Here is a 43031-nt window from a genome sequence, read left to right on the forward strand (position 1 = left end):
GGCAGGACGGCGCCGCCCGCGCCCGCCTCGGCGAGCACGTTCTGGTGGGCGAGCAGGTCGCGCCGCTTGGGCCTGAGGTCCTCGGGCGCGTCGCTGACGAGCGCGGCGAGGGCGCCGTGGGTGAGGACGCGGACGGGCTGGGGCGGTTCGCCGACGCCGCCCATCTTCTCGGGCAGGCTCGGGTGTGAGCTGCGTGCGATTCCGTAGACGTACGTGCTCACTCCTGCTCCTCCTTCTTGCGGGTCGACGACGAGCGGCCGGACGAGCCGCTGGACGAGCCGCCGGACGAGCCCTTCAGGGCGTCCGAGATGGTTTCGGCGGCTCCGGAGAGCGCCCCCTTGGACTTGCCGCGGGCGCCGGACTCGGTCATCTCACCGACCAGGTCGGGCAGTCCGGGGTCCTTGCGGGGGCCCGCCTCCAGGTCGAGGCGGTTGCATGCCTCGGCGAAGCGGAGGTAGGTGTCGACGCTGGCGACGACGACCCGGACGTCGATCTTCAGGATCTCGATGCCGACCAGGGACACGCGGACGAACGCGTCGATGACGAGTCCGCGGTCGAGGACGAGTTCGAGGACGTCGTACAGGCCGCTGGTGCCGCGGGCGCCGCCTCCGCCTTGCTGTGCCGGGACAACGGTCATGGTGGGGTGCCTCCCTCCCTCAGGAACGGTCGGCCCTGCCGCGTTCGTAGCGGCGGACGCGCCGGTAGCCACTGAGCTCGCCGTGGGCGTCGAGTTCGACGTCGTACGAGGCGAGCAGGCTCATCGTGTCGGGGACACGGGCCAGTTCGAGGACCTCGACGGTCAGGCTCCAGCCGTCCTCGGTGCGTTCGAACGACGACACCGACTCGGCTTCCATGCCGGTCAGTTCGGCGAGCTGGGCGCATGCGCCGCGCAGCACCTGCATGGGGCCGGGTGACTGTTCCCGGGGCTGTTGTTGTGCCCGGGCGCTCTTCGCCCGGGCGTTCGTGTGGTTCTGGGTGTTCTCGGGTTGGTTCGCCATGAATGCCTCGCTCTTCGGGTTGCCGTGACTCGGGCCCGCAAACCCTTGGCCCTGGCTCGGTGCGCGGCTCAGCGCAGTGCGTCGAGGCGCCGGCGGGCCGGGCCGAGGGCGCGGGGGCGGAGCGCCGGGCCGTCCCAGGGTGCGCTGCGGGCCTGTTCGAGTGCGGTGGCGACGGTCCAGCGGCGGGCGTGCGTGGCCGGGTCGTCGAGCTGGTCCCAGCGCAGGGGCGTGGCGACGGGGGCGCCCGGCCGGGCGCGTACGGAGTAGGGCACGACGGCGGTCTGCGCGTAGCCGTTGCGCTGGACGTCCAGGTAGAGGCGGTCGCCGCGGGCCTGTTTGCGCGCGGCCGTGGTGAGTTCGCCGGGGTGGGCGGCGGCGAGGGTGCCGGCGACGTCGCGGGCGAACGCGCGCACGTCGTCGAACGCGCTGTGCCCGTCGAGCGGCACGATGACGTGCAGTCCCCTGGAGCCGGTGGTCATCAGGGCGGAGGGCAGCCTGAGCGCGTCGAGGAGTTCGCCGAGGAGGTGGGCCGCGCGGCGTACGGCGTCGAAGTCGTCCTTCGGAGGGTCGAGGTCGAACACCATGCGGTCCGGGCACTGGAGCCGGTCGGCCTTGGACTGCCAGCGGTGCAGGGTGACGCACGCCTGGTCGGCGAGGTGGAGGAGCGTGGCGGTGTCGTCGCACACGGTGTGGGTGACGGTGCCGCCCTCCTTGGGGACGGTCACGCGGTGCACCCAGTCCGGGTAGCTGTCGGGCGTGTCCTTCTGCATGAAGCGGGGGCCGTCGATGCCGTCGGGGTGCCTTTCGAGCATCAGTGGCCGCCCGCGCAGGTGCGGCAGCATGAAGGGCGCGACGGAGTGGTAGTAGTCGGCGAGTCCGGCCTTGGTGATCCCGTCGCCGGGGAAGAGGACCTTGTCGGGGCGGTGGATGTCGACGGTGCGGCGGCCGGCGCGTACGGCCCTGGTGCTGCTCGTACTCATCGTGTGCGCGTACCCGGGCCACCGCCCGCCACACGCCGGAAACCCGTTGCGGGCGGCGCCGCGCGGGCGCAGCATCCGGTGGCATGAGTGTCTTCCTGGAAACGCCCCGGCTGCGGCTGCGCACGGTCACCGAGGACGATCTGGACGAGGTGGTCGCGCTCGACAACGACCCCGAGGTCATGCGGTACCTCAACGGCGGCCGGCCCGCGTCGCGCGACGAGGTGCGGACGGAGGCGCTGCGGCGGCTGATGGGGCGCGGTTTCTGGGCCGCCGAGACGCGCGGCACGGGCGAGTGGCTGGGCTGGTTCTCGCTGGAACCGCTGGCCCGGGAGGGCGAGGTGGAGCTCGGCTACCGGCTGCGCCGGGCGGCATGGGGCCTGGGGTACGCGACCGAGGGCGCCCGGGCGCTGCTCGACAAGGGGTTCGCGGAACTGGGCGTGCGGCGGGTCAGCGCGCAGACGATGACGGTCAACGCGGGGTCGCGGCGCGTGCTGGAGAAGTGCGGACTCCGTTACGTCCGGACGTTCTTCGAGGAGTGGCCTGACGTGATCGAGGGCTCCGAGCAGGGCGATGTGGAGTACGCCCTCACACGCGAGGACTGGCTGGCGGACCGGGCCTGAACGCCCCAAGAACGTACGGGCGCGGCCGGCTCGCCCGTACGCCCTCGGTCACGGTGCCACGACACGCTCCACCAGCAGTTGTACGGCCGCCACGATGGCCTCGGCGTCGATGCCCGCCTTGTGGAGCTGCTCGTCCGGGGTCGCCGACGCGGGCATGTTCCGTACCGCGAGGCGGGCCATGCGCGGGGCGGGCCGGCCGTCGGAGAAGGCGTCCGCGACCGCGTCGCCGATGCCGCCCTCCGGGTGGTGGTCCTCCACGGTGAGGATGCACCCCGTGGCACCGGCCGCTTCGTCGAGCGTGTCGGCGTCGACGGGCTTGACGGAGTACAGGTCGATCACCCGGACCGGGATGCCGTAGTCGTCGAGCAGGTCGGCGGCCTTGAGCGCCTCGTGGACCGTGACCCCGGCGGCGACGATCGTCGCCCTGTCGTCGTCGCCGTGGGTGCGCAGCACCTTGGAGCCGCCGACCGGGAAGGTCTCGTCGGGCCCGTACAGGACGGGCATGTCGCCGCGTGAGGTGCGCAGGTAGCGGACGCCCTTGAGGTCGGCCATCGTGGCCACGAGCCTCGCGGTCTGGTTGGCGTCGCACGGGTACAGCACGGTGCTGTCGTGCACCGAGCGGAACATGGCGAGGTCCTCCAGGCCCATCTGGGACGGCCCGTCCTGGCCGATGGCGACGCCCGCGTGGGAGCCGACGAGGTTGATCCCGGCACGGCCGACGGAGGCCATCCGGACGAAGTCGTACGCCCGGGTCAGGAAGGCCGCGAAGGTCGAGGCGTACGGCACGTAGCCGCGCGTCTGGAGCCCCACGGCGGCGGCCACGAGCTGCTGTTCGGCGATGTAGCACTCGAAGTACCGGTCGGGGTGGGCCTTGGCGAAGAACTCGGTACGGGTGGAGTCGCTGACCTCCGCGTCCAGCGCGACGACGTCGGCGCGCGCCGAGCCGAGCGCCTCCAGGGCGTGCCCGTAGGCGGTGCGGGTGGCGACCGAGTCGCCGACGTCGAAGCGCGGCAGCTCGGGCTCCGGCGGCTCGCCCTCGCCGTTGGCGCCGTTGGCGAGGGTCTTCCGGCCGGTCGCCTCCGGTGGCTTCTGGACGTCGACGTGGACGGACCGGGGGCCGCCCAGCTCCGCGATCGCGGCCTCGGCGTCCTTGAGGGGCTTGCCGTGGAAGCCCTCCAGGTCCTCGACGGCGGCGACGCCCCGGCCCTTGTGGGTGGCGGCGAGGATCACGGTCGGCTGCCGGATCGTGGAGCGGGCCTCGGCGAACGCCCGGTCGAGGGCTTGCACGTCATGGCCGTCGACCTCGATGGTGTGCCAGCCGAAGGCGTGCAGCCGCCGCTCGTAGGCTGCCAGGTTGTGTTCGTGCCGGGTCGGTCCGCGCTGCCCCAGCCGGTTGACGTCGACGATCAGGGTGAGGTTGTCGAGGTGGTTGTACGCGGCGTGTTCGACCGCCTCCCACACCGAGCCCTCCGCCATCTCGCTGTCGCCGGACAGGACGTAGACGCGGTACGGGATCTCGTCGAGGCGCTTGCCGGCCAGCGCGATTCCGACGCCCACGGGCAGGCCCTGCCCGAGGGAGCCGGTGGCGACGTCCACCCACGGCAGCCGGGGCGTGGGGTGCCCTTCGAGGCGGCTGCCGAGCTTGCGGAAGGTGAGCAGTTCGTCGTCACCGACCGCCCCGGCGGCCTTGTACATGGCGTACAGCAGCGGTGAGGCGTGCCCCTTGGAGAGCACGAACCGGTCGTTGCCGGGGTGCTCGGGGTGGTCGAAGTCGAAGCGGAGGTGGTGGGCGAGGAGGACGGCCGCGATGTCGGCCGCCGACATGGACGAGGTGGGGTGCCCGGAGCCGGCGGCGTCGGCGGCGCGTACCGCGTCGACACGCAACTGCTGTCCGAGGGTGGCCAGTTCTTCGTGGTGCATGTCACTCCTTGCCGTGTGCGTCTCCGTGTCCGGGTCCGCCCGGGATGCGGGCGAGTTCGGGCGAGGCGGTGTCGAGGGGCACCTGCCAGGAGCGGAGCAGGCCGAGCTGGACGGCCTGGCGCGGCAGGGCGGCGTCCAGCAGCCAGTCGGCGGCGACCCGCACCCGGTTCCCGGGCATGGCGGCCAGGTGGTAGCCGCGCGTGACGGCACCGGCGACGGGGCCGGACAGTTTGACGCCCATCGGGTTGGCGGCCGCCTTTACCCCGCCGAGGTCGACGGCGAAGCCCAGGTCGCTGTGCTTGTACGGGACGGCCTCGCCGTACCCGAGCGACGCGGCGACGTTGCGGGCGGCGACCTTGCCCTGCCGGGAGGCGTGCTGTGCCGTCATGGGCGTGAACTCGCCGGGCCGGGTCAGGTCCGGTACGGCGGCGGCGTCGCCGCACGCGAAGACGTCCGGGTGGCCGGGCACGCCGAGCTGCGGGGTGACGACGAGCCGGCCGCGCTCGACGGGCAGGCCCAGCTCGGAGACGAGCGGGTCGGGGCGTACGCCGACGCACCAGATCAGCGACCGGGTCTCCACGAACTCGCCGTCGTCCAGCAGGACCCCGTCCGCCCTGGACTCCTTGACCGACGTCTTGGTCCGCACGTCCACGCCCCGGCTGCGCAGCACCTCGTCGGCGGTGCGGGAGAGCTTCTCGTCGAGGCCGGGCAGGACGCGGTCGGCGACGTCGAGGAGCATCCAGCGGGGCCGGACGCCGGCGGGCCAGGAGGGCTGTTTGCGGACGAGGGCGTCGGTGAACATCTTGCCGTGCGCGGCCAGTTCCGTACCGGTGTAGCCCGCGCCGACGACCACGAAGGTGCAGCGCGAGGTGCATTCGGCGGGGTTCCCGGAGGCCGAGGCCAGCTCTATCTGCCGGGTGATGTGGTCGCGCAGGTACAGCGCCTCGGGCAGGCCGCGGAAGCCGGTGGCGTTCTCGGCGACGCCCGGGATCGGCAGGAGTTTGCTGACGCTGCCGACGGCCAGGACGAGCCGGTCGTAGGTGAGGGTGCCCTCGGTGCCTTCGGGGTCGGTGTAGTGGACCGCGCGCCCGTCGAGGTCGACGTGGTCGGCCTGGCCGAGCACCAGCCGTACGTGGCGCAGGGTGCCGGGCAGGGACACGGTGATCCGGCGCGGTTCCAGGACACCGGCGGTGACCTGGGGCAGCAGCGGGAGGTAGAGGAAGTAGTCGGTCGGGTTCAGCAGCACGATCTCGGCGCGCCCACGCAGGCTGCGGGAGAGGTGCCGGGCGGTCTGGTATCCGGCGAAGCCGGCTCCGACGATCACGACGCGCGGCAGGGCGCGGGCGCGGGAGCCGTCGGGGTGGCCGGGCCGGCCGGAGGGGCCGGGAAGCGGGCCGGACGGGCTGACGGACGGGGTCACAGGGCCTCCAGCGTCATGTCTGCGTGCACAGCTTCGTGAAGCGGACGGACCTTCCCGGTGCCCCGGAGCCTGCCTCCCAAACGCGGCATACCGGTCGCGGGGCGGCCCCGGGACGGCCCCCCGGCCGGGCCCGCCCGGCGGCCCGGGGCCGCAGCCGGACGATCCCGGACCCGGCCGCGGGGGGACGCCCCCTCCGGGCGGCGGCGGGTCAGCGGCGGCGGCGCAGTGCCGTCGCGGCGGCCGCGGCGGCTGCCAGGGCTCCGGCGGCCAGGGCGGCGGGGTGGCGCAGCAGGACGGTGTCGGCGTACAGGGCGTGGGAGGTGGCGTCGAACCGGCCGTGGGCGCCGAAGTCGCGGCCGAGCGCGCCGTCGACGGGCGCCCAGAGGTTGCTGGGTGCCGGTTCGTCGGCGTGCCCGGCCGGCGGCTCGCCGGGGTCCTGCTGGGCCTCGTACATGGTCCGGGCGAGGTAGCGGTCGAGGAGGCCGGGCGCGAGGGCGTTGGCGAGCAGGGTGGCGACGGTGGAGGCGCCGACCCTGTACTCGCGGCGGCCCGGGTGACCGGCGGCGTGGACGACCGCGCGGGCGGCGACCTCCGGCTGGTAGACGGGGGCGACGGGCCGGGCGCGGCCGGGCATCCGGGAGAGCGCCCAGTCGAACTGCGGGGTGTTGACGGCCGGCAGTTGGACCATGGTGGTGCGCACCTTGCTCCCGGCGTGCAGCAACTCGCAGCGCACGGACTCGTTCCAGCCCTGGATGGCGTGCTTCGCGCCGCAGTACGCGGACTGGAGCGGGATGCCCCGGTAGGCGAGGGCGGAGCCGACCTGGACGACGGTTCCCCGGTCGCGGGGGACCATGCGGCGCAGGGCGGCCCTGGTGCCGTTCACGTACCCCAGGTAGGTGACCTCGGTGACGCGTCGGAACTCGTCGGGGCCGATCTCGGTGAAGGGCGCGAACACGCCGGCGAAGGCGTTGTTGACCCAGACGTCGATGGGGCCGAGTTCCGTCTCGACCCGCTCGGCCGCCTCCTCGACGGCCTCGTGGGAGGCCACGTCGACCGGCACGGTGAGGGCCTCGCCGCCCGCCGCGCGCACCTCGGCGGCCGCGCCCGCCAGGCCCTTCTCGCCGCGCCCGAGCAGGGCCACACGGTCGCCGCGGGCGGCGAAGGCGCGAGCGGTCGCCCTGCCGACGCCTCCGCCGGCGCCGGTGATCACGACGGTGCGCGGCTGCGGCAGGTTCGCATCCATGCGGCGGCGGGTACCCCGGCCGGTCCGGGGCCTAACGAGCCACCACGCGTACCAGAGTGTGAGATGCGCGTATCACCATGCGACACAACGGCGTACGGTGGCCGTACCAACCACCCGGCAACCAGAGGGAGTACGGCGATGGCCGACGTTGTCTACACGCATGGGCACCACGAGTCGGTACTGCGCTCGCACCGGTGGCGGACGGCCGCCAACTCGGCGGCGTACCTGCTCGGCGAGGTGCGGCCGGGGCTGGACGTGCTGGACGTGGGCTGCGGTCCCGGCACCATCACGGCGGACCTGGCGGCGCTCGTCGCCCCGGGCGGCAGCGTGACGGCGGTGGACGCGGCGGGTGACATCCTGGAGCAGGCCCGCGCCACGGCGGACGAGCGCGGCCTGGACAATGTCCGCTTCGCGGTCGCCGACGTCCACGCACTGGACTTCCCCGACGACTCCTTCGACATCGTCCACGCCCACCAGGTGCTCCAGCACGTGGGCGACCCCGTCCTGGCGCTGCGCGAGATGCGACGGGTGTGCCGGCCCGGCGGTGTCGTCGCCGCACGTGACAGCGACTACGCGGCCTTCGTCTGGTACCCCGAGCTGCCGGTGCTGGACGAGTGGCAGGAGCTGTACCAGCGGGTCGCCCGCTCCAACGGCGGCGAGCCGAACGCGGGCCGCCGGCTGCTGTCCTGGGCCCGGCAGGCCGGGTTCAGCGACATCACCGCCACCGCCGGCACCTGGTGCTACGCCACAGCCGGGGAGCGCGCCTGGTGGAGCGGGCTGTGGGCGGACCGCACGACCGCATCGGTGTACGCGAGGCTCGCGGTCGACGGCGGACACGCGACCGAGCCGGAGCTGGCCGCCATCGCCGAGGGCTGGCGCGAGTGGGGACGCCAGGACGACGGCTGGTTCCTGGTGCCGCACGGCGAGGTGCTGTGCCGGGCGTAAGGCCCGCGCGTATCACACGGTCCCGAACGGATCACGCGGCTCCGCGTCGCCAACTACCCTTGGGCGTATGGAGATCCTCGGCACCACGCTACGCGTCTGCGTCCATGACCTGGAGAGTTCGGTGGCCTTCTACGAGCGGCTCACCGGCAGCCGCGCCCAGCGCTTCGAGCGCGGCGGCGTCTCGGTGGCGGCGGTGGGGTGCTTCCTGCTGATGAGCGGCCCGGAGGCCGAGCTGGAGGTCCTGCGCAAGGTGGCGGCGACCATCGCGGTCGAGGACGTGGACGCCGCGCACGCCACGCTCACCGAGGTCGGGGCGAAAATCGTGGCGGGTCCGGTGCCGACTCCGGTGGGCCGGAATCTGATCGCGGTCCACCCGGACGGGTCGGTCTTCGAGTACGTCGACCGGAGGCGTTAGCCCTTCGGGCCGGAGCTCTTCGGGCCGGTGGTCTTGGGACCGTCGCCATCCGGGCCGGAGCTCTTGGGGCCGTCGCCCTCCGGGCCGGGCCGCATCCGGAAGTCGTAGCGCGCCGGGAGCGGCTCGTCCGTCGCCGCCGACCACAGCTCCCCCAGCGTCTCGGCGCCCTCCCGAAGGTCCGGCACGTCGAAACCCGCGTCGAACACGGCCCGCGCGCCCGCCCGGTCGCCCTCGGCGAGCAGCACGCGCACCTCCGCCAACCGGAACGCGCCACGCTGCCGCACCGCCGGGGGCAGCCTGTCCAGCACGGCCCGGGCGGCACCGGGGCGGCCCGCCGCCAGCAGGGCGTCGAGCGCCTCGCGGGCCAGCGCGACCAGGGCGGGGGTGTCGTCCGTACCCGAGGCGGCGCACAGGCCGTCGAACGCCTCCGCGTACCGGTCGGCGGCCCGTTCGCGGTGGCCGCCCTCGCGGTCGGCGACGGCCAGGCAGCGCAGCAGCGGCCACCGGGCCGCCCCGGCACCCCCCAGGCCGCGCTCCCAACTGCGGACGGCCTGCGCGCGGTCGCCCGCGTGCCACTGGGCGACGCCCAGGTGGTACTCGGTGTGCCAGTCCGCCGGCGCCGTCTCCAGCATGTCCCGCCAGTGCGGCGCGACCAGCGACGGGCCCGGCGGCGCCCCCGGCGGCGGCGCGGGCAGCACGCCCGTGCGCAGCAACTCCCGCCACGGCTCCTGCTGTTCACCGAGCGCCGACTCCGCGAAGGGCGTGCCGGGCAGCGTGAAGCGCCCGCGCAGCACCTCCAGCGCGCCCCACCCCGAGCCGGTGGCCAGGAGCGTGCCGGGCTCGGTGTCGGCGCACCGGCGCCACGCCGCGCAGGCGGCCTCGACGTCCGTCCGGGGCAGTTGCTCCTCCAGCCGCTTCGCGACCTCCGCGCGCGCCGCGCCCCAGTCCGCGCCGTGCACGGCGCGCGGGTCGGCGGCCAGCGGCCCGTACGCCTCCAGCCAGTTCAGCTCCCCCTCCGCGTCCAGCCGCACGTGTTCGAGCTGGGTGCGGGCGAGCCCGGCCTGGATCTCGGCGTAACCGGGCGCTCCGGGCGTTTCCGGTTCGGTGAGCCACTCCTGCCAGCGCCGCCCGCCCCTGCCGTGTCCCCACACGAACAGCTTGCGGCCGCGCAGCAGGTCGGTGGAGGTGTGCACGAACCCCTCGCCTTCCGCGTCCAGTGCGGCGATCCACTTCCGGGAGCCGTCCGGCACCTCGTAGAACCAGTCGCCCGAGTAGGCGCTGTTCAGCGGGTACGTACGGTCCTCTCCGTCCTGGTACGGCACCGGGACGCGGCGCAGGGTGTGGGCGTGGCCGTGGTGCCAGGCCTCGTCGGCGGGTGCCAGGACCCGACGGTCCTCGGGGACCGCGATGTTGGTCCACCAGTAGACGGGGGCGGGCCGCTCGTGCGGGTTGCGGACGCGTACGCCCGCGTAGAGGAAGTCGGAGCCGGCCGGCAGCCACAGGTCGACCTGGAAGGGCAGGTCACGCAGCCGCTCCCACTCCCACAGCCGCACCATGTCGCCGCCGTCGGGCGCCGGGACGACGGCGGCGTGCAGCGGGGCGCAGGTGAGGGCGGTGTGGCCGGTGGCGCCGATGTTCCACTCGATGCCGCCGGAGAACCAGGCGCCGTTGAGGGCGAAGGCGGCGGGCTGGAACACCGGGTTGCGGTGGAGGAGTTCACGGCCGGTGGGCTTGTGGTGGAGCGAGTGGACGCGGCCGCCGAGCCCGGGCAGCACGGTGACGCGCAGCCGGTCGTTCTCGATCACGATGGCGTCGAACGCGGTGGCGGTGCGCTCGCGCCCGTACCCGTCGAGGATGCGGGCGGGCAGCGGGGTGCGCAGCGGCGCGTGGCCGGTCTGGCGGGCCATGTCGCGGGGCATGGCCCGCCGGGTGGCGTCGTCGACGGTGCGGGGCCGGTCGAGGAGGCGGAGTGCGGGGAGCGGGTTCTCGGGTCCCAACGGGGCGGCCGGCAGGGTCAGTACGGTACGGCGCACGGTCGTCCCGGCGTTCGTCGTCATGACGACCATGGAACACGGTGGACGCCGTACCGGCCAGGGGGTCCCGGCTCAGTACGGGCGGGGCGGCAATGGTTTGTCGGCCGTCACCTTGTCGGCCGTCACCTTGTCGGCCGTGATCGCCCAGCGTTCGTGGTCGCGCCAGGCGCCGTCGATGAAGATGAACGCCGGGGAGAAGCCCTCCAGCCGGAACCCGGCGCGGCGCACGAGCGCGATCGACGCCTCGTTCAGCGGCTGGATGTTGGCCTCCAGCCGGTGCAGGCCGAGCGGCCCGAAGGCGTACCGGAGGACCAGGGCCAGCCCTTCGCCCATCAGGCCCCGGCCGGCCGCGTGGGCGAAGGCGCCGTAGCCGAGGGTGCCGCTGAGGAAGCCGCCCCGGACGATGTTGTTGATGTTGATGAACCCGGCGATGGCGCCGCCCGCCTCCCGCTCGCAGACCAGGAGCGGCTCGGCGGCCGGGCTCTCGATGCGGGCGCGCGCGTAACCGGCGTACGCCTCGGGGGTGTCCGGCGGGAAGAGCCACGGCCGGTGCAGGTCCCTGCTCTCGCGGGCCCGTGCGGTGAACTCCTCGGCGTCCTCGTGGGTGAAGTGCCGGATGCCGACGCGCGGGCCTTGGGCCAGGTACGGGGTGTGGGGGCCGTTCGCGGACATCCGGTCAGGGTACGAGGGCGTCAGCGGTCGCGCTTCGGGCGGGTCGCCGCGTTGCGGGGCGGGCACTTCTCGCCCTTCTTCATCACGTCGACGGAGAGGGTGCGGCCGCCGAGGTCGGTGCCGGGGGCGGGGTGCTGGGAGCAGACCTTCCAGTTGGACGGCCACAGCACCGTACGGTCGTAGCCGCTGGCGTCGCGCACCTCGACCCTGGTGCGGTAGTCCATCGTGGTGAAGACGGTCATGAGCCCCTTGCCGGTGAAGTCGGGCAGCGGCGGGGCGGCTGCCGCCGCGCTCGTCGCGCCCGTCGCGCCCGTCGCTGTCAGGGCGAGGGCCAGCCCCGCCGTCACCGTGACCGCACGCCGCATTTTCGCCTCCGGGTGGAAGAACGCCGCCGCCCCCGGCAACCAGGATGTGCGGATCCTGGTCGCCGGGGGCGGTGGAGCGGGCCGTACGGGTGATCAGGGCTGGGTGCCCCAGGGTGGGCGATCAGTGGTGGGTGACGACGAGCTGCGGCTCGTCGGCGTCGGCGGTGTCGGCCGGGTCGGGGCGCTGGATGAGCAACGCGGTGACGACGCCGATGCCGAGCAGGGCGAGCGCGGCGTACATGGCGTGCTGGTAGCCGGCCTCGGTGACGCCCTGGGCGTCGCTGCCCGCGCTGATCATGGCGGAGGCGAGGGCGATGCCGAGCGAGGCGCCGATGCCGAAGCAGGCCCCGTTGAGACCGGAGAGGGAGCCGGGCTTGTCCTTGGGGGCGGTGGTGACGGCGAGGCCGTTGAGCCCGGTGAGCATGAAACCGCCGTACGTGACGCCGAGCGCGGCGAGCGCGGCGACCAGGATCCACTCGCTGTGCAGGAACAGCGTGGCGAAGACGAAGATCGCGAAGTTGGCGACGGCACCGGTGACCACGACCGTGCGCCAGCCGATCTTCGGGCCGAGGCGGCCGGTCAGCGGGGCGGAGATCACGCCGATGAGCTGGATGGGGGTGAGGAAGAGGATCGCGGCGGTCACCGCGCTCAGGCCGAGGCCGACCCGGGCGTCCTGGGAGAAGAGGGGGATCGTCAGCGCGATGGCGCCGAACGCGCCGCCGAGGGTGCACACGGTGGTGAGCAGCAGCGGCCAGGCGCGGCGGGAGGCCAGGACATCGAGGTCGATGACCGGGTTGGGGGCGCTCTTCTGCGAGACGAGGAAGAAGACGAGGGAGGCGACGCCGCCGAGCAGGAAGCCGAGGGTGAGCGCGGAGGTCCAGCCCCAGGCGCCGCCCTGGGCGAGGCCGACGAGGATGCCGGTGAGGCCGAGGGCGAGGGCGGCGATGCCACGGGAGTCGAAGCGGGCGTCGGCGTCGGTGGTGGGCGGGACGTCGGGGACGTACCGGCGTACGCCGATCAGGCCGGCGACGGCGATCAGGGTCGAGCAGACGAAGATGCCGCGGAAGCCGATGGTGTCGGCGATCTGGCCGCCGGCGATGGCGTCCACACCGGCGAGGCCGCCGTTGACGGCGGTGATGATGCCCGCGGCCTTGCCGAAGCCGGCCGGGGTGAGGAGCTGGTTCAGGGTGAGGAAGGCGAGGGTGAACATCGCGGCGGAGATGCCCTGGAGGACACGGCCGGCGATGAAGATCTCGATGTTCGGCGCGAAGACGCACAGCAGGTTGCCGATGATCAGGACGATCGCGCAGACGATCATCATCGGCTTGCGGCCGCGCTGGTCGCTGAGGCGGGCGAGCGTGACCTGGCCGATGGCGGCCATCAGGAAGAACAGGGTCTGCGACAGGCCGGCGGCGGCCGTGGTGGTACCGAGGCGCTCGATGACGTCGGGCAGCGCGGGGCTGAGCATGGTCGCGTTGATCTGGTAGCCGAGCACGGCCATGACCATCGCCAGCAGCATGGGGCCACGGCCCGCGAGGTCGGATTCGGCTCCGGAACGCGTCCGGCCGAGCGAGATGGACATGTCGGCCCCTTTGCCTTGGATGTCATGTCGGGATCGGTGAAACGGCACGCCGCTTGCCTTGTCTGACAAGTGCTGCTGAGCCAGATTGGGATCTACGCGCGTAAACGTCAATACCCTGCGGCCAATTTTTCGAATTGCCGCAGCTCAGTGGCGCTGAATCGAGACCGAACACCATTGCCGAGCCCGGCCGTCGGGGCATAACTTGCAGACAAGTGAGCCGAGGAGGGGCAGTGGTGGTCAGCAGCGCTGAGCAGCGGAGACCGGTGGTGGTGCTGTACGAGCGGATCGTGGACGCCATCCACGCCGGCACCTACCCGCCCGGCTCGACCCTCCCCTCCGAGCCCAAGCTCGCCGCCGAGCTGGGCGTGAGCCGCCCCGCCCTGCGCGAGGCGCTGCTGCTGCTCCAGGAGGACGGGCTGCTGTCGGTGCGCCGTGGAGTCGGCCGGACCGTCGCCGACCGGCCGCCCCGGCGCGGCTTCGAGCACATCCAGCCGCTGGAGGAGCTGATCGGCGCGGGCGCCCCCGTGCGCGTACGGGCCCTGCTGCGGGCGGTCGAGGAGCCGACCGACTTCACCGCCCAGCACCTGCTCGCGGCCGCCCGGGCCCGGCTGCGGTTCTGGGAGTCGCTGCTGGCCGCGGACGGTACGGCGGCGGCGCTCAGCCAGGAGTGGGCGGCCGCCGAGGAGGTCCTGGAGGTGGCCCACCCGGCCTTCGCGCGGGCGCTGGAGGCCGTCGCCGGCCAGCCGGACGCCGCCCGTACGTCGATGCTCGCCGTACTCGTCTCCTCGTCACGGGGCGTGCCACTGAGCGCCCACAGCAGCGTGACGGCCACGCTGGTCGGGCAGCGCCGCGGAGAGCAGCTCGGCCGGCCGGCCGACACCCCGGCCGTACTGATCACCCAGGTCGTCCGCGCCGGCGACGTCCCCGTCCTGGCCGCCAAGCACATGCTGCCGACGGGCGCGGCGGCCCTCCCGGTCCTCCAGTCGAACTGACCCTGCCGTCGGCCCCTGCCACGTGCTCCAGCGCCTAGTCCCTGCCGCCGGCCCCAGCGCCTGGTCCCTGCCACCGCCCCCTGTCGGCTGCGTCACGGCGTCCAGCCGGGGCGTGCCGTACACTCGCGCCCCATGCACTTGTCTGACAACGTCCCCGCCGACGCTCCCGCCACCGCCGACTGGATCCGCCGCGCCCCGAAGGCGGTCCTCCATGACCACCTGGACGGCGGCCTGCGCCCCGCCACGATCATCGAGCTGGCCCGCGAGTGCGGTTACACCGGCCTGCCGACCGAGGACCCGGCCGAGCTCGCGGTCTGGTTCCGCGACGCCGCCGACTCCGGCTCGCTGGAGCGCTACCTGGAGACGTTCGCCCACACCTGTGCGGTGATGCAGACCCGCGAGGCGCTGTTCCGCATCGCGGCCGAGTGCGCCGAGGACCTGGCGGCGGACGGTGTCGTCTACGCCGAGGTCCGGTACGCCCCCGAGCAGCACCTGGCGGGCGGCCTGTCCCTGGACGAGGTCGTGGAGGCCGTGAACGACGGCTTCCGCGAGGGTGAGCGCCGCACCGGCGGGCGGATCACCGTCGGCACGCTGCTGACCGGCATGCGTCACACGGACCGTTCGCTGGAGATAGCCGAGCTGACCGTCGCCCACCGCGAGCGGGGCGTGGCGGGGTTCGACATCGCGGGCGGCGAGATCGGCAACCCGCCCTCCCGGCACCTGCCGGCCTTCCAGCACCTGAAGCGGCACAACTGCCACTTCACCATCCACGCGGGCGAGGCCGTCGGCGCGGAGTCGATCCACGAGGCGGTGCAGGTCTGCGGCGCCGAGCGGATCGGTCACGGTGTGCGGATCACCGACGACATCCAGGTGCGCGAGGACGGCACGGCCACGCTCGGCCACCTGGCCGCGTACGTCCGCGACAACCGCATCGCGCTGGAGGTCTGCCCGACCTCCAACCTCCAGACGGGCGCCGCGAAGGACTACGCGACGCACCCGATCGACCAGCTCCGCCGCCTGGGCTTCCGCATCACGCTGAACACCGACAACCGCCTGGTCTCGGGCACCACCATGAGCCAGGAGTTCCAGCACATGGTGGACGCCTTCGGCTACGGCCCGGAGGTCTTCGAGGAGTTCACGGTCGCCGCCGTCGAGGCCGCGTTCCTGCCGCTGCCGGAGCGCCGCCGGATCATCGACGAGGTCATCCGCCCGGGCTACGCGGCCCTCTAGCGGCCCGGCGGCCCGGCCGCCCCTTGGCGTGAGCCACCAGCCGGCTGCGGTCCGGCCCCCCGCGCGGGCGAACGTCCGCCCGGGTGCGTGGGGCGGCCGGCTCCCGGTGGTACCTCCCTGGGCATGGAGCCACAGGTGTCCCCGTTCCTCCGCCGGGCCGCGGCGCACGCGTGGCGCCTGCTGGTCGTCGGCGCGGTGGTGTACGCCGTGTTCGCCGTGCTGGGCCGGTTCCACGAGATCGGGGTGGCGCTCTTCCTGGGGCTGGTCATCACGGCGATGCTGAGGCCGGTCGCCGACGTCGTGGCCCGCGGGCTGCCCCGCGGGCTCGCCGTCGCCGTCACGCTGATCGGCGGGATCGCGCTGGTGCTGGGGGCGCTGGTACTGGTCGGGGAAGCCGTGGCGGGCGAGACCACGACGCTGGTACGGGAGTTCCGGGACGGCGTGGACCGCATCGAGGAGTGGCTGGAGGAACCGCCGTTCCGGCTGAACCCGGATGTGCTGTCGGACCTGCACTCCCGGGTCGCCCAGTTCCTCTCCAGCCATCGCTCGACGCTGCTCAGCAAGGCGCTCAGCGGCGCGAGCGAAGCGGTGCACGTGCTCACCGCCGTCGCCCTCGGTCTGTTCGCCTCGGTGTTCTTCATGCACTCCGGAGACCGGCAGTGGGCGTGGTTCTGCGCGCAACTGCCGGAAGGGTCGCGGTCGCGGTGGGCTCTCGCCGGGCCGGCGGCCTGGCGCACGTTCACCGGTTACACGCGCGGGATCGTGCTCGTGGCCGCGACCAACGCGATCCTGGTCGGCCTGGCGCTGTACTTCCTCGGAGTGCCGCTGGCCGTACCGCTGGCGCTCCTGGAATTCTTCGCCGCGTTCGTGCCCCTGATCGGCTCACCGGTCGCGCTGGCGGTCGCGGCGGTGGTCGCCCTGGCGGCGAAGGGACCGCTGACGGCGGGCATCGTGATCGCGCTGATCGTGATCATCGGTCAGATCGAGGGGCACCTGCTGCATCCGCTGGTCATGAGCTGGGCGGTCCGGCTCCACCCGCTGGTGGTGGCGGTCTCGGTGGTCGGGGGAGCCATCGCGGCGGGCGTGGTCGGAGCGGTGGTCTCGGTGCCGCTGGTGTCGGTGGTGTGGTCGGTGTACACGACGCTGCGCGAGGCCCACCGGTCACCGGCCGTGGGCACCTCCTGAGGCCGGTCCGCCGACGCCTCCGCCGACGACGGGCAGCCGGAGCACACCGGTGTCCTCCGGGGCGCTGGTGACGGTCACCGGCTTGATGCCGCGGTTGCCGAGGTACGCGGAGTCGCTCGCGGCGATCACGAACCGGAGGCGGTGGCCTGCCTCGTACCGGTGCACGATGCCGGGCAGCTCCACGGTGAACGGCCGGGTGACGTCCGGTACGCGCACGGGCGCGACGAGCCGGTTGACCAGCGTCTGCGCACCGTCGGGGGCGACGTCGTACACCTTGGCGAAGAGCACCAGTTGGTCGGCGGCGTCCCCGGAGTGCTGCACCCGCTCGGCCGCCGGCGAGGTGACGCGGAGGGTGGCCCTGGGGGCGCCGACCACGTCGAGGGGGGCTTTCAGGGGCTCGCTGGTCCAGCCGAGGAAGGTGCCGGGCGTGTCGTACGGCTTCGGGTCGGTGAGGCCGATCAGCCCGGCGAGCGAGGACTCGGAGTGGCTGGTCGGAAGTGGCAGGTTGCGGTACTGGCGCGCGCCGCGCGCCACCTTGGCGCGGTTGTCGACGAGCTTGCCGTCGCCGGACAGGTACAGCGTGCGCGACAGCGGCGGCACGGCGGCGGCGGTGCCGTAGCCGGTCTGCCAGTCGCGGTAGTACGCGAAGGCGGGGCCGGTGTCCGTGCCTGTCCTCTTGTGCAGGTGGCGGTCGAACCAGGCGAGGATGCGCCGGCCGACGTAGCTCGTCTCCAGGTTGCCCTGGCCGAGGTTGAGTTCGCCGCTCGCGGGGTCGGTGAGCCCGCCGCTGTGGCCCCATGACTGCCAGATCATCTTGGTCTCGGTGCCCCGCGCCTTGAGCTGCTCGTAACTGGCCTGTGCCTCGTTGAGGTTGAACAGGCTGTCGGCCTGCCCCTGGATGAGAAGCGTCGGCGCCTTGACCTTGCCGAGGTACGAGACGGGGGACACGCTGCGTGCGAAGTCGAGCATCTCCCGTGTCTTCCCGGCCGGGTAGCGGCCGGAGTTGAGCAGCCGGACGGTTTCGCAGGCGCGGGTGACGAAGTGCAGGCAGTCCAGGCGGTTGATCCGGGTGGGGTCGAGGCTCGGCACGAGCAGCGGCTGCCCCTCCCCGACCAGGTAGAAGCCGTTGGCCCACTGCCATTTGAACGCCCCCGGCACATCACGCGAGGCGTTGTTGGGATCCAGCGAGTACGCCAGGTCGTGCCAAGTGATCATCGGTACGAGGGCGTCAACGCGGTGGTCGACGGCGGCCGTGGCGAGCTGGATGGCACCGCCGTACGAGCCGCCGATCATGCCCACGCGCGGGTCGCCGTGGCCGTCGGTGGTGACGAAGTCGGCCTTGGTTCCGTCGTCGGCGGCGCGCTCGCCGCCGAGGAAGTCGAGGAGCCGGGACGCCGCCGTGCCGTCGATGCGCGGGTCGTCGAGGGAGATCAGGCAGCCGGACTTGCCGAACCCGAGCCCCGAGTAGACGAGGGTGACATAGCCGCGTTCGGCGAACGCCTTGCCGATGGCCGCGGTGGACCCGTCGGACTTGCTGCCGCCGAACCCGTTGGTGGCCAGCACGGCGGGCGCCCGGTGCCCGGCGTCGACCCCGGCCGGCCGGTACAGGTCGGCGTCCACGGCGCAGGTGCGTCCCCCCGCCTCCACGGTGAACGTCAGTGGCGTGACGGTGAACGGACCATCCGCCCCGGTCGCCGCCGACGACGGCACGGCCACGGCGAGCGGCGCGGCCGTTGCGGTCGGTGCGGCCGTGGCCAGCGGTGCGGCCGTGGCGAGCGGTGCGGTCGTGGCCAGCGGTGCCCCGAGCGCGGCACCGGCCACGAGAACCAGGGACTTCCGAAGCCTGGGCAGGGCGCGCGACGACACGGGGACCTCCACGGTGAGGTGGCACATACCGACCGGTAAGTACCGGGCCGCGCTCATGGTGTGACACGTGTCAGATCCACGTCAACGGTTGTGCGGGGGTTTCTTGACGCGCATTCAACCAACAGGCGGGGCGCGCAGTCAGCGCAGTGCGGGCTCGTCCAGGGTGAGCGTGCCGGCGTCCGCGTCCAGGGTGGCGGGGATGCCGAGGGGCACCGTCAGGTTGGTCGGGCTGTGGCCGAAGCCCAGTTGCTCGACCACCGGTACGCCGAGGGGCGCCAGCCGGTCCAGGAGGGTGGCCCGGACCTCGGGGTAGGGGCCGCACTCCTCCCACGAGCCGAGCGCGATGCCCGAGACGCCGTCCAGCCAGTTGGCGCGGAGTAGTTGGGTGAGGATGCGGTCCAGTCGGTACGCCTCCTCGCCGGTGTCCTCCAGCAGGAGCAGGCCGCCGCGCGCGGACGGGCGGCCGTGCGGCGTGGCGAGGTCGGCGGCGAGCAGGGCCAGGCAGCCGCCCATGGTGACGCCCCGGGCCCGGCCGGGCACCATCGGCCGGGCGCCGTCCAGCCCCAGGGTGCGCACCGTCTCGGGCTCGAAGAGCGTTGCCCGCAGCGACTCCTGGGTGGCCGCGTCCTTGAGGAACGTGAGCACCCCGGCCATCGGACCGTGCAGCGTGGCCAGCCCCATCCGTACGGCGAACGCCTCGTGCAGCGCCGTCACATCGCTGTAGCCGACGAACACCTTGGGCCCCGCCGCCCGCATCGCCGTCCAGTCGAGCAGGTCGGCCATGCGGTGCGCGCCATAACCGCCACGTGCGCAGATCACCGCGGAGACGGACGGATCGCACCACGCCTCCGTCAGGTCGCGGGCGCGGTCCTCGTCGGCGCCCGCGAGGTACGGCAACTCGGGGTGTACATCCAGGACGTGCGGCATCACCACGGGGTCGAGCCCCCAGCCGCGCAGGATGTCCACCCCCGCCCGGAGGCGGTCCTCGGGCACCGGGCCGCTGGGCGACACGATGGCGACCCGGTCGCCCGGCCGCAACCGCGAGGGCCGTTCCAGCGGCGTGGCCGTCACTTCTTCAGCTCCAGCAGCGGGACATCGAGGCGGGTGATCCCGAAGACCTGTACGTACAGGGAGAGTTCGGCCTCCAGGGCCCGCACCACGCTGTCGGCCCGCCGGAAGCCGTGCCCCTCCCCCTCGAAGGCGATGTACGCGTGCGGAATGCCGCGCCCGGCCATCGCCGCCAGGAACCGCTCGCTCTGCGCGGGCGGACAGATCACGTCGTCCAGCCCCTGGAGCAGCAGGAATGGCGAGGCGATGCGCTCCACCTGGGAGATGGGCGCGCGCTCCCGGTAGCGGCCGGGCACGTCCGTGAGCGGCCCGATCAGCGACTCCAGGTAGCACGACTCGAAGTCGTGCGTCTCGTCCGCCCATCCGGTCAGGTCGAGCACCGGGTAGAGCAGCGTGCCGCAGGCGTAGACGTCGGTGGCGGCCAGCGACGCCGCGGCGGTCCAGCCGCCCGCGCTGCCGCCCCGGATCGCGAGGCGGGCCGGGTCGGCGGTGCCCTCGGCGGCGAGCGCCTCCGCGACGGCGGCGCAGTCCTCGACATCGACGACGCCCCACTGCTCCCGCAGCCGGTCGCGGTAGGGACGGCCGTACCCGGTGGAGCCGCCGTAGTTGACCTCCGCGACGCCGATCCCGCGCGACGTGAAGTAGGCGATCGCCAGGTCGAGGACGAGCGGGGCGTGCCCGGTGGGTCCGCCGTGCGCCCACACCACATAGGGCGGCAGTTCGTCGTCGGGGGCGATCCGGTCGGGGTTGTGCGGCGGGTAGATGTGGGCGTGGATCTCGCGGTTGTCCGGGCCGGTGAACGTGCGGATCTGCGGCTCCGGGTAGTACGCCGGGTCGACGGAGTCGGCGTGGGCGGAGCCGATGACCCGGGTGCGGCCGGTGCACGTGTCCAGCTCCACTACCTCGTAGCCGCTGCGCGGGCTGGCCGCCACACCGATGACGCGCGTGCCGTGCCCGGCGAGCGTGGAGGCCCATTCCGTCCACGGCCCGGGGGCGTCGACCACCTCACCGGTCTCGGGGTCGAGTATGCCGAGGCTGGTGGCCCCCCTGCCGTGGATGACGGCGATCGTCCCGTCGTCCAGCGGCTGGAACCACTTCAGCCCGATCTTCCACAGCGGCCCGCCGAACTCCTCGGCCCGCCCCGTGCACAGCCCGGCCTCCCCCGCGCCCGGCCTCATCCGTCGCAGCTCCCACCAGCCGCAGGCGTCGGAGACGAACAGCAACGAGCCGTCCGGTGCCCAGTCGACCTGGCAGACCGCCTCCTCGGTGCCCCCGGCGACCGCCCGCACACCGGTGAACGGTCCGCCGTCCGTGACGTCGCCGGTCATCACCTCCGTGCCGTCCCACGGCATCCGCGGATGATCCCAGGCGAGCCACGCGGCCCGTGTGCCGTCCGGCGAGAGCCTTGGCCCGGTGACGAACCGGTGCCGGCCGTCGGTCAGCTCCCGCACGGCGCCCCGGTCCTCGGCCGCCGAGCCGTCGAGCGGCACGGCCGCGATGACGCGCCGTACGTCACCGGGTCCCGGGCCGGTGAACTCCTCCAGGACGCACCACACTTCGTCCCGGTCCAGGTGGATGACGGGGTCCACCCAGCGCAGTCCGCCGCCCACGCCGGACACCGGGGTGAGCGGCCGCGGTTCGCCGTCGCCGTCCGGCTCGTACAGGTACAGCCGCTGGTCGGGGAAGTGGCTGAAGACGACGAGCGGCCCGGCGGCCTCCTCCCGTACCGCCCCGGCCCACGGCTGGCCGCCGTACTCGACGACCCTGCTGCGGACGTTCCAGGGGGCGGGCAGCACCGGCGCCTCGGTGCCGTCCGGGTGCCTGCGCACCAGGGCGCGTCTGCCGCCCTCGGCGGGCCTCGGCTCGGTCCACCACACCTCGTCGCCCACCACGCCGACGTACTCGGGACGCCCCTCGTGCGCGGCGGCGAGGTGCGCGTCGATCGGTGACGGCCAGGTTCCGTAAGCCCCCGTGGGTACCATGCCGGATGCTCCCCCTCTATGCGGTCTGGAGATAGTGGTCGAGGACGCGGATTCCGAAGTGCAGCGCGGCGATCGGGACGCGCTCGTCGACGCCGTGGAAGAGCGCCTGGTAGTCGAATCCGACGGGCAGTCTCAGTGGTGCGAAGCCGTAGCCGACGATGCCGAGCCGGGCGAAGTGCTTGGCGTCGGTACCGCCGGACATGCAGAACGGCACCACGTGCGCGTCCGGCTCGAAGTGCTCCAGGGCCGCACGCAGCTTGGCGTACGTCGGTGAGTCGACCGGCGCCTGAAGGGGGATCTCCTGGTGCTGGAACTCCCACTCCACGTCCGGGCCGGTGAGCATGTCCATCGTCTCGGCGAACTCCAGGTCGCCGCCGGGCAGCACGCGTCCGTCGATGTGGGCGGAGGCGGTCCCCGGGATCACATTGACCTTGTAACCGGCGTGCAGCATGGTCGGGTTGGAGCTGTTGCGGATGGTCGGCTCGACCAGGGCGGCGGCGTGGCCGAGCTTCGCCAGCAGGATGTCGGCGTCGAAGTCGTCGGCGTCGAAGTCGGGCTGGAGGCCGTACAGCGCGCACAGCTCGGTGAGGGCGGCGCGCACCGTCGGGGTGAGGCGTACCGGCCACTGGTGGTTGCCGATGCGGGCGACGGCCTCGGCGAGCCGGCTGACCGCGTTGGACCGGTTGACCTTGGAGCCGTGGCCCGCCCTGCCCTCCGCGGTGAGCTTGAGCCAGGCGGTGCCGCGCTCCCCCGCCCCGATCGGATAGATCTCCAGGTCGGGTCCGGCGTGGAAGGTGTAGGCGCCGGACTCGCCGATGCCCTCCGTGCAGCCGTCGAAGAGCTCCCGGTGGCGGCGTACGAGGAAGGCGGCGCCGTCGGCGGCGCTGGCCTCCTCGTCGGCGGTGTACGCGATGACGATGTCGCGCCGGGGCCGGATGCCGTGGCGGGCCCACTCGCGGACGACCGCCAGGACCATCGCGTCCATGTTCTTCATGTCGACGGCGCCCCGGCCCCACACCAGCCCGTCGCGGACCTCACCGGAGAAGGGGTGCACGTCCCAGTCGCCGGGGTCGGCCGGCACCACGTCCAGATGGCCGTGGACGAGGAGCGCTTCGGCGGACGGGTCGGTGCCCTCGATCCTCGCCACCACGTTGCTCCGGCCGGGTGTGCGCTCCAGGACGGCCGGCTCCAGCCCGGCCTCGGCGAGCTTCTCGGCGACGTACTCGGCGGCGGGCCGCTCCCGGCAGTCGCCGTTGCCGCGGTTGGTGGTGTCGATCCGGATGAGCTCGGAGGTGAAGGTCACCACCTCGTCGAGAGCCTGGGAATCCGTGTCGAAGGGCGTCACGTCAGCCATACTGCTCCTCCACTGCGGCCGAGACGATCGTGGTGACCGCCTTGAAGGCGCGAATGGCCTCGTACATCGTCTCGCTGGTGTACGCGACGCGCCGTTCCCCGCTGATGGCCACGCCCGGGACGACGGTGGCGGCAGCCGCGAGGTGCTCCGCGTCGAACTCCAGCTCCACGGTGAACGGCCCGCCGCGCACCGGTTCGTACCGTACGGCGAGAGCGGTCGCCTCCTTGGCTGCGGCGCGGATGTCGGCGGCCGTCCGGGTGGGGGTGCGGCACACCGCCGCGTACCGCGACACGTGGTCCTTGACGGCGACCTTGCGGGCCTCCGGGGCGTACGCGAGGGCGTCCTCGCAGGTCAGGTCGTCGCCGGTCACGAGGATGACGGGGACGCCGTACTCGGCGACGACATGGGCGTTGAGCATGCCCTCGCTCGCCCGTACGCCGTTGAGCCAGACGCCGGTGATGGAGTTGGCGAGGTAGGTGTGCGCGAGGACGCCTTCGGTGCCCGCGCCCGTGTGGTAGCCGACGAACGCGATGCCGTCCACGTCGCCGTGCTGGACGCCTTCCACCATGGAGAGGGACTTGTGCCGGCCGGTGAGCATCTCGGCACGCTCGTCCAGGTGTTCGAGCAGCAGATTGCGCATGCTCCAGTGCGCTTCATTGATGAGGACCTCATCGGCGCCACCGTCGAAGAAACCCAGCACGGCCGCGTTCACATCGGAGGTGAACATGGACCGGCACCGCTCCCACTGGGGGGTTCCGGGCAGCACGTCGGCCGGCCAGGTCACACCGGTGGCGCCTTCCATGTCGGCGCTGACAAGGATCTTCATGCCTCGAAACCGTACGCGGTCCTGCCCCGCCTGCCCAGGCCTGTGGATAACTGTCGGCCGGGCGCCGGACGGCCACGTGCGGACCAGGCGCCGGCCGGGTGCCGGACGCCGGACGCGGGCTTCGGTCCGACGCCGGACGCACGCTGCGGCCGGGTGCCGGATGCGGATGACGGCCGGCCACCCGAACATGGACGCATGGACGACGTGGCCAAGGAGAGGACCGTGGCGCACACCGCCCCGGTCGCCGCCGCCCGCGAGGCACTCGTGTCGGCGGGCGCGTACGTGATGTCACCGGCGGCCGTCTCGGAGTGCCTCGGGACCGACGAACACGGCTGGGCCTGCTTCGCCACCCACTGGGAGGACCTGGCCCCGGATGAGTACGCGGCCGAGCGGGGAACGCGCCGGCTGCGCCGTTACGGGCACTTCTCCCTCACCCGCACCGGAGAGCTGACGCTGCTGCCGCACGTCGCCTTCGTACAGCCCGAGCAGTCCAATCCGCTGTACGTCGACGTGGACCGGAACTTCGAGCCTCTGACGGACGCCTTCGTGGCCGATCCGCTCCTCACGCCGCTGCTGCGGATGCTGGGCGACGTGGCGGCCTGCCTGGACGACGCGGCCGAGTGGAGCGTGAAGGTCCACCCGTTCCGGGTCGTCGCCTCGGCCGACAGCCAGGGCGCGCCCACCCCGGAAGGCAGGCACCGCGACGGTGTCACGCTGGTGACGTCGCTGCTGATCGGCAGGGAGAACGCCACCGGCGGCGAGAGCACGGTCTACGATCCCGACGGCCGTGAGCTGCTGACCACCACGCTGAGCGAGCCGGGCACGCTGCTCCTGGGCGACGACCGCGCCACCCTGCACGGCGTGTCGCCGATCCGCCCGCTCGACACCGGCAGGCCCGCCCACCGGGACGTCCTGGTGACCACGCTCAGGGCACGCTGACGCAGTCTGTGGCACGCACCAGGGCGTCCACCACCCCGGCCGGGCCGGTCGCGCCCCGGGCCCACGCGCGCTGCCGTTCCGCGCCGGTCCCCCGGGCCGCGAGCCGCCGCAGGAACGCCAACACCTCGCCCATGTCCCCGTACGCCTCCAGCACCGGCCGCACATGCCGCACGAGCCGCTCCGCCTGCTCGGGCGCGGGCAGGACGCGCCCGCTCAGGGCGTCCACGCCACTGCCGGGCCAGCCGTCCCGGGCGGCCCGCCAGTACGCGGCGCGCAGCAGTTCGCCGCAGACGCGCGGGCCCGGATCGCCGCGTACGGCCTCGTTCGCCGCCGTGACGACGAGCGCCCTGATCAGTACCGTGAGGGCCACCGTGTCGTCGATCTCCGCCAGGACGTCCATGGAGCGCACCTCGAGCGTCGGCAGGCGCGGGTTGGGCCGGACGTCCCAGAACGGCATGCCGGGCTCCAGCATCGCCTCCGCCTCCGCCATCGCGGTGGCGAGCCGCTCGTGATGGGCGAGCGACTCGGCGTACGGCGGCGGCCCCAGGCACGGGAAACGGCTCCTGATCACGGACCGCCAGCTCGCGTAGCCCGTGTCGAGGCCCTCGTGGAACGGTGAGTTCGCGCTCATCGCCACCAGGAGCGGCAGCCAGGGCCTGAGGTGGTTGCCCACCAGGACGGCGAGTTCCCGGTCGGGCAGGTGCACATGGACGTGGAAGGCGCTGATGGCGAAGTCGTCCAGCATGGCGCGGTACTGGTCGGCCCCGGCGCGGTAGCGCGGGTGGTCGCCGATGTCCGCCCGGCGGGAGACGCCCAGGACCGGCGTTCCGGAGGCGCACAGGCGGAGGCCCTCGGCCCGCGCGGCCGCCACGGCCGCCGCCCGTACCCGGTGCAGTTCCTTGCGCAGCTCCTCGGCCCCCGGGCACGGCGGCGTCTTCCCCTCGATCTGGTACTCGGTGAACTCACCGGAGACGAGGTCCCCGACCATCGAGGAGGCCCGTGCCACCACCCGGGCACCGGCGGGTTCCACGGCGCGCGTCGTGGGGTGGACGAGGAAGTACTCCTCCTCCACTCCGAGCGTGGGCGCGTGGATCGCCCACGCGTTGTTCTCCCAACCGTTCACCGCTTCAGCATCACGCGTCGGGGCGGCTCTGTCTCGTTCAGCCCGCGAGCCGGTCCCCGAGCCGGTGGAGGAGCTGCTCCCGGTGCAGCTCCGCTATCGGGGCGAGCAGGTCCGGGTGGCGCAGCAGCGGGGCGGCCCGCCGGTCGTGCTCGTCGGGGTCGACCAGCCGCCGGAACTCCACCGGCGCCCCCTCCAGGTGCGGGGACCCGGCGAGGGCCTCCATGGCGGCCGCGGCGAGCCCGGGCGTACTGAGCAGGGACGCCGCCCAGCTCGCGACGACCTCGTCGACCCAGGTGCGCCACGCGTCGGGCTCCTCGGCACCGGTTTCGGCGGCGTCCGCGCCGGTGACCCCGTCGAGCCGGGCCGAACCGCCCGGCCCGGCCACGGCGACCAGCGCGGCGTCCATCGCGGTCGGGTAGCGCAGCCACGCCGCGACCGTGACGGCCTGCCGCGCCTGCGCCTCGGCCCGGGCGTGGTCGAGCGCGCCGCCGCCCGGCGGGTAGGCGCGCGTCAGCCACTGCGCGGTCGCCGCTATGAGCGGGGAGAGCGAGAAATCTGCGGGCACGGCTGATCCATCCGAACGCACGGGGGTGAGGGGACGGAAACGGTACCGCCGGAATTCCGGGGAGGAAATGACGCACCTCACGTGGAACGACACGCTGAGCCGACGGCAATACGCGGGGGACGGACGCGGCGGCGTTTCATTGGGGAAATCCGGAAATACCGCGCGAAGGAGCGTCGGCATGGCACACGGTGGAGACGTCGTCACGGAATTGACCAATGACCACGAGGAGGTGGAGGAGCTCTTCACCACCATCGAGGAACTGCCGCCCGGTGACAGCCGGCGCAAGGAGTGCGCCGACCAGGTCACCATGGAGCTGGTCCGCCACTCCGTCGCGGAGGAGGCCTACCTCTACCCGGCGGTACGCCGGCACGTGCCGGGCGGTGACGCGCTCGCCGAGAAGGAGCTGGCCGATCACGCGGCCGCCGAGCGCATCATGAAGGAGCTGGAGGGCTGCGAGGCGGGGCATCCGCAGTTCGACGTGCTGATGAACAAGCTGATGACGGAGATCCGGTCGCACATCACCGACGAGGAGAACAACCTCTTCCCGCGCCTGCGTGACGCGTGCTCCGCCGAGGTGCTCGACGACCTCGGGGAAAAGGTCCGCCAGGCGAAGCGGACGGCCCCGACCCGCCCCCACCCCTCCGCCCCCGACAAGCCCCCGGCCAACAAGCTCCTCGCCCCCGGGGTCGGCCTCGTCGACCGCCTCCGCGACGCGATGACGGGCCGCGGCAAGACCTCCTGACCCGGCCCGGCTCCGTACCGAGGGCCACCGAGGGCCGCCGACGCCCCGCCGGGGAGCGGCCGGGGGCCCTGGAGGGTCGGGGGCCTCGGCGCCTCAGGCGGCGCGGGCCGTGACGAGCCAGAGCGACGGCAGGTCGATGGGGGTGCCGTCCGGGGTGTGTTCGGTGGTGGTCAGGGGCATCCGGCCCGAGGCGAGGACGTCGAGGCCGGCGGTGCGGAAGTACTCCGGCACGTCGGCGTCCACGACGGTGGCCGGTGCGATGCCGTGGCGGAGTACCGGTTCCAGTTTCGGGGGCGGGCCCGCCGGGCTGCGGGCCAGGCCGCGGAGGGCCGTCCCGGCCGCCTCGGCGAGCTCCACGACGAACGCCCGGCCCCGCTCCCCCACGAGCGTCGCGATGGCGGTGGCCAGGGCCTGCCGGTCCTGCGGGTCGGTCTGGTGGAGCACCCCGCGCATGTAGACGTTGGCGTCGCCCAGCTCGGCGTGCAGCTCCCGCACGGCCGCCGGGTCCACGGCGTCGAGCACCCGGAACCGGGCGGCGGCGCCTGCCCGGCCGTCCCGCCGGCGGGCGTGCTCGATCGCCGCGGCGGCCACGTCGACGCCCACCACGCGCGCGTACCGGCCCGCGAGGAAGAGCGTCTGGGTGCCGTTGCCGCACCCGAGGTCGACCAGGGGCAGGCCGGGTGCCGTCAGGTGGGGCTCGAAGAGCTCCAGGTGGCGGCCGGCCGTCAGCGCGGGGGCGGCGTCCCAGATAACGGCCCCCTCCTCGCCGGGCGCCTGCCTCCAGAAGCCCTCCCAGGCGTCCTTGTAGCGACGGGTCACACTCACGGCCTCTTCCTCTCCCCCGGCAGCGGCAGCTCGAACCACACCGACGTCCCGTCGCCCGCCCTGCTCGCACCCCACTGCCCGGCCAGGGCGCTCACCACCCGCAGACCACGCCCGTTCTCGTCGGCGGGCCGCGTGCCCAGCAGCGTCGGCAGGGTGTGCCCGTCGTCCGTGACCTCGCACAGCAGGACGTCCGTCCGGACCAGCCGCACCTCGATCCGGCGCGCCCCTTCCGCGTGCCGTACGGCGTTGGTGACGAGTTCGCTGACGAGCAGCCGCGCGGTGTCCGCCTGCTCGTCCAGGCCCCACCCGGCCAGCCGCTCCCCCACCAGCCGGCGTGCCCGCCCGACCTCGCCGGGCTCCGGGGCAAGCTCCCAGCGGGCGACGTCCCCGGCGTCGATGCCGTTCAGCCGCGCCATCAGCAGGGCGACGTCGTCCTTGCGCCCGCCCCCGGCGCCCAGCGCCCTGATGATGGCGTCGCAGGCGTCGTCCATGGAGGCGGCCGGGTGGGCGGCCGACTCGCACAGCGCGGCGAGGCCCACGCCGATGTCCTCGCCCCGGACCTCGACCAGCCCGTCCGTGCACATCACGAGCCGGTCGCCGGGCGAGACCGGCACCCGTACGGTCTCGAACGGCACCCCTCCGAGGCCGATCGGGGCGCCCGTCGGCAGGTCGAGCAGGTCGCTGCGCCCGTCCTCGGCACGGACGATCACCGGCGGCACATGGCCGGCGTTCGCCATGAGCAGCTCACCGGCGACCGGGTCGTACACGGCGTACAGACAGGTCGCCAGGTAGTGCTCGCCGAGCCGCTGGGCCAGGTCGTCGAGGTTGCGCAGCAGTCGGGCGGGCGGCAGGTCGAGCCCGGCCATGGTCTGTACGGCCGTCCTCAACTGGCCCATCATGGCGGCCGAGTGCAGGCCGTGTCCCATGACGTCGCCGACGACGAGGGCCGTGCGGGAGCCGGGGAGCTGGACGGCGTCGAACCAGTCGCCGCCGACCCGGCCGAGCCGGGTGCCCGGCAGGTAACGCGTGGCGGTGTCACAGCCGGCCGTGCGCGGGGTGACCTGGGGCAGCATCGAATCCTGGAGCAGTTCCGCGACGCTCTCCTGGTACCGGTACATGCGGGCGTTGTCGAGGACGAGCCCGGCACGCGCGGCCAGCTCCGCGCCCGTCACCCGGTCCATGTCGTTGAACCGGGCCCGCCCGGGGTGACGCAGCAGGATCATGAACCCCAGCACCACATTGCGCGCCTTCAACGGCACGACCAGCATGGACCGCCCGATGACCAGCGGACGGATGTCACGCTTGTCGAACTGCGAGGCGATGGCCGTGCCCATCTCCTCGCCGATCCTCGGTACGAGGACGGGCTCGCCGGTCGTCATGCACTGGAAGAACGGGGTGTGCTCGGGAACCTGCATGGCCTCACCGACCGGTACGACATCGTCCCACCGCCCCGGTTCGTCGACGTGCTCGACGGCGACCCGGTGCCACCAGGTGGTGGCGTCCGGCGTGCCGTCCGGGAAGTCCTCCCCCGCGACGACCTGTTCCCGCAGGTAGGTGCCGGCGAAGTCGCCGAAACGGGGCACGACCGCCTCGCTGACCTCCTGAATCGTACGGGCGAGGTCGAGGGACGAGCCGATGCGGCCGCTGACCTCGTTGAGGAACTCCAGCCGCTCGCGCACGGCGGCGTATTCAAGGTCCTGCGCCAAGTCCCGTTCCAGGTCCAGCTCCAGGGCCTGTTCCACGTCCCGCTCCGGGGCCGGCGCCGTCCCGGCTCCTCCGGTGGTACGCGCCCGTGCGGCGCGTTCCGCGCGCCGGGGCACGCCCCAGTCGGGGGTGACGGGCACGCGTGCGTGGTGGCTGAATTCGAGGACCGGATAACCCAGTTCGAGGACCTGGGACACGATCCGCGCGGACTGCCGGACGCTCATGTTCGGCAGGATCTCGGGGAGCCGGCGGGCCAGCTCGTCGGAGCCGGGGAAGTCGGTGTGCAGGGCGAAGCCGGGCGCGATGCGCTCCACGTGCTCCTGACCGGCCGGGTCGCCGCGGAGGCGGGCGGCGTCCGCCGCCAGGACGAGCAGCCGTTCGGGGCCGGGGCCGACCAGCGGGTAGGCCCACCACAGGACGTCGGTGCGCTCCTGCCCCGGTTCGGAGAGCCGGGCGCGGCCGGCCGCCGGGTAGGAGGTGAGCCCGCCCAGGGAGGCGTCCAGCGCCGGGCCGGGGCTGTCATCGGTCCCGCACACCCGCTCCAAGGCGCCGGAGACGGGGAGCAGTTCAGCGGCGGGCTGGCCCACGGCGGCCTCCTTGGCGTGGCCGAAGAGTCTGCGCGCGCCGGTCGACCAGTGGGACACCAGGCCGCCACCGTCCACGACGACCACGGCAAGCGGAATCCGGCCCGCTGCTCCTGCCGCATCCGTCGCGGCCCTCGGCCGCGGAACGCCACTGTCCATCGTTGGAAGGCTCCTTCCCCGCGCGCGCTGCGGACCCGCGGCCGTGTTCCCACCGTACGGCCCGCGCGCCGTTGTGCGCCGGGCATCCAGGGAACTGGCCCGGCACCGACCCGGCGTCAGTCCTCGTGCCCCAGGCGCAGATCACGCTCGGTGCGTCCGCCGCCCGTCACCCGGAGCACGGTGGCGACCGGCGGGTATCCGGCCGCGATCACGGTGTACTCGCCGGCTGAGAGGTCCAGGAAGCGGAATGTGCCGTCGGGGCCCGTGGTGAGCGTGTCGACGACGTTGCCGGCGGCGTCGAGGAGCGTCACGCGCGCGTCCTCCACGGGCCGCCCGCCGGGCGCCCGTACCGTCCCGCGCAGCACCGCTCCGCCGGCCAGTTCGATGTCCTGGCGCGTCTCGCGGGCCGCCTGGACGCTCACCGGAAGGGCGGCGGGCCGGAACGCGGGGGCGCTCGCCGCCAGCGTGTACTCCCCCGCGACGAGCGCGGTGAGGACGTAGTCCCCGTCACGCCCCGTGCGGGTGTTGGCGACGACCTCTCCGCGTACGTCGGTGAGGGTGACCGTGGCGTCGCGGACGGGCGTGCCGTCGGCGGTGCGGACGGCTCCGGTGAGCCGGCCCGCACCCCCGAGGACCACATCGATCTCGACGGGCCGTTCGCCGACGGTGACGGGGACGGCCTGGGGCTGGTGGCCGCCGGCCGCCGCGATCATCACGTACGAGCCGCCGCCCGGGACGCTGAGGGCGTACCGCCCGTCCTCGCCGGTGGCGCCGCGGCCGACCTGCTGTCCGTGCGCGTCGATGAGGGTGAGGGCGGCGCGCGGCACGCACGTTCCGTCGTGGTGCTGGACGGTGCCGCAGACGGGGACTCCCCGGCGGGCTTCCGGGCGGGCTTCCGGGCGGGGTCCCGGCTCGGTGCGTGGCGGGGGCACGGAGGCGGTGGAGGCGTTCTGGGTCACCAGCGGTTTCTCCTTGAGGAAGAAGGCGACGAGCAGGCCGAGGCCGAGGACCGGCACCAGGTGGAGGAGGGTCCGCGGCATCGTCTCCGCGTAGGCCCCGAGGTACGCGTCGCGCAGGGCGGGTGGCATGGCCCGGACGGCGTGCGGGGTGACCGACCAAGGGCCGGGCAGGTCGGTGCCGGCGGCCCCGGCGGGGAGCCGGCCGGCGAGGGCGTGGTCGAGGCGGTGGGCGAAGTGGGCGCCGAGTGCGGCGACGCCGGCGCAGCCGCCGATCCACCGGACGAGGGTGTGGGCGCCGGTGGCGGTGCCGAGGGCGCCGGGTGGTGCGGCGTTCTGGACGGCGAGGACGAGGGCGGGCAGGACGAGGCCGATGCCGACGCCGAGGACCGCCTGCCAGACACTGTGGGTGAGGCGTGGCGTGTCCGGCTCCAGCCGGGACAGCAGCCACATGCCGACGACCGCGACGGCGCCGCCGAGGACGGGGTGGACCGTGTAGCGGCCGGTCCGGCTGATGAGGTGTCCGGAGAGGAGGCAGGCGGCGACGAGGCCGCCCGCCAGGGGCAGCACCAGCAGGCCGGCTTCGGCGGGGTCCGCGCCGCCGGACAGTGGGGAACCGCCGGCCGGTGCGGAGCCGCCGGACAGTTGGAAGAAGACCGGCAGGCAGGCGGCGACGACGAAGAGCGCGACGCCGATGGCGGTGCCGACGAGGCCGCTGACCACGAAGGTGGGGTCGCGCAACAGCCGGAGCGGGACGATCGGTTCGGGCGCGTAGTTCTCCACGACGACGAACAGCAGGAGGGTGCCCGCCGCGCCGCAGGCGAGCCCGAGGACGACACGTGAGTCCCAGGCGTACTCCGTTCCGCCCCAACTGGCCAGCAGCACCAGGAAGGTCGAGGCGGCGGCGAGCAGGAGCGCGCCGAGGACGTCCAGGCGGCCCCGGGGGGCGGGCCTGAGCGGGGTGAGCGCCGCGCCGACGAGGAGCAGCGCGACCAGGCCCAGGGGGACGGCGGCCCAGAAGCACCAGCGCCAGGAGACGTGCTCGGTGACGAGCCCGCCGAGCAGCGGGCCTGCCAGTGTGGCGAGCCCGAGGGCGGCGCCGGTCACGCCCAGGAAGCGGCCGCGCCGGCGGGCGGGGACGAGGTCGGCGACGATCGCCTGGGCACCGGCCAGCAGGCCGCCGGCGCCGACGCCCTGGAGTGCACGGAATGCGACGAGCTGGTCCATGGTGCGTGACCAGCCCGCCAGTGCCGAGCCTGCGACGAAGACGACGAGGGCGAACTGGAAGAGGCCTTTGCGCCCATGGAGGTCGCCGAGCTTGGCGTGGACGGGCAGGGTGACGACGGTGGCGAGGAAGTAGGCGGTGGTGACCCCGAGCGCCCGGCCCGGAGCGGTCCTCGCCCCCTGGAGGTCGCCGGTGATCGCCGGGAGGGCGGTGGCGGTGACGAGCTGCTCCAGCACGGCGAGCAGCAGGGCCAGGACGAGCCCGAGGAAGACGACGCGTACGCGACGCGGACCCAGGGGCTCGGTCTCCGGGACGGGGTCGTCCTCGGGCCCGGCGGGGGCGGCGGCGTCCGGACCGTCAGGCTCACCGTGCCGGGTGGCTGTTGGGACGCCCGGCGCGCGGGGGTCCGGCACGGCAGCGGCGTGGTCCTCCCCCGGCGGGGCGGTTCCCGCGGCGGCCTCCCAGGGGGCGGTCTCGGGGCCCCGCCATGGGTCGTCGTGCGGCACCGGGTCGGAAGCGGCTTGATCCCACGGCATCTGATCGGCCGACAGCCGATCGCCCGGCACCGGGTCCCAGGGCTCCTCGGCACCCGGTACGTGATCCGCCGGCACGCGGTCCCACGGCACCCCGTCGCCCGGCACCCGGTCCGCCGGCACCTCGTCCCACGGCACTCCGCCGCCGGGCACCTGGTCCCACGGCCCCCGATCGCCGCCCGCTGCCCGATCGCCCGGCACATCGTCGCGCCGCTCCCGGTCCACCGGCGCCCGATCGGCCGGCACCCGATCGGCAGGAGCGCCCGGCACCCGGTCCACCGGCACCCGGTCGGCAGGAGCGCCCGCCCCCGAGGTGCCCAGGCGGCCCGAGGCGCCCGCGCCCGAGGCGTCCGCGCCCGAGGTGCCCTTGAAGCCCGGTCCCATGGCGGTGGCTTGGGGGCCGGGCCCTTGGGCGGGTGGCTGGGCGCCCGGTCCTTGGGCCCCCGGCCCCGATCGGCGGCGGGCCGGCGGTGTGGTGTGGCCGTCGTTCGCCAGCGTGCTCCCACCCACGAACCTGCTCCCCTCGGTCGCGCCTACGCGGCGCGCCATTCTTCGCATTGGGCACCGAGGGGGAGCAAGCGGGGCATTACGGGGTCACGGGCACGGACCGGCGCCGGGTACGGGGAGCGCCCCGGCGCTCATCAGGCGCTTTCCCGTGGCCCCCCGCACGCCGGGCCACGCGGGCACGCCGGGGAGCCGACGGGAAGACCACCCGAACCGGTGACCGTCGGGCGCTACTTCTCGACCTCGGCGGCGAGCTTGGCGAGCACCTGGTCGTAGATGCGGCCGAGCCCCTTGGGGGCGAACGTCCGCTCGAAGAACCCACCGATGCCGCCCGCACCGTTCCAGACGGTGGTGACGACGACCTTCGACCGGCCTTCGCCGGCCGGGGTGACGGTCCAGGTGGTGACCATGGAGGAGTTGCGGTCCTTCTCGACGAGCCGGCCGTCGGACGGCTCGGTGACCTCCAGCAGGCAGTCCCGGATGCGCTTGCTGGTGGCCTGGAGCTTCCAGTGGACGAGGGTGCCCTCGCCGTCGCCGCCCTCACGCACCTCGTACTCGCTGAAGTGCTCGGGCAGCAGCTTCCCGCGGGTCTTCTTGTAGTCGGCCAGCGCGTCGAACACCGTCTCCGCGTCCGCCGCGATGACCCGTTCCGTCGTGGCCTCGACCTGCGCCATGCCATGTCCTCCAGCACTCGTTCCTAAGGGGAGGCACAAGCCAACCACCTGCGCGGTGGCGGCCCAAATCCGGGAAGGCCCGGGGGGAGGCGATCATGGGAACAAGTGTTCTATTGTGTGGCCCAGTGCTACCGAGGAGGCGTCCATGCGCTGGGACAACCTGAGCGACCACCCCACCGCGGCCACCGGGGACACCGTGCTGTTCGGTACGGACGCCGTGACCACGCGTACGTTCGACACCCCGGAGTTCCGGGGGATCACGTTCCACGAGGTGCGCGCGCGTTCGATCGTGAACCGGGTGCCCGGCGCCTCGCGCATGCCGTTCGAGTGGACCGTCAACCCGTACCGCGGCTGCACGCACGCGTGCGTGTACTGCTTCGCCCGCAAGACGCACGGCTATCTGGACCTCGACACCGGCCTCGGTTTCGACTCGCAGATCGTGGTGAAGATCAACGCGCCGGAGCTGCTGCGCAAGCAGCTCGCATCGCCGCGCTGGCACGGCGCGCACATCGCCATGGGCACGAACGTCGACTGCTACCAGCGCGCCGAGGGCCGCTACCAGCTCATGCCGGGCATCATCTCGGCCCTGCGCGACCACGCGAACCCGTTCTCGATCCTCACCAAGGGGACGCTGATCCTCCGTGACCTGGACCTGCTGCTCCAGGCGGCCGAGGTCACCGACGTCGGCATCTCCGTCTCCGTCGGCTTCACCGACCGCGAGCTGTGGCGGACCGTCGAGCCCGGCACCCCCGCCCCGGAGCGGCGTCTCGACGTCGTCCGCACGCTGACCGACCACGGCATCGGCTGCGGGGTGCTGATGGCCCCGGTGATCCCGTTCCTCGGCGACCACCCCGACCAACTGCGCGCCACCGTGCGCGCGATCGCGGCCTCCGGGGCGACGTCGGTGACCCCGCTCGTCCTGCACCTGCGGCCCGGGGCGCGCGAATGGTTCATGGCGTGGCTGAACCGGCACCATCCGCACCTGGTGCGGCGGTACGAGCGGCTGTACGCGGACGGCGCCTACGCCCCGAAGTGGTACCAGCGCCGGATCACCCGTCAGGTGCACGAGCTGGCGGACGAGTTCGGCATGGGTCCGGCGCGGCGGGGCGCGGCCCGGCGCATCACGGAGCCGCCCGCCCTCCCGGAGCGGCGGACCGAGGCGGAGACGGCACCCACACAGCTCACCCTCCTCTGATCGGGTCAAGTCTGCTCGTGGCATGCCCGTCCGGGCCGGAATACGGGGACGATCCGCCGAGGGCCGTATGCCCTCGAAGCCCCATCGTTCCGCTCGCTCGGGAGGCCGTATGCAGAAACGTGCAGGAGTGCTGATCGCCGCCGGGGCGCTGCTGGCGGGCGCGGTCACCGCCGTGCCGTCGGCGGCGGAGCCGTCCGCCCGGGAACCCTCCGGCCCGCTCGTGTGGAAGGGGTGCGCCACCAAGCAGTACCCCCGGCTCCAGTGCGCGTCGGTACACGTGCCGCTGGACCACGACGATCCGGACGGCGAGCGGATCACCCTCGCGCTGTCCCGGGTCCCGCACACCGCCAAGACCTTCCAGGGGCCCCTGCTCGTCAACCCGGGCGGTCCGGGGGCCAGCGGGCGCACGATGGCCGGGTTCGTCGCGGCGTCCCTGCCGGCGAAGGTGGCGGCGCAGTACGACGTCATCGGCTTCGACCCGCGGGGCGTGGGCGCGAGCCGGCCCGCGCTGGACTGCAAGCCGGGCTACTTCACGCCCGTACGGCCGGACTCGGTGCCGCGCGACCAGCGGGACGAGCGGGTGAACCTGGCCAGGGCCGCGTCGTTCGCCAAGGCGTGCGGCGACAAGTACGGCGGCCTGCTGCGGCACATGAGCACGGTGAACGCGGCCCGGGATCTCGACGTCGTCCGGCAGGCGCTCGGCGCGGAGCGGATCAACTACTTCGGGTACTCGTACGGGACGTACCTCGGCACCGTCTACGCCAAGCTCTTCCCGCACCGGGTACGGCGGGCCGTCCTGGACTCGGTGGTCGATCCGCACGCGGTCTGGTACCGCCTCAACCTCGCGCAGGACGTGGCCTTCGACGCCCGCCACAAGGCGTTCACGGCATGGGTGGCCAAGCACCACACCACGTACCGGCTGGGCACCGACCCGGCGAAGGTCGAGGCGCGCTGGTACGCGATGCGCGAGGCGCTGCGCAAGAAGCCGGCGGGCCAGAAGATCGGCCCGGCCGAGCTGGAGGACACCTTCCTGCCGGGCGGGTACTTCAACGGCTTCTGGCCCACGCTCGCCGAGGCGTTCTCGGCGTACGTGAACGACAACGACCCCGACCCGCTCGTCGCGGCCCACAAGACCCTGTCCTCCCCGGACGCCGCGAGCGACAACAGCTACTCGGTCTACGCGGCCGTGCAGTGCCGTGACGCCGACTGGCCGAAGGACTGGGGGGTGTGGCACCGCGACAACTGGGAGGTGTACGGCAAGGCGCCCTTCTCCACCTGGAACAACGCCTGGTACAACGCGCCCTGCGCCTTCTGGCCGGTCGACTCCATGGCGGTACCGGACCTGGCGAACGACGCCCTACCGCCGGTGCTGCTGTTCCAGGCGACGGAGGACGCGGCCACTCCGTACGAGGGCGGTGTCTCCGTCCACCGCCAACTGCGCCGCTCCAGCCTGGTGGTCGAGCAGGGCGGCGGGAACCACGCGGTCACGCTGGCCGGGAACGCGTGCCTGGACCGGTACCTGGCCCGCTACCTGGAGACGGGCGCGGTCCCACGGGGCGGCGGGCGCGGAGCGGCGGACGCGGTGTGCGCGGCGACGCCCGACCCGCAGCCGGCGAAGACGGCCCGGGGTGGCGCGGAGCCTGTCGCCCGTACCGGCGGCGCGGCGCTGCACGGGCTGCTCGGGCACGGGTGAGGCGCTGATTGTCAGTGGCGTGCGCGAGGATGAGGCGCATGAACAACCACCTCACCCACGTGCACGCCCCTGACGGTGTCGCCCCCGGTTCCGGTTACAGCCATGTCGTCTGGGGGAGCGGCCGGTTCATCGCGATATCCGGTCAGTGCGCCTTCGACGCGGACGGCCGGGTGGTCGGCGAGGGCGACGCGGGCGCTCAGGCCCGCCAGGTCTTCGAGAACCTGCGGCGGTGCCTGGCCGCGGCGGGCGCCGGTTTCGACGACGTGGTGAAGCTGACGTACTTCGTCACGGACGTGGCCCACCTGCCGGCGGTGCGGGCGGCCCGGGACGAGGTGATCGACACCGCGCGTCCGCCTGCCAGCTCGGCGGTCCAGGTCGCGGCGCTGTTCCGGCCCGAACTGCTCGTCGAGATCGAGGCGTTCGCGGTCCTGCCCGAGGGGCCCCGGCCATGACGGAGGCCGTCCGGGTACGGGACATGGTGGAGGCCGACTGCGAAGCCGTCGCCGAAGTCCGGGTGCGCGGCTGGCAGGCGGCGTACGACGGGCTGATACCGAGGTGGTACCTGGCGGCGATGACCGTCGAGGCCGACGCGGAGGCCCGCCGGAGGCACTTCGCCCAGGACGGCACCCGTGCCGTCAACCTGGTCGCCGAGCGCGGGGGTTCGGTGGTCGGCTGGGCGTGCTACGGGCCGTACCGGGACGGGCAGGCCACGACCGGGGAGGCGGAGCTGTACGCGCTGTACGCGCGGCCGGACCAGCTCTCGACGGGCGTGGGGCGTGCCCTCATGGCGGAGTCGGCGGCCCGTGCGGCCCGGGAGGGGTACGGGGCGATGCGGTTGTGGGTGCTGAAGGACAACACCCGCGCCCGGCGGTTCTACGAGAAGGCCGGCTTCGCACCGGACGGAGCGGAGGAGCCGTGGCACGTGGCGGGGGTCGCCGTGCCGGAGGTCCGCTACACCCGCCCCCTGGCACCCTGACCGGCCGCCACCCTTTGCTGCGGCCCGCGCGCCGGCGCCCCGCCGACGCCCGGTTGCTCGGCCCGAAGCCCCGCACGACCGGACGGCCACCGCCCGACCCGCACGTCCCACGCCGCCCTCGGCCGGTCGCCCACGCGCCAGTCGCCCCACCGACGCCCGGTTACTCGGCCGGGCCCCCGCGTGCCCCGGGCCGCCGCCCGACCCGCGCACGGCGCCCTCAGCCCGGCGCCCATGCGTCCCGGGCCGCCGCCCGACCCGCACGACGGCCACCGACACCGCCCCGCGACGGCGCCCCGCCCTCACCCCCGGGCCGGCAGGCGCCTCAGGGCTTCCGCCGCCGCCGCGGCGAGCCGGGGATGCGCGCGGGCGGCTTCGAGGACCGGGCGGGCGCGGGGGTCGCCCAGGGCGCCGAGCCCTTCGGCGCAGGCGACGCCCACCCGCCAGTGCGGGTCGCCGACCGCGAGGCGGCGCTCCAGGACGGTGATCAGCGCCGGTACGGACTCCGGTGCGCGCAGCCAGGCGAGCAGCCGGACGGGCAGCAGGGCGTAGGCGACGCGCAGCTCGTTGGTGGCGAGCGCGGCGGCCGCCTTCGGCGTGCGCGGGTCGCCCAGCCTGCTCAGGGCGTGGGCGGCGGAGACGCAGCGCTCGGGGTCCCGGTGGTTGAGGAGCAGGACCAGCGCCTCGAAGGCGCGCCGGTCACCGGCGATGCCCAGCCGGAAGGCGGCGATCTCCCGGGCCCACAGGGCCTGACCGGGCCCGGTCAGGACGGCGGCGAGCTCGTCGTGATCCTGGACGGTGAGCAACCGCTCGTACGCGGGTGACCCGCCGGCCTCGTCGCGCAGCCGGTGCGCGAGCGACCTGAACTCCTCGTCCGTGCCGTCCGTGCCGTCCGTGCCGTCCGTGGCGTCCATGGCTGTCAGTATCCAGCCCCACCGCGATCCAGATCACATGTTCCGGCCACTTCCCAGGACTGGCGCGCTCGTTACCCGCCAGTTAATCTCAAGTGAGCGGGTACCCCCCGCACCCTCAAGGCGGCCTGGTGACGCAGCCGCCGCGAGTGCCTTGTCGGTTCGGCACCTTGTACGACGTGGCTCCGGGACAGAGTCCGTCGGTTCTCCTCACCGCGACAGCACCATGCCGTGCGCGCCATCCGCCCGCACCCGCGTACGCCGCCTCCCGGTCGTACCCCCGGTACCTCCGCGCGCGCCCCTCATCAGTCGTCACTCATCCCTGGAGTCCCGTGATGGACACCCCTCTCTCCACCATCGCCGTCGTCGGTCTCGGCACGATGGGCACCGGTATCGCCGAGGTCCTGACCCGGGCCGGCCGCGAGGTCATCGGCATCGACATCAGCGAGGCCGCCGCCGCCCGCGCCATCACCACCCTGGAGGCCGCCACCGCCCGCTCCGTGGCGCGTGAGCGGATCACCGAGGAGGAGCGGCGCGACATCCTCGCTCGTTTCCGTACCTTCTCCGACCTCCAGGCGGCGGCCGACGCCGACCTGGTCATCGAGGTCGTGCCCGAGTCGTACGAGATCAAGCAGCAGGTCTTCCGGGCGCTGGACGCCGTCGTCCGCCCCGACGCGATCCTCGCCACCGGCACGAACGCCCTGTCGGTGACCCGGCTCGCCGCCGACTCCGCGCGCCCCGAGCGCGTGCTCGGCCTGCACTTCTTCAACCCCGCCCCGGCGATGAAGCTGGTCGAGGTGGTCTCCTCGGTGCTGACCGCCCCGCAGGCCGTCGCCGCCGTCACCGACCTGGCGCACCAGCTCGGCAAGGAGCCCGTCGCGGTCGGCGACCGGCCCGGTTTCGTCGCGGACGGACTGCTCTTCGGCTACCTGAACCAGGCCGCCGCGATGTACGAGGCGAAGTACGCCTCCCGCGAGGACATCGACGCCGCGATGAAGCTGGGCTGCGGCCTGCCGATGGGCCCGCTGGCCCTGCTCGACCTGATCGGCATCGACACCGCCCGTACCGTCCTGGACGCCATGTACGCCGAGTCGCGCGACCGGCTGCACGCCCCCGCGCCGATCCTGAAGCAGCTCAGCGAGGCGGGGCTGACCGGCCGCAAGTCGGGGCGGGGTTTCTACACGTACGAGGCGCCGGGCAGCGGCGTCGTGGTCCGCGACGCGCTGACCCCGCTGGAGACGGGCGGCCCTGACGCGGCGGCCCGTGAGGTCCGGTCCGTCGGCGTGGCCGGCTCCGGCACCATGGCGAGCGGCATCGCGGAGGTCTTCGCGAAGGCCGGATACGACGTGGTGCTCGCCGCCCGCTCCCTGGAGAAGGCCGAGACCGCCACGGCGCGGATCGCCAAGTCCCTGGCCCGCTCCGTCGACAAGGGCCGGATGACCGCCGAGGCGCGCGACGACACCCTGGCCCGCATCACCCCGGCCGGCTCGCTGGACGCCTTCGCCGAGGTGGACCTGGCGGTGGAGGCGGTCGCCGAGGACCTGGAGATCAAGCAGCAGCTCTTCGCGACCCTGGACAAGGTCTGCAAGCCCGGCGCGGTCCTGGCCACCACGACCTCCTCCCTGCCCGTCGTCGCCTGCGCCCGCGCCACCTCGCGCCCGCAGGACGTGATCGGGATGCACTTCTTCAACCCGGCGCCGGCCATGAAGCTGGTGGAGATCGTGCGGACGGTCCTGACCGCCGACGACGTCCACGCCACCGTCCGCCAGGTCACCACGAAGATCCGCAAGCACCCGGTGGACTGCGGCGACCGGGCCGGTTTCATCGTGAACGCGCTGCTCTTCCCGTACCTGAACAACGCGATCAAGATGGTCGAGCAGCACTACGCGTCGCTCGACGACATCGACGCCGCGATGAAGCTCGGCGGCGGCTACCCGATGGGGCCCTTCGAGCTCCTCGACGTGGTCGGGCTGGACGTCTCGCTGGCGATCGAGAAGGTCCTGCACCGCGAGTTCCGCGACCCGGGGCTGGCCCCGGCGCCGCTCCTGGAGCACCTGGTGGCGGCGGGCTGTCTCGGCCGCAAGACGGGGCGCGGCTTCCGCGAATATGCCCGGCGCTGAGCCGTACGGGGAGTGGGGCGGGCTGCTCGACGGTGCGGGCGGCCCGGCCTCCCGGACGGCCCCACAGGCGCGGCCTCCTGCACAAATGCAGTACGTTCAGGTCATGTCCCAGCCCGCTGACTCCGCCCGCCGGCCTCCCCGTGCCACCGCCACGCCCGACGCCCCCGAGAGTGCCGCGGGCAGCCGCGCCGCCGCCCAGCGGCTCAAAATGCGCCGCGAACTGGCCGCCGCCGCCATGGAACTGTTCGCGACCAAGGGGTACGAAGCGACGACGGTCGACGAGATCGCCGCCGCGGCCGGGGTGGCCCGGCGCACCTTCTTCCGCCACTTCCGCTCCAAGGAAGAGGCGATCTTCCCCGACCACGACGACACCCTGGTGCGGGCGGAGGCGGTGCTGAACGCCGCCCCCGCGCACGAGCACCCGCTCGACACGGTGTGCCGCGGCATCAAGGAAGTCATGAAGATGTACGCCGCGTCCCCGGCGGTGTCGGTGGAGCGCTACCGCCTCACCCGCGAGGTGCCCACCCTCCGGGAGCGCGAGATCGCCTCGGTGGCCCGTTACGAGCGGCTGTTCACGCGCTATCTGCTGGGCCATTTCGATGAGCGGGACCACCACGACGGCAACGACGACCCGCTGCTGGCCGAGGTGGCCGCGTCCGCGGTCGTGACGGCACACAACCACGTGCTGCGCCGCTGGCTGCGGGCCGGGGGCCAGGGGGACGTGGAGGCGCAGCTCGACCACGCCTTCGCGATCGTCCGGGACACGTTCGGTACGGGCATAGGCGCGGGGCGCGCCGCCGGCGCGACGGCCCCCGCCAAGCCCCCTGCCGCGACGGCGAGCACCACCGGCGACGTTCTGGTCACCGTGGCCCGTACGGACGCTCCGCTGGAGGAGATCATGCGCACCATCGAGCGGACCCTCAAGGCCCGCTGAGCCGCCCGGCGGCCTCCGCCACCCGGGACCTCGCGCGAAGCCCGCCCTGCCCGACGCTGTCCGTCGGGCAGGGCGGGCTTTTTCCGTCCCCTGACAGGGCCCATCGATCGATCATCGCTCATCTGTGAACGGCCGATGTCATCTGAGAGAAATTGTTGGCACTCAGTGTCTTGCGACTTGGCACGCGGTGTCATACGTTGATGTTGTCCGGGCGGCCGGCGTGCAGAGATCTCTCGTACGCCGGCTGTCCCCGCAAGGCCATCGCGCCTCGCGCGCCCGGACGCCTGCGTCACAGGCAATCCCGCGCACCACCCAGCGCTGCCAGCACCACCCCGGCCGAACCGACGGCACACCTCCACAGCACCACTTTCCCGACGTTCCCCTCGACGTCTTCCCTCAAGACGTTCTTCGCCGGAGGCATCACCGTGAAGGAAATCCTGGACGCGATTCAGTCGCCGGACACCACGTCCGCGGACTTCGCCGCACTGCCCCTCCCCGAGTCCTACCGCGCGGTGACCGTGCACAAGGACGAGACCGAGATGTTCGCCGGTCTCACCACCCGCGAGAAGGACCCGCGCAAGTCGCTGCACGTCGACGACGTGCCGCTGCCCGAACTCGGGCCCGGTGAGGCGCTGGTGGCCGTGATGGCCTCCTCGGTCAACTACAACTCCGTGTGGACCTCCATCTTCGAGCCGGTCTCCACCTTCAGCTTCCTGGAGCGGTACGGCAGGCTCTCCGAGCTCACCAAGCGCCACGACCTGCCGTACCACATCATCGGCTCCGACCTGGCGGGCGTCGTCCTGCGCACCGGCCCCGGCGTCAACGCCTGGCAGCCCGGCGACGAGGTCGTCGCGCACTGCCTGTCCGTCGAGCTGGAGTCCAGTGACGGCCACAACGACACGATGCTCGACCCCGAGCAGCGGATCTGGGGCTTCGAGACCAACTTCGGCGGCCTCGCGGAGATCGCGCTCGTCAA

Annotated in this window: 38 protein-coding genes (1 of these 38 cut by a window edge); 15 read left to right on the forward strand and 23 right to left on the reverse strand. The window is 73.4% G+C overall.

Features of this window, described 5'->3' with window-relative positions:
* The 4 genes from AB0J57_RS04340 to ligD form a co-directional block, all read right to left on the reverse strand.
* Positions 1 to 221, reverse strand: partial view of a GvpL/GvpF family gas vesicle protein gene (locus tag AB0J57_RS04340; protein ID WP_366126387.1) — the 5' end (the start) only. It extends 496 nt beyond the left edge of the window; 221 of the gene's 717 nt are visible here — the first part of the coding sequence; its start codon is at positions 219 to 221; the stop codon falls past the left edge of the window.
* The gene (locus AB0J57_RS04345; RefSeq protein WP_366126388.1) at positions 218 to 637 is read right to left on the reverse strand and encodes a gas vesicle structural protein GvpA; all 420 of its coding nucleotides are present in this window, start codon (positions 635 to 637) and stop codon (positions 218 to 220) included. The genes AB0J57_RS04340 and AB0J57_RS04345 overlap by 4 nt, the downstream gene beginning before the upstream one ends.
* Before the next feature lie 19 nt (positions 638 to 656).
* Positions 657 to 998, reverse strand: coding sequence for a gas vesicle protein (locus tag AB0J57_RS04350; RefSeq protein WP_366126389.1), 342 nt, complete (start codon positions 996 to 998; stop codon positions 657 to 659).
* 68 nt (positions 999 to 1066) lie between these two features.
* Positions 1067 to 1978, reverse strand: coding sequence for a non-homologous end-joining DNA ligase (ligD, locus tag AB0J57_RS04355; RefSeq protein ID WP_366126390.1), 912 nt, complete (start codon positions 1976 to 1978; stop codon positions 1067 to 1069).
* An 83-nt stretch (positions 1979 to 2061) separates the two neighbouring features.
* Between ligD and AB0J57_RS04360 the strand changes: the two genes are divergently transcribed.
* Positions 2062 to 2598, forward strand: a complete 537-nt coding sequence (locus AB0J57_RS04360) for a GNAT family N-acetyltransferase (protein ID WP_366126391.1) — start codon at positions 2062 to 2064, stop codon at positions 2596 to 2598.
* Between the two features lie 48 nt (positions 2599 to 2646).
* Here AB0J57_RS04360 and AB0J57_RS04365 read toward each other — a convergent pair whose 3' ends face one another.
* From AB0J57_RS04365 to AB0J57_RS04375, 3 genes are all read right to left on the reverse strand, one after another.
* The gene (locus AB0J57_RS04365; protein WP_366126392.1) at positions 2647 to 4518 is read right to left on the reverse strand and encodes a transketolase; all 1872 of its coding nucleotides are present in this window, start codon (positions 4516 to 4518) and stop codon (positions 2647 to 2649) included.
* Between the two features lies 1 nt (position 4519).
* Positions 4520 to 5842 carry an NAD(P)/FAD-dependent oxidoreductase gene (locus AB0J57_RS04370; protein ID WP_366126478.1) on the reverse strand — a complete coding sequence of 441 codons (1323 nt, stop codon included), beginning with the start codon at positions 5840 to 5842 and terminating at the stop codon, positions 4520 to 4522.
* 304 nt (positions 5843 to 6146) lie between these two features.
* Entirely contained in the window at positions 6147 to 7181 is a 1035-nt protein-coding gene (locus AB0J57_RS04375) for an SDR family oxidoreductase (RefSeq protein ID WP_366126393.1), read from the reverse strand.
* Positions 7182 to 7319: 138 nt separating this feature from the next.
* Between AB0J57_RS04375 and AB0J57_RS04380 the strand changes: the two genes are divergently transcribed.
* On the forward strand, positions 7320 to 8126 hold the full coding sequence (locus AB0J57_RS04380; protein WP_366126394.1) for a class I SAM-dependent methyltransferase: 807 nt from the start codon (positions 7320 to 7322) through the stop codon (positions 8124 to 8126).
* A 67-nt stretch (positions 8127 to 8193) separates the two neighbouring features.
* Positions 8194 to 8541, forward strand: a complete 348-nt coding sequence (locus tag AB0J57_RS04385) for a VOC family protein (protein WP_366126395.1) — start codon at positions 8194 to 8196, stop codon at positions 8539 to 8541.
* Here the strand turns inward: AB0J57_RS04385 and AB0J57_RS04390 are convergent.
* From AB0J57_RS04390 to AB0J57_RS04405, 4 genes are all read right to left on the reverse strand, one after another.
* Entirely contained in the window at positions 8538 to 10607 is a 2070-nt protein-coding gene (locus tag AB0J57_RS04390; RefSeq protein WP_366126396.1) for a DUF5107 domain-containing protein, read from the reverse strand. The genes AB0J57_RS04385 and AB0J57_RS04390 overlap by 4 nt on opposite strands.
* 39 nt (positions 10608 to 10646) lie before the next feature.
* Positions 10647 to 11246, reverse strand: a complete 600-nt coding sequence (locus AB0J57_RS04395) for a GNAT family protein (protein ID WP_366126397.1) — start codon at positions 11244 to 11246, stop codon at positions 10647 to 10649.
* A 20-nt stretch (positions 11247 to 11266) separates the two neighbouring features.
* Positions 11267 to 11611, reverse strand: coding sequence for a hypothetical protein (locus AB0J57_RS04400; protein WP_366126398.1), 345 nt, complete (start codon positions 11609 to 11611; stop codon positions 11267 to 11269).
* A 121-nt stretch (positions 11612 to 11732) separates the two neighbouring features.
* On the reverse strand, positions 11733 to 13193 hold the full coding sequence (locus tag AB0J57_RS04405) for an MFS transporter (RefSeq protein ID WP_366126399.1): 1461 nt from the start codon (positions 13191 to 13193) through the stop codon (positions 11733 to 11735).
* A 233-nt stretch (positions 13194 to 13426) separates the two neighbouring features.
* Between AB0J57_RS04405 and AB0J57_RS04410 the strand changes: the two genes are divergently transcribed.
* The 3 genes from AB0J57_RS04410 to AB0J57_RS04420 all read left to right on the forward strand — a co-directional run bounded on the left by AB0J57_RS04410 (position 13427) and on the right by AB0J57_RS04420 (position 16600).
* Positions 13427 to 14185, forward strand: coding sequence for a GntR family transcriptional regulator (locus tag AB0J57_RS04410; protein ID WP_366126400.1), 759 nt, complete (start codon positions 13427 to 13429; stop codon positions 14183 to 14185).
* Positions 14186 to 14317: 132 nt separating this feature from the next.
* Positions 14318 to 15415, forward strand: coding sequence for an adenosine deaminase (locus AB0J57_RS04415; RefSeq protein WP_366126401.1), 1098 nt, complete (start codon positions 14318 to 14320; stop codon positions 15413 to 15415).
* A gap of 123 nt (positions 15416 to 15538) precedes the next feature.
* Positions 15539 to 16600, forward strand: a complete 1062-nt coding sequence (locus tag AB0J57_RS04420; RefSeq protein WP_366126402.1) for an AI-2E family transporter — start codon at positions 15539 to 15541, stop codon at positions 16598 to 16600.
* On the opposite strand, the gene AB0J57_RS04425 is transcribed toward AB0J57_RS04420, so the two are convergent.
* The 5 genes from AB0J57_RS04425 to AB0J57_RS04445 form a co-directional block, all read right to left on the reverse strand.
* Positions 16577 to 18493: a CocE/NonD family hydrolase gene (locus tag AB0J57_RS04425; RefSeq protein WP_366126479.1), complete on the reverse strand. Its 1917-nt coding sequence runs from the start codon at positions 18491 to 18493 to the stop codon at positions 16577 to 16579. The genes AB0J57_RS04420 and AB0J57_RS04425 overlap by 24 nt on opposite strands.
* Before the next feature lie 111 nt (positions 18494 to 18604).
* Entirely contained in the window at positions 18605 to 19537 is a 933-nt protein-coding gene (locus AB0J57_RS04430; protein ID WP_366126403.1) for an LD-carboxypeptidase, read from the reverse strand.
* Positions 19534 to 21516 carry a prolyl oligopeptidase family serine peptidase gene (locus tag AB0J57_RS04435; RefSeq protein WP_366126404.1) on the reverse strand — a complete coding sequence of 661 codons (1983 nt, stop codon included), beginning with the start codon at positions 21514 to 21516 and terminating at the stop codon, positions 19534 to 19536. The genes AB0J57_RS04430 and AB0J57_RS04435 overlap by 4 nt, the downstream gene beginning before the upstream one ends.
* A gap of 16 nt (positions 21517 to 21532) precedes the next feature.
* Entirely contained in the window at positions 21533 to 22870 is a 1338-nt protein-coding gene (locus AB0J57_RS04440) for a M20/M25/M40 family metallo-hydrolase (protein WP_366126405.1), read from the reverse strand.
* Positions 22863 to 23696, reverse strand: coding sequence for a M55 family metallopeptidase (locus tag AB0J57_RS04445; RefSeq protein ID WP_366126406.1), 834 nt, complete (start codon positions 23694 to 23696; stop codon positions 22863 to 22865). Before AB0J57_RS04445 ends, AB0J57_RS04440 begins: the two co-directional genes overlap by 8 nt.
* Before the next feature lie 195 nt (positions 23697 to 23891).
* Here AB0J57_RS04445 and AB0J57_RS04450 point away from each other — a divergent pair, with 195 nt between their 5' ends.
* A complete protein-coding gene (locus tag AB0J57_RS04450; protein ID WP_366126407.1) occupies positions 23892 to 24635 on the forward strand; it encodes a 2OG-Fe dioxygenase family protein in 744 nt (247 codons plus the stop codon).
* Here AB0J57_RS04450 and AB0J57_RS04455 read toward each other — a convergent pair.
* Entirely contained in the window at positions 24622 to 25758 is a 1137-nt protein-coding gene (locus tag AB0J57_RS04455; protein WP_366126408.1) for a glutamate--cysteine ligase, read from the reverse strand. The two genes, AB0J57_RS04450 and AB0J57_RS04455, sit on opposite strands and share 14 nt — an antisense overlap.
* A gap of 37 nt (positions 25759 to 25795) precedes the next feature.
* Entirely contained in the window at positions 25796 to 26323 is a 528-nt protein-coding gene (locus tag AB0J57_RS04460) for a hypothetical protein (RefSeq protein WP_366126409.1), read from the reverse strand.
* A 178-nt stretch (positions 26324 to 26501) separates the two neighbouring features.
* Between AB0J57_RS04460 and AB0J57_RS04465 the strand changes: the two genes are divergently transcribed.
* A complete protein-coding gene (locus AB0J57_RS04465) occupies positions 26502 to 27065 on the forward strand; it encodes a hemerythrin domain-containing protein (protein WP_366126410.1) in 564 nt (187 codons plus the stop codon).
* 93 nt (positions 27066 to 27158) lie between these two features.
* Here the strand turns inward: AB0J57_RS04465 and AB0J57_RS04470 are convergent, their stop codons facing one another.
* The 4 genes from AB0J57_RS04470 to AB0J57_RS04485 form a co-directional block, all read right to left on the reverse strand.
* Positions 27159 to 27890: a class I SAM-dependent methyltransferase gene (locus tag AB0J57_RS04470; protein ID WP_366126411.1), complete on the reverse strand. Its 732-nt coding sequence runs from the start codon at positions 27888 to 27890 to the stop codon at positions 27159 to 27161.
* Positions 27887 to 30337 (reverse strand): SpoIIE family protein phosphatase, encoded by a 2451-nt coding sequence (locus AB0J57_RS04475; protein WP_366126412.1) that lies wholly within the window; start codon positions 30335 to 30337, stop codon positions 27887 to 27889. Before AB0J57_RS04475 ends, AB0J57_RS04470 begins: the two co-directional genes overlap by 4 nt.
* A 116-nt stretch (positions 30338 to 30453) precedes the next feature.
* Positions 30454 to 33435, reverse strand: coding sequence for an MFS transporter (locus AB0J57_RS04480; protein ID WP_366126413.1), 2982 nt, complete (start codon positions 33433 to 33435; stop codon positions 30454 to 30456).
* A 350-nt stretch (positions 33436 to 33785) separates the two neighbouring features.
* On the reverse strand, positions 33786 to 34229 hold the full coding sequence (locus AB0J57_RS04485) for an SRPBCC family protein (protein ID WP_366126414.1): 444 nt from the start codon (positions 34227 to 34229) through the stop codon (positions 33786 to 33788).
* Between the two features lie 145 nt (positions 34230 to 34374).
* Here AB0J57_RS04485 and AB0J57_RS04490 point away from each other — a divergent pair, with 145 nt between their 5' ends.
* The 4 genes from AB0J57_RS04490 to AB0J57_RS04505 all read left to right on the forward strand — a co-directional run bounded on the left by AB0J57_RS04490 (position 34375) and on the right by AB0J57_RS04505 (position 38093).
* Complete coding sequence (locus tag AB0J57_RS04490) at positions 34375 to 35424, forward strand: Rv2578c family radical SAM protein (protein WP_366126415.1); 1050 nt, start codon at positions 34375 to 34377, stop codon at positions 35422 to 35424.
* 109 nt (positions 35425 to 35533) lie between these two features.
* Entirely contained in the window at positions 35534 to 37117 is a 1584-nt protein-coding gene (locus tag AB0J57_RS04495) for an alpha/beta hydrolase (protein ID WP_366126416.1), read from the forward strand.
* A 38-nt stretch (positions 37118 to 37155) separates the two neighbouring features.
* Positions 37156 to 37569, forward strand: coding sequence for a RidA family protein (locus AB0J57_RS04500; protein ID WP_366126417.1), 414 nt, complete (start codon positions 37156 to 37158; stop codon positions 37567 to 37569).
* Entirely contained in the window at positions 37566 to 38093 is a 528-nt protein-coding gene (locus AB0J57_RS04505) for a GNAT family N-acetyltransferase (RefSeq protein ID WP_366126418.1), read from the forward strand. Before AB0J57_RS04500 ends, AB0J57_RS04505 begins: the two co-directional genes overlap by 4 nt.
* A gap of 299 nt (positions 38094 to 38392) precedes the next feature.
* Here AB0J57_RS04505 and AB0J57_RS04510 read toward each other — a convergent pair whose 3' ends face one another.
* Positions 38393 to 39004 carry an adenylosuccinate lyase gene (locus AB0J57_RS04510; RefSeq protein WP_366126419.1) on the reverse strand — a complete coding sequence of 204 codons (612 nt, stop codon included), beginning with the start codon at positions 39002 to 39004 and terminating at the stop codon, positions 38393 to 38395.
* Between the two features lie 332 nt (positions 39005 to 39336).
* Here AB0J57_RS04510 and AB0J57_RS04515 point away from each other — a divergent pair, with 332 nt between their 5' ends.
* The 3 genes from AB0J57_RS04515 to AB0J57_RS04525 form a co-directional block, all read left to right on the forward strand.
* Complete coding sequence (locus tag AB0J57_RS04515; RefSeq protein ID WP_366126420.1) at positions 39337 to 41121, forward strand: 3-hydroxybutyryl-CoA dehydrogenase; 1785 nt, start codon at positions 39337 to 39339, stop codon at positions 41119 to 41121.
* A gap of 103 nt (positions 41122 to 41224) precedes the next feature.
* Positions 41225 to 42055, forward strand: a complete 831-nt coding sequence (locus AB0J57_RS04520; protein ID WP_366126421.1) for a TetR family transcriptional regulator — start codon at positions 41225 to 41227, stop codon at positions 42053 to 42055.
* Between the two features lie 425 nt (positions 42056 to 42480).
* The coding region (locus AB0J57_RS04525) for an alcohol dehydrogenase catalytic domain-containing protein (RefSeq protein ID WP_366126422.1) at positions 42481 to 43031 on the forward strand (551 nt) is incomplete at its 3' end.

It is taken from the genome of Streptomyces sp. NPDC049837 (genome assembly GCF_040674455.1).
Lineage (GTDB): Bacteria > Actinomycetota > Actinomycetes > Streptomycetales > Streptomycetaceae > Streptomyces.

Coding starts and splice junctions, on each gene's coding strand:
- AB0J57_RS04485 (WP_366126414.1), bottom strand. CDS start 34,229: ATGGCGCAGGTCGAGGCCACGACGGAACGGGTCATCGCGGCGGACGCG.
- AB0J57_RS04345 (WP_366126388.1), bottom strand. CDS start 637: ATGACCGTTGTCCCGGCACAGCAAGGCGGAGGCGGCGCCCGCGGCACC.
- AB0J57_RS04520 (WP_366126421.1), top strand. CDS start 41,225: ATGTCCCAGCCCGCTGACTCCGCCCGCCGGCCTCCCCGTGCCACCGCC.
- AB0J57_RS04360 (WP_366126391.1), top strand. CDS start 2,062: ATGAGTGTCTTCCTGGAAACGCCCCGGCTGCGGCTGCGCACGGTCACC.
- AB0J57_RS04375 (WP_366126393.1), bottom strand. CDS start 7,181: ATGGATGCGAACCTGCCGCAGCCGCGCACCGTCGTGATCACCGGCGCC.
- AB0J57_RS04480 (WP_366126413.1), bottom strand. CDS start 33,435: ATGGGACCGGGCTTCAAGGGCACCTCGGGCGCGGACGCCTCGGGCGCG.
- AB0J57_RS04515 (WP_366126420.1), top strand. CDS start 39,337: ATGGACACCCCTCTCTCCACCATCGCCGTCGTCGGTCTCGGCACGATG.
- AB0J57_RS04510 (WP_366126419.1), bottom strand. CDS start 39,004: ATGGACGCCACGGACGGCACGGACGGCACGGACGGCACGGACGAGGAG.
- AB0J57_RS04400 (WP_366126398.1), bottom strand. CDS start 11,611: ATGCGGCGTGCGGTCACGGTGACGGCGGGGCTGGCCCTCGCCCTGACA.
- AB0J57_RS04435 (WP_366126404.1), bottom strand. CDS start 21,516: ATGGTACCCACGGGGGCTTACGGAACCTGGCCGTCACCGATCGACGCG.
- AB0J57_RS04420 (WP_366126402.1), top strand. CDS start 15,539: ATGGAGCCACAGGTGTCCCCGTTCCTCCGCCGGGCCGCGGCGCACGCG.
- AB0J57_RS04415 (WP_366126401.1), top strand. CDS start 14,318: ATGCACTTGTCTGACAACGTCCCCGCCGACGCTCCCGCCACCGCCGAC.
- AB0J57_RS04465 (WP_366126410.1), top strand. CDS start 26,502: ATGGCACACGGTGGAGACGTCGTCACGGAATTGACCAATGACCACGAG.
- AB0J57_RS04380 (WP_366126394.1), top strand. CDS start 7,320: ATGGCCGACGTTGTCTACACGCATGGGCACCACGAGTCGGTACTGCGC.
- AB0J57_RS04445 (WP_366126406.1), bottom strand. CDS start 23,696: ATGAAGATCCTTGTCAGCGCCGACATGGAAGGCGCCACCGGTGTGACC.
- AB0J57_RS04390 (WP_366126396.1), bottom strand. CDS start 10,607: ATGGTCGTCATGACGACGAACGCCGGGACGACCGTGCGCCGTACCGTA.
- AB0J57_RS04395 (WP_366126397.1), bottom strand. CDS start 11,246: ATGTCCGCGAACGGCCCCCACACCCCGTACCTGGCCCAAGGCCCGCGC.
- AB0J57_RS04385 (WP_366126395.1), top strand. CDS start 8,194: ATGGAGATCCTCGGCACCACGCTACGCGTCTGCGTCCATGACCTGGAG.
- AB0J57_RS04490 (WP_366126415.1), top strand. CDS start 34,375: ATGCGCTGGGACAACCTGAGCGACCACCCCACCGCGGCCACCGGGGAC.
- ligD (WP_366126390.1), bottom strand. CDS start 1,978: ATGAGTACGAGCAGCACCAGGGCCGTACGCGCCGGCCGCCGCACCGTC.
- AB0J57_RS04500 (WP_366126417.1), top strand. CDS start 37,156: ATGAACAACCACCTCACCCACGTGCACGCCCCTGACGGTGTCGCCCCC.
- AB0J57_RS04365 (WP_366126392.1), bottom strand. CDS start 4,518: ATGCACCACGAAGAACTGGCCACCCTCGGACAGCAGTTGCGTGTCGAC.
- AB0J57_RS04495 (WP_366126416.1), top strand. CDS start 35,534: ATGCAGAAACGTGCAGGAGTGCTGATCGCCGCCGGGGCGCTGCTGGCG.
- AB0J57_RS04350 (WP_366126389.1), bottom strand. CDS start 998: ATGGCGAACCAACCCGAGAACACCCAGAACCACACGAACGCCCGGGCG.
- AB0J57_RS04405 (WP_366126399.1), bottom strand. CDS start 13,193: ATGTCCATCTCGCTCGGCCGGACGCGTTCCGGAGCCGAATCCGACCTC.
- AB0J57_RS04475 (WP_366126412.1), bottom strand. CDS start 30,337: ATGGACAGTGGCGTTCCGCGGCCGAGGGCCGCGACGGATGCGGCAGGA.
- AB0J57_RS04440 (WP_366126405.1), bottom strand. CDS start 22,870: ATGGCTGACGTGACGCCCTTCGACACGGATTCCCAGGCTCTCGACGAG.
- AB0J57_RS04425 (WP_366126479.1), bottom strand. CDS start 18,493: ATGTGCCACCTCACCGTGGAGGTCCCCGTGTCGTCGCGCGCCCTGCCC.
- AB0J57_RS04505 (WP_366126418.1), top strand. CDS start 37,566: ATGACGGAGGCCGTCCGGGTACGGGACATGGTGGAGGCCGACTGCGAA.
- AB0J57_RS04450 (WP_366126407.1), top strand. CDS start 23,892: ATGGACGACGTGGCCAAGGAGAGGACCGTGGCGCACACCGCCCCGGTC.